Consider the following 56,316-nt stretch of genomic DNA (forward strand, 5'->3'; position numbering starts at 1 on the left):
ACCCGTTCGCCGCTCGAGTACCCCGAAGGGCCTTTCCGCTCGACTTGCATGTGTTAAGCACGCCGCCAGCGTTCGTCCTGAGCCAGGATCAAACTCTCCATAAAATGAATTTGAATCCCAACCAAAAAGGAATCCGTCACATGAAAAATCATGACGGGGTTGTGCATCATGCACTGGCTTTTAACACACTGTTGAGTTCTCAAGAAACGGACGCGTACACCCGCACCGAAGATTATCGCCTTCAGCGCCAGAGGCGCACATCTGCTCTTCTCCACTTTATCAGGTGGCCCGATATCCGGTCAAATCCGTTTACCGGTTCATCTGATCAAGATTTTGGCAGTCCCCGGAACTTACCGTGTCATCCTGCGCCTGTCGAATCAACCGATTTATTCGGTGATCACGCCGGACGCCCGAGACAACCCGATCAAGAGCGCATTGCAGCGCTCCGGCCGAGTGGCTTGTTCTCAAGGGACTCTGCCCTGGGGCCCGTCCGCCTGACCGGCGTCCGGCTCACTCCCGGGGCGAGTTATGAGGTTAGGTCGCGATCCGCCAGACGTCAAATCACACGCCGGACGGCCGGCCGGGCTGTCGTCCTCGCGCCACAGCGATGTGGTGCTGAAGGAAGCGTTCTCATCCCCCGAAGCCACCACGCCATGCGTCGGAGGGACGCGGGCCCGCTAACGCATGAGGGCGCGGACCTGGTCCGGTGAGGTGAACAGCTCGGCCGGCATCCCCGCCGCGCGCGCCCCCGCCACGTTGGCCTCGTTGTCGTCGAAGAACAGCGCGTCCCGCGGAGCCACCCCGAGCCGCGCCGCGCAGATCTCGTACGCCCGCGGGTCCGGCTTGGCGACCCCGATCCGGCACGAGTACGTCAGCGCGTCGAACCGCCCCAGCCAGTCACCGTGGTCGCGTTCCCACACCGGCACCAGGTCTTCGATGATGTTCGACAGCAGCCCCAGCTTGACCCCGCGGTCGGCGAGTTCGTGCACCAGCGCCACCATCTCCCGATCCACCTGCGACCAGCTCTCCAGATCGGCCGCCGTCAGGGCCGCCACGTCGGCGAACTCCACTCCCAGCCGCTCGCCGACCGCCGCCCAGTACGCACCGGTCTCCTGCCCGGCGTCGTAGGCGGGCCGACAACCCCAGTAGGCCTCCCAGAACGCCTCGGCGGAGACCCCGCCCAGGTCCACGAGCTGCTGCTTCGCCTCGTCCGTCTGAGTGCGGGCGATGACACCGTACAGATCGAAAACGATCACTTGATTCATGCATCAGAGCCTATGCGCCGTATTCTGCACCGATGATCTCTGCCGCCACACTTGCCCCTGATGCCCCGCCAGTTCCGCGACAGAGTCGCACCCGCGGCAGGCCGTACGCGGAGGGGGTGATGGCCGCGCTGGCCGGTGGGGTGGCGTTCAGCGGGTCGGGCGCGGCGACGCTGAACGGCGACGAGCTGGCCACGATCAGTGCCGCCACCCGCTCGCTGGCCGGACTGTGGGAGCTGGTCCAGCACATCGACGGCCATTTCCTGCCCTACTACCTGTTCATGCACGTGTGGGCGCTGGCGGGCACGGCGGAGCTGTGGCTGCGGCTGCCGTCGGCGCTGGCGATCGGCGCGGCGGCGGGTCTGCTGGTGGCGCTGGGCGGGCGGCTGCACAGCACGCGGGCCGGCGTGACGGCGGCCGCGCTGCTGGCGGCGCTGCCGTCGGTGTCGTACTACGGGGCGTTCGCGCGACCGTACGCGTTCGCCGCGGCCGCGGTCGTGCTGTCGTTCTGGGCGTTGCACCGGGCGCTGGAACGCTCCGGCACGCGCCGGTGGGCGGCGTACGGCGCGACTGTGGCGCTGGTGTGCTGCACGCACCTGTTCGCGGTGCTGGTGCTGCCGGCCCATCTGCTGCTGATCCGGCGGGAGACGGCGGCGCGGATGCTCGCCGCGCTGGCGGCGGGGTGCGTGCCCGCCGTGGTGCTGGGGCTCGTCGGGTACGGGGAGCGGCACGCGATCAGCTGGATCCCGCAGCGTGGCCCCGACGTGCTGCTGAAGTTCCCGAAGATGGCGGCGGGGGCGGCCGAGGCCGGGGTGCCGCTGTTCGTGGTCGCGCTGGCCGGGGCGGCGCTGCTGGGGCTGTCGCGGCGGGCGGCCGGGCCGCGGGGCGCCGCGAGCACGGGTCTCCCGCCCTGGCGCTGGGCGGGCGCGCTGCTGGGGTGGCTGGTGCTGCCGCCGCTGCTGCTGCTCGCGGTGTCCCACCTGGTCACGCCGGTGTACGTGGATCGCTACCTGTTCGTGACGGCACCGGCGCTGGCCCTGCTGGCGGGGCTGGCCGCCGCGCACGCCGGAAGCAGGCGGGTGTCCGTGGCCGTCTGCTGGGCGCTGGTCGCGGTCTGCCTGGCGGCGGGAACGTACCAACATGCGGAGGTCCGGGATGAGAACGGGCGGTTCGAGAACTTCCCGTGGGCCATCTCCCGGATCCAGGCCCGGCCGGGCGACGCGATCGTGTACGGGCAGAGCCAGGTGCGGTCCGGGTTCGACTACTACGGCCCCGCCTACTACGGGCTCGACGGGTACGGGGACGGCTCGATGCCGGAGGACGTGCTCCGGCTCGGCCACGACCCGTCGCCGACCGGCTTCGGCTACCGCGAGCGGAGCGCCGTCGCCGGCGCGCTGCGCGGGCGCGAGCGGGTGTGGGTGGTGTGGCGCGGCACCAAGGCCACGGGCGACCGTCTGGCCCGGGTGCGGGAGGTCGAGGAGGCCGGGTACGAGCGGGAGGGCTCGTGGCACTCGGCCGACCTGCCGGGCATGACGGTCGCCCTCTACACGAAGGCGGGCGGCTGAGGGTCAGCCGACCTCGACGCCGCCGACCGACTTCTTGCCGCGCCGCAGCACGAGGAAGCGGCCGTGGAGCAGGTCGGCGGCGGCCGGGACGTACGTCTCGTCCGTGATCTTGGTGTTGTTGAGGTAGGCGCCGCCCTCCTTGACCGCCCGGCGGGCGGCCGACTTGGACTCGACCAGCCCGCTGTCGGCCATGAGGTCGACCAGCGACGCGCCGAGCCCGGGGACGGTCGCCTTCGGCACCTCGGCCAGCGCCGCCGCCAGGGTGGAGGCCGGGAGCTCGTCCAGTGAGCCCTGGCCGAACAGCGCCTTGGACGCCGCCACCGCCGCGGCCAGCTCCTGCGGGCCGTGCACGAGCGTGGTGAGGTCCTCGGCGAGCGTCCGCTGCGCCTCGCGGGCGAACGGCCGGTCGGCGACGGCCTTCTCCAGGTGCTCGATCTCCTCCCGGGAGCGGAAGGTGAACACCTTGAGGAAGCGGATCACGTCGCGGTCGTCGGCGTTGAGCCAGTACTGGTAGAACGCGTAGGGCGTGGTCAGCGCCGGGTCGAGCCAGACGGCCCCGCCGGCGGTCTTGCCGAACTTGGTGCCGTCGGCCTTGGTGATCAGCTTGCCGGTGAGCGCGTGCACGTGGGCGCCCTCGACCCGCCTGATCAGGTCGACGCCCGCGGTGATGTTGCCCCACTGGTCGCTGCCGCCGAGCTGGAGGGTGCAGCCGTGGCGCCGGTAGAGCTCCAGGTAGTCGTTCGCCTGCAGGATCTGGTAGCTGAACTCGGTGTAGCTGAGCCCTTCGCCGCCGAGCCTGGCCGAGACCGACTCGCGGGCGAGCATCCGGTTGACCGGGAAGTGCTTGCCGACGTCACGCAGGAAGTCGATGGCCGACAGCTCGGCGGTCCAGTCGAGGTTGCTGACGAGCGTGGCCGCGTTGGGGCCCGGCTCGAACGACAGGAACTTCTCCACCTGGACCCGGATCCGCGCCACCCATTCGGCCACCACCTCGCTGGTGTTGAGCGCCCGCTCGGTGCTGCGGCCGCTGGGGTCGCCGATCAGGCCGGTGGCGCCGCCGACCAGGCCGATCGGCCGGTGGCCCGCACGCTGGAAACGGGTCAGGATCAGCAGCGTGGCGAGGTTGCCGACGTGCAGCGACGGTGCGGTCGGGTCGAAGCCCGCATAGACCGTGATCGGACCCTTCGACAGCGTTTCGCGCAGGGCGTCGGTGTCGGTGGTCTGCGCGGTCACGTCGCGCCATTCGAGCTCATCGAGGATGTCGGTCACGATGCTGACTTTCCTGATAGATGGTGAGTGGGTACAGCGTGCCTGATCGCGGCCGGACGCCGCCACTTGGATAATGTCGGCCCCATGTGGAAGGTCCGTCGTGAACTGGCCGTTTTCAAGATCTTAGGGGCTCTGGCGTGCGCGGGGCTCGCAGCGTACTGGTATGCCGGCGGTGACGTGCCAGGAGTGGTCCTCGCGGTGCCGGCGGCGGTGCTGCTGGGCGGGATGGGGTTGCGCGACATACTGGCCCCGGTGCGGCTGGCGATGGACGAGAGCGGCATCACGGTCGTGCACGGTTTCGCGGGCAGGCGGCACGTGCCGTGGGACGCCATCCGGGACATCGAGGTGGACGTCCGCAGGCGGTGGGGCCTGCGCAGCGAGATGCTGGAGATCGACACCGGCGACCATCTGCACATCTTCAGCGCTCACGACCTCGGCGCCTCGCCCACGGAGGTGGCCGCGGCGTTGCGCCGCCGCGGCATGTGAGCGCGGTACGGGGAGACGGTCGGATCTCCGTCGACCCAGAACCGCCACGGGGTGTCCTTGGCCGTCGAGATCCCGGTGCGCGGCCCCGACCTGATCGCTCCGGGCTCCGGCGGGCGGCCCTCCAGGACCACCGCCGAGCCGGCGGGCCACACCGGCGGGCCGTCGGCCTGCGGCGCGGCGCTGATCAGGCGGTCGACGGCCGGGATCGCGCCGGGCGGGCCCTCCCAGACGGCGTCGACGCCGTTGTGCTCGCGCAGCAGCCCGAGCGCCACGGCCAGCCTGGCCGGCCCCCGGCCAAGGTCGCGGTCGGCCACCGGCCTGGGGCCGCCGTCGCCCGCGGGCGCTCCCCTGCCTGACCGCCGGGACCGGGCCAGGCCGACGCCGCCGACCACCTCACCGGCCCGCAGCAGCACCGCCGAGCCCTGGTCCTCGGGCAGGCAGACGAGGTTGGCGCAGAAGTGCATGCCGTAGGTGAAGTAAACGTACAGGTGTCCGGGCGGGCCGAACATGACCGCGTTGCGTGCCGTCTTGCCGCGGTAGGTGTGGGCCGCGGGGTCCTCGCCCGGCCCGCCGTACGCCTCGGCCTCGGTCAGGCGTACGGCCACGCCGCCGTGCACGATGAGGCGCCCGAGCAGGTCGGGCGCGACCTCGTGGGACGGCCGGTCGAAGAAGGCCCGCGGCAGCGGGGCCGTGCTCAGCACCCCGCTCAGGAGCCGGCCGCCCAGGCCGCCTGGGCGTCGACCGCCTCGCGCAGCGCCACGAGCTGGTCGCGGACGCGGTCGGGGGCGGTGCCGCCGTGGGCCTTGCGGGCGGCGAGCGCGCCCGGCACGTTGAGCACGTCGCGCACGTCGGGCGTCAGGTGCGGCGAGACCTTGACCATCTCGTCGTCGGTGAGGTCGCCGAGGTCCTTGTCGTTGACCTGGCACCACACCACGAGGTGGCCGACCGCCTCGTGCGCCTCGCGGAACGGCACCCCGCGCCGCACCAGCAGCTCGGCCAGGTCGGTGGCGAGGGCGAACCCGTCGGGCGCCGACGCCTCCATCCGGGCGGTGTTGACCCGCATGGTCGAGACGAGGCCGGCCATCGCGGGCAGGACCAGCAGCAGGGTGTCGACCGAGTCGAACACCGGCTCCTTGTCCTCCTGCAGGTCGCGGTTGTAGGTGAGCGGCAGGCCCTTGAGCGTGGTCAGCAGCGCCATCAGGTTGCCGATGAGGCGTCCGGACTTGCCGCGGGCCAGCTCGGCCACGTCGGGGTTCTTCTTCTGCGGCATGATCGACGAGCCGGTGGAGTAGGCGTCGTCCATCTCGATCCAGCGGAACTCCTGCGAGGCCCACAGGACGATCTCCTCGCCCAGCCGGGACAGGTGGGTGCCGATCAGGGCCGCGGCGAACAGGAACTCGGCCGCGAAGTCACGGTCGGCGACCGCGTCCATCGAGTTGGGCGCGGCCGAGTCGAACCCGAGCTCCTGCGCCACCGCCTGCGGGTCGAGCGGCAGCGACGAGCCGGCCAGCGCGCCGGAGCCGAGCGGCGAGACGGCCGCCCGCTTGTCCCAGTCGGTGAGCCGGTCGACGTCGCGGGCGAACGCGTGCACGTGCGCGAGCAGCTGGTGGCCGAACGACACCGGCTGCGCGTGCTGCAGGTGGGTCATGCCGGGCGCGGCCGTCTCGGCGTGCTGCCCCGCCTGCTCCATCAGCGCCGTCTCCAGCTCGACCAGCCGGGAGACGATCGTGCGGGCGTGGTCGCGGAGGTAGAGACGCAGGTCGGTGGCGATCTGGTCGTTGCGGCTGCGGCCGGCCCTGAGCTTGCCGCCGAGCGAGCCGAGCCGCTCCAGCAGGCCGCGCTCCAGCGCGGTGTGCACGTCCTCGTCGGCGACGGTGGGCCGGAACTCGCCCTCCTTGCAGGCGCGCTCCAGGTCGTCGAGCGCGCCGATCATGCGCTGCAGCTCCTCGGCGCTCAGCAGCCCCGCCCTGTGCAGCACGCGGGCGTGCGCCCTGGACGCCGCCAGGTCGTAGGGCACCAGCCGCCAGTCGAAGTGCACGCTCACCGACAGCCGGGTCAGCGCGTCGGACGGGCCCCCTTCGAAACGCCCGCCCCACAGCCGCATCGGCTTGCCATCACTCACCGTCTTCTCCTCAGCCTTCACCGCACGTCCTCCGCGACCTTAGTGCACTTCACCCCTGCTTCGCGTCGCGAGCCGCCGCGATCTTCGAAGGCAGGCTGAACAGTTGTACGAAACCCTTGGCCAGCGACTGGTCGAACGAGTCGCCGGTGTCGTAGGTGGCGAGCGAGAAGTCGTACAGCGACTGCTCGGAGCGCCGGCCCGTGACCGTGGCGCGGCCGCCGTGCAGGGTCATCCTGATGTCACCGCTGACGTACCGCTGCGTGTCGGCGATGAGCGCGTCGAGCCCGCGCTTGAGCGGCGAGTACCACAGCCCGTCGTAGACCAGCTCGCTCCACCGCTGGTCGACGCCCCGCTTGAAGCGGGCCAGGTCGCGCTCGACGGTGACGCTCTCCAGCTCCAGGTGCGCCGTGATGAGCGTGATCGCGCCGGGCGCCTCGTACACCTCGCGTGACTTGATGCCGACCAGCCGGTCCTCGACCATGTCGATGCGCCCGACGCCGTGCGCGCCGGCCCGCCGGTTCAGCTCGTCGATGATCTCGTACGGGGTGAGCGGGCGGCCGTCGAGCTTGACCGGGACGCCCTGCTCGAAGGTGATGACGACCTCGTCGGGCTCGCGCGGCACGGCGGGGTCGGCCGTGTAGGCGTAGACGTCCTCGCTGGGCGCGTTCCAGATGTCTTCGAGGAAGCCGGTCTCGATGGCGCGGCCCCACAGGTTCTGGTCGATCGAGAACGGGTTCTTCTTGGTGGTCTCGATGGGCAGGCCCCTGCGCTCGGCGTACTCGATCGCCTTGTCGCGGGTCCAGGCGAAGTCGCGGGCCGGGGCGACCACCTTGAGCTCGGGGGCCAGCGCCGCCAGCCCGGCCTCGAAGCGGACCTGGTCGTTGCCCTTGCCGGTGCAGCCGTGGGACACGATCGTGCCGCCGAGCTGCTTCGCCGCGGTGACCAGGTGCTTGACGATGAGCGGGCGCGAGAGCGACGACAGCAGCGGATAGCGGTCCATGTATAGGGCGTTGGCCTGGAGCGCGGGCACGCAGAAGTCGGCCGCGAACTCCTCCCTGGCGTCGACCACCACGGACTCGACGGCGCCGCAGTCCAGGGCGCGCTCGCGGATGGCCTTCATGTCCTCGCCGCCCTGGCCGAGGTCCACCGCGACGGCGATGACCTCGGCGTTCATCTTCTCGGCGAGGAACGGGATGGCCACCGACGTGTCCAGGCCCCCGGAGAACGCCAGGACCACTCTCTCCGTCATTGCTCTGTCTCCATCGATTGCGATAAAGCGTGATAATTCGGTCTAAGTGCGCCGGTCTGCCGCCTTCAGCAGCGCCTCCGCGAGAGCCGGCCCGCCCTGCGGGTCTCGGCTGATGACCAGGATCGTGTCGTCACCCGCGACGGTGCCGAGAATCGACTCCCAGTCGGCGTGGTCGATGGCGGAGGCGAGGAACTGGGCCGCGCCCGGCGGAGTCCTGACGATGACCAGGTTGGCCGAGGCGTCGGCGCTGACCAGCAGCTCCTCCGCGATGCGGTGCAGCCGCGCGGCCGGGGACTCGCCGGTGCCGAGCCTGGCCAGCGGGATCCGCCCGCCGCCCTCACCGGGCAGCGCGTACACCAGCGAGCCGTCCTCGGCGCGCAGCTTGAGCGCGCCCAGCTCGTCGAGGTCGCGTGAGAGCGTGGCCTGGGTGACCTCGACGCCGCTCTCCGCCAGCAGCTTGGCCAGCTCGGGCTGGGACCGGACCGGCTGGCGCTGGAGCAGGTCGGTGATCTTCGCCTGCCGGGCCGCCTTGGTCATCGGGATCGTCATGGTCTGGTCACCAGCCAGTGGAGCAGCGCCTTCTGCGCGTGCAGCCGGTTCTCCGCCTGGTCCCACACGGCGCTGCGCGGGCCCTCCAGGACGTCGGCGGTGATCTCGTTGCCGCGGTAGGCGGGCAGGCAGTGGAGCACGACCGCGTCGCCGTCGGCGTGTCCCAGCAGCTCGGCGTTGACCTGGTAGGGCATGAGATCGCGGACCCGCTCGTCCTTGCCGTCCTGGCCCATCGACACCCAGGTGTCGGCCGCCACGACCTGCGCCCCCTGAACGGCGGCCACCGGGTCGGAGACGGACACCACGGAACCGCCGGTGGTGGCGGCGATGGCCGCGGCCCTGGCCAGGACCACCGCGTCGGGCTGGTAGCCGACCGGGGCGCCGATCCGCACGTGCATGCCGGCGGTGGCGCCGCCCAGCAGGTAGGAGTTGGCCATGTTGTTGGCGCCGTCGCCCACGTACGCGAATGTCAGCCCGGCGGTGCGGCCCAGCCGCTCGCGCACCGTCTGCAGGTCGGCGAGGATCTGGCAGGGGTGGAACTCGTCGGTGAGCGCGTTGACCACGGGCACCGCGGAGTTCGCCGCCATGGTCTCGATCAGCTCCTGGCCGCTGGTGCGCCACACGATGGCGGCCACCTGCCGGTCGAGCACGCGGGCGATGTCCTCGACCGGCTCGCCGCGGCCCATGAGGGTGGAGACGCCGTCGACGATCAGCGGCAGGCCGCCCAGCTCGCCGATGCCCACGTGGAAGGAGACGCGGGTCCTGGCCGACGGCTTGTCGAACAGCACCGCCACGGTCTTGGGCCCCTCGAACGGGCGGTGGCCGAAGCGGTCCTTCTTCATCTCCGCCGCCAGGACGAGCACCTCTTCCTGCTCGGCCGGCGAGAGGTCGTCGTCCCGCAGAAAGTGCCTGACGTCCGCGCTGTGTCCTGCGGTCACTGGCTCGCCTCCGTGAGAATGTTCGGGAACGCGGCGGTGAAGGCGTCCACCTGACCGGCCGTCACGACCAGCGGCGGCGCGATCCGCACCGCGTCCGGCTGCACGGCGTTGACGAGGAAGCCCGCATCCTGCGCCGCCTTCTGCACCTTCCCCGAAACGGGCTCGGCGAGCACGGCGGCCAGCCACAGGCCGCGTCCGCGCACCCCCTTCAGCAGCGGGTGCGTGATCGATTCGAGACCGCCGCGCAGCCGCGCGGCGACCTCGTTGACATGGCCGAGGTCCACGTTGTCGAGCACGGCCAGGGCCGCGGCGCAGGACACCGGGTTGCCGCCGAAGGTCGAGCCGTGGTCACCCTTCTCGAACAGGGTGCCGGCCTCGCCGAATCCGACGCAGGCGCCGATCGGCAGCCCGCCGCCCAGCCCCTTGGCCAGGGTGAGGATGTCGGGGGTGAAGCCGTCGGCCTGGTGGGCGAACCAGTGGCCGGTCCTGCCGATCGCCGACTGGATCTCGTCGGCGACCAGCAGCGCGCCGGTCGCGTCGCAGATCTCGCGGGCCGCCGCCAGGTAGCCGTCGGGCGGCGGCACCACGCCGGCCTCGCCCTGCGTCGGCTCCAGGAACACCGCCGCGCAGTCGCCGGTCACGGCCTCCTTAAGGTCGTCCGCGTCCCCGTACGGGACGAACCGGACGTCGACCGGGAAGGGGCCGAACTGGTCGCGGATGGACTTCTTCCCGCTCAGCGACAGCGCGCCGATCGTACGGCCGTGGAAGCCGTTCTCGGCCGCGACGAAGTAGGACCTGCCGGTGCGCTTGCCGTACTTGACCGCGAGCTTGTAGGCGGCCTCGTTGGCCTCGGTGCCGGAGTTGGCGAAGAAGACCCGGGCGGGCGCGCCGAGCAGGCCGGTCAGCCTCTCGGCCAGCAGCACCTCGGGCTCGTGCAGGAACAGGTTGCTGGTGTGGGCGATCGTCGCCACCTGCTTCGACACCGCCTCGACCAGCGCGGGGTGGGCGTGACCGAGCGAGACGACCGCGATGCCGGCGATGAAGTCGAGATACTCCCTGCCCTCGACGTCCCACACGCGGGCGCCCTCGCCCCTGGCCAGCGCGACCGGGGGGACGCCGTAGTTGGGCATGAAGACCTGCTCGAACCGCTCGTACAGGCTACTCATCAGGGCACCACCATGGTTCCGATTCCTTCGTTGGTGAAGATCTCCTGCAGCAGCGAGTGGGGCACCCTGCCGTCGAGCACGTGGGCCTGCGGGACGCCGTTGCGCACGGCGGTCAGGCAGGCTTCCATCTTGGGCACCATGCCGCTGGACAGCGTGGGCATCAGCCGCTCCAGCTCGGCCGCGCCGATCTCGTCGATGACGTCGGTGTCGTCCGGCCAGTTGGCGTACAGGCCCTCGACGTCGGTGAGGACGATGAGCTTGTCGGCCTTGAGCGCCACGGCCAGCGCGGCGGCCGCGGTGTCGGCATTTACATTGTAGATTTCGCCGTCGGCGCCGCGGGCGATGCCGGACACGACCGGGACGCGCCCGTCGGACAGCAGCGCCTCGACCGTGCCGGGCTCGACCTTGACGATCTCGCCGACCTGGCCGATGTCGACCGGGCTGCCGTCGACGATGGCGCTCTTGCGCTCGGCGGTGAACAGGTGGGCGTCCTCGCCCGACAGGCCGACCGCGAACGGGCCGTGGCGGTTGATCAGGCCGATGATGTCGCGGCCGACCTGGCCGACCAGCACCATCCTGACGACCTGCATGGCCTCAGGGGTGGTGACCCGCAGCCCCGCGGTGAACGTGGACTCGATGCCCAGCTTGTCGAGGTGGGCGTTGATCTGCGGGCCGCCGCCGTGCACCACGACCGGCCGCAGCCCGGCGTGGCGCAGGAAGACGACGTCCTCGGCGAACGACTCCTTGAGCGCCTCGTCGGTCATCGCGTTGCCGCCGTACTTGATGACGACGGTCGCGCCGTGGAAGCGCTCCAGCCACGGCAGGGCCTCGATGAGCGCGGCCGCCTTCTCCTGCGCGTCCCTCATGTCGAGTACGCCGAGTTCTCGTGGACGTACTCGGCCGTCAGGTCGGTGGTGTGCACCGTGGCGGTGTGCGGGCCGGCCGACAGGTCGACGGTGATGGTGACGTCGCGCGGGCGCATGTCGACCTTGTCGCGGTCGTCTCCGACGGCGCCGCCGCGGCAGATCCAGATGCCGTTGATGGCCACGTTGAGCCGCTCGGGCTCGAACTCGGCGTCGGTGGTGCCGACCGCGGACAGCACCCGGCCCCAGTTGGGGTCCTCACCGTGGATGGCGCACTTGAGCAGGTTGGAACGGGCGACCGCGCGGCCGACCTTGACCGCGTCGTCCTCGGAGGCGGCGCCGACCACCTCGATGGAGATGGCCTTGCTGGCGCCCTCGGCGTCGACGAGGAGCTGCCTGGCCAGGTCGGCGCAGACCTCCGTCACCTTCTGCTCGAACTCCGCCAGGTCCGGCCTGACCCCGGCGGCGCCGCTGGACAGCAGCAGCACGGTGTCGTTGGTGGACATGCAGCCGTCGGTGTCGAGCCGGTCGAACGTCGTGGACGTCGCCCTGCCCAGCACCGAGCCCAGCTCCTCGGCGGTCAGCTCGGCGTCGGTGGTGATCACGCAGAGCATGGTGGCCAGGGCGGGGGCCAGCATGCCGGCCCCTTTGGCCATCCCGCCGACCATGTAGCCGGCACCGCGCTTGAAGGAGATCTTGGAGACCGTGTCGGTGGTGCGGATGGCGTCGGCCGCGTTGAGCCCGCCGTCGCGGGACAGCTTGGCGGCGGCCTGCTCCACGCCGGCCAGCACCGCGTCCATCGGCAGCCGCTCGCCGATCAGCCCGGTCGAGCAGACCGCGATCTCACCGGCGGAGTCGTCGAGCAGCCCGGCCGCCTTCTCGGCGGTCGCGTGCGTGTCCTGGAAGCCCTCGGGGCCGGTGCAGGCGTTGGCGCCGCCGGAGTTGAGCACGACCGCCCGCAGCCGCCCGCCTCGCAGGACCTGCTGCGACCACAGCACGGGCGCCGCCTTCACCCTGTTGGCGGTGAAGACGCCTGCGGCGGCGCGGCTGGGCCCGTCGTTGACGACGAGGGCCAGGTCGCGGGCGCCGCCGGACTTGATGCCGGCGGCCACGCCCGCGGCCCGGAAGCCTAGGGGGGCGGTCACGCTCATGGAGCTACTCCATTCGTGGGGAGACCGAGCTCTTCTGGCAGGCCGAGGGCGAGGTTGGCGCTCTGGATCGCGCCTCCGGCCGTGCCCTTGGTGAGGTTGTCGATGGCGATGACGGCCAGCACGCGGCCCGCCCGCTCGTCGAGCGCCACCTGCAGGGCGGCGGTGTTGGCGCCGTAGGTCATCGCGGTGGCGGGCCAGACGCCCTCCGGCAGCAGCGTCACGAACGGCTCGGCGCGCAGCGCCTCCTCGTACGCCTCGCGCAGCGCGGCAGCGGTGAGGCCGGGCGCGGCCGGGGCCGTGCAGGTGGCCAGGATGCCGCGGCTCATCGGGGCGAGCGTCGGCGTGAAGGAGACCCGCACCGGGACCCCCGCGGCCGCGCTCAGCCCCTGCTCCATCTCGGGGGTGTGGCGGTGGACGCCGCCGGCGCCGTAGGCGCTGACCGAGCCGATGACCTCACTGCCGAGCAGGTTGGGCTTGAGCGACTTGCCGGCGCCGCTGGTGCCGCTGGCGGCGACCACGACGACGTCCGGCTCGGCCAGGCCCTCGGCGAACGCGGGCGTCAGCGCGAGCAGGACCGAGGTGGGGTAGCAGCCGGGCACCGCGATGCGGCGGGCGCCCTTGAGCACCTCGCGCTGGCCAGGCAGCTCCGGCAGCCCGTAGGGCCAGGTGCCCGCGTGCTCGCCGCCGTAGAACTCCTGCCAGGCGGCCGCGTCGGCGAGCCGGTGGTCGGCGCCGCAGTCGACGACCAGCGTCTCGTCGCCGAGCCGGGCGGCGATGGCCGCCGAGTGGCCGTGCGGGAGCGCGAGGAAGACCACGTCGTGGCCGGCGAGCGTCTCGGGCGTGGTGTCCTCGATGATCCGCCCGGCCAGCGCCGGCAGCTGCGGCTGGTGGGCGCCGAGCGGGCTGCCCGCGCTGGAGGCGGCGGTGAGCGCGCCGATCTCCAGTCTCGGGTGGCCGAGCAGCAGGCGGAGCAACTCGCCGCCCGCGTAGCCGCTGGCTCCGGCGACCGCTGCTCTCATGCCTGCCTCCTGCATAGTCATGCATCTTACCTCATGGATTTGCTTTTTAAGAGGATGCACCGCAGGGGATGAACATGCAACCCGTAGACCGTATATCGGGACGGTGACGGAACACGCACGGCCACGGATAATCCCCGGTGAATCACGGTCTAGCGCTACGTACCTACCGGTCGGTACTGTGATGTATCCGACAGCCGTCCAGCGGGAGTACTGCGTAATGACCCTTTCGCACGCCCAGGTGGAAGCCCAGCTCACCGGCCCCGGACAGCTCTTCGAGATGGAGGAGATCGGCGGCACCGGCATTCGGACGTGGAAGCACGCACCCGCCCACTTCCGCGTGCTGCTGGAGAACAGCCGGTGGCACGGCGACAAGGTCTTCCTCGTCTACGAGGACGAGCACATCACCTTCGAGGACCACTACCGGCGCGCCGCCACCCTCGCCACCCGCCTCGCCGACGACTACGGGGTGCGCAAGGGCGACCGGGTGGCGGTCGCCATGCGCAACTACCCCGAATGGTCGATCGCCTTCTCCGCGGCGCTCGCTGCGGGCGCCGTCGCGGTGCCGCTGAACGCCTGGTGGACCGAGCCCGAGCTGGCGTACGGGGTGAGCGACTCCGGCGCGAAGGTGATCATCGCCGACGACGAGCGGGCCCCCAGGCTGGCCGGCACCGGCGTGCCGCTGATCGTCGCCAGGGGCGCGGCGCCCGAGGGGGCACGGACGTTCGACGAGGTGCTCGGCGAGGTCAGAGCCGACGTGACGCTGCCCGAGGTGGAGCTCTCCCCCGACGACCCGGCCACCATCTTCTACACCTCCGGCACCACCGGGCGGCCCAAGGGCGCGCTCGGCAGCCACCGCAACCTGGGCCAGTCGCCGATGACCGTCGCCTACGGGCTCTACCGCGCCAGCGCGCTGGCCGGCAAGGACCCCGGGGAGGCCACGGCCGTGCGCCGGGTGACGCTCCTGACGGTGCCGCTGTTCCACGTCACCGGCTGCTTCTCGGCGCTGACCACGACCCTGTTCAGCGGCGGCGGCCTGGTGCTCATGTACAAGTGGGACCCGGGCCAGGCGCTGAAGCTGATCGAGCGGGAGAAGGTCAGCGCCATGATCGGCGTGCCGACCAACGCCTGGCAGCTCATGTCCCACCCCGACTTCGCCGAGCACGACCTGTCGTCGCTCAACACGCTCGGCTACGGCGGCGCGCCCGCCCCGCCCAGGCTGCTGGAGCGCATCACCGAGAACCTCCCCGCCCGCGCCGCGTCCAACGGCTACGGCATGACCGAGACGACCGCGCTGGCCATCGGCAACGGGGGCGCCGACTACCAGGCGCACCCCGACAGCATCGGCAGGCCCTCCCCCGTGGTCGACGTGCGCGTGGTCGACCCGATGAACAACGAGCTGCCGCCCGGCGAGGTCGGCGAGCTCTGCGTGCGCGGCCCCAACGTGATCCTGGGCTACTGGAACAAGCCGGAGGCCACCGCCGAGACGTTCGTCGGCGGCTGGCTGCACACCGGCGACCTGGCCAAGATCGACGAGGACGGGTTCGTCTACATCGTCGACCGGGCCAAGGACATGGTGATCAGGGGCGGCGAGAACGTCTACTGCGCCGAGGTGGAGGCCGCGCTGTTCGAGCACCCGGCGGTGGACGACGTCGCGGTGATCGGCGTGCCGCACGACGAGCTGGGCGAGGAGGTGGGCGCGGTGATCCGCCTCGCCGCCGGCGTCCCGGCCACCGGCGAGGAGCTGCGGGCGTTCCTCGACGGGCGGATCGCCGCGTTCAAGGTGCCGCGCCACTTCTGGTTCCGGGAGGGCGAGCTGCCGCGCAACCCCGGCGGCAAGATCCTCAAGACCCACCTGCGCCGGGAGGTACTCGGCGCCTGACGACGCGCGAAGCGGCCCGCCCTCGACCGGCGGGCCGCTTTTTCATGACATATCACCAGGTCAGCACGTCTGCACCAGATCGCATTACCTTCCACGTAATCGCGTGGCCTATGTGCTCGCTGGCACCGTTGCGGGTGTCGGAACGAACACCTAAGGAGACGCGAGATGAGCACCCCCACCAGCGCCACTACCGGCCGCGCGAGCTTCCTGCGGCTCGTGCTCGCCGCGGACGCCGTCGTCACAGGGGTCAACGGCCTGGCCTACCTCGCCGCCGCCGGCCTTCTGAGCGACCTGCTCGGGCCGGACACGGGCCCGCTGCGCGGGATCGGGATCTTCCTGCTCGCGTACGGGGTCGCCGTCGGTCTCCTCGCGGGCCGCCGCCAGGTCAGCGAGGCGGGCACCCAGGTCGTGATCGGTCTGAACGTCGTCTGGGCACTGGCAAGCGTCGTCGCCGTCGTCACCGGTCTCCTCGCGTTCACCACGATCGGCGCTGTGTGGGCGATCCTCCAGGCCCTCGTGGTCGCCGGGTTCGCCGCGCTGCAGATCGCCGGTCTCCGCAAGCTTCGCTAACCATCTGAAAGGCTGATAAATCATGACGAACCTCGTCGAGCGTTACGTGGCCGCCTGGAACGAGACCGACCCCGCCGCCCGCGCCGAGGCCGTGGCCGGCGTCTGGACCGAGGACGCGACGTACACCGACCCGCTGGCGGACGTGGCCGGGCACGCCGGCATCGCCGCCGTCATCGAGGGCGCCCAGGGGATGTTCCCCGGCCTGGTCTTCACCCCCGGCGAGCTGTACGACGCCCACCACGGGATCGCCCGCTTCACCTGGCACCTCGGCCCGGAGGGCGGGGAGCCGGTGGCGACCGGCTTCGACGTGGTGGAGCTGGCCGAGGACGGGCGCATCAGCAAGGTGCTCGGCTTCCTGGACAAGGTGCCGGCCGCCTGACCCTCCTCTCCCATGGCCCCCGCCCCGGCGGGGGCTTCCGCTTGCCGCTCCGATGTTTCCACGGATGGTCATGGACTTGTCAGGTGGAAGTCAGTAAAGATCTAACTTGCAGCTTTAGCGTGATTTGCGCTCAAGAAAGATCAAAGAAGGGTACGTAACGTACACATGCGGGTGGCAAACGCACTACTCACGGCAGTCCTGGCTTCGGCCCTCGTCACCAGCGCCTCCGCCGCCCACGCGGCGCCGCGCCCCGAGTTCCCCGCGGAGGTGTACGGCGGCGCCTGGCAGGCGGGGCACGTGCAGGGGATCGCGGTGGACGAGAAGAAGGGCTTCATGTACTTCTCCTTCACCAACCTGCTCGTCAAGACCGACCTGTCCGGCAAGCCCGTCGGCTCCGTCACCGGCTTCACCGGCCACCTCGGCGACCTCGACTTCAACCGTCAGGACCGCCGGGTGTACGGGTCGCTGGAATACAAGGACGCGCAGGCGTTCTACATCGCCATCTTCGACGTCGACCGCATCACCAGCCTCGGCATGGACGCCGAGACCTCCGACGTGGTGACCGCCGTCTACCTCAAGGAGGTGGTCGACGACTACAGCGCCGACATGAACGGCGACGGCGTCTTCGACGGCAACGTGGCCAACACCCCCGACCACCGCTACGGCTGCAGCGGCATCGACGGCGTCGCGTTCGGCCCCGAGTTCGGCAAACGGCACGGCAAGCAGAAGCTGACCGTGGCCTACGGGGTCTACTCCAACACCGCGCGCCAGGACAACGACCACCAGGTATTGCTCCAGTACGACATCACCAAGTGGCGCAAGTACGAGCGCCCGCTCACCCAGAGCGCCCCGCACACCTCCGGCCCGGCCAAGGTCGACGGGAAGTACTTCGCCCGCACCGGCAACACCCGGTACGGAGTCCAGAACCTGGAGTACGACGGCCACACCGGCAAGTGGCTGATGGCCGTCTACAAGGGCGCCAAGCCGCAGTTCCCCAACTACTCGATGTTCACCGTCGACGGCGCCACCCGCCCGGTGCGCGGACCGATCGAGGGACAACCCCAGCCGGAGCAGGGCGACCTGCTCACGCTCGCGCCCGAGGGCCTGCACCACGAGGCGTCGGGCGTCCGCGGCTGGGAGTCCTCCGGTGAGTACGGCCTGGCCTCGCTGGACGACGGCCGCTTCTACCTGGTGGACGCCGGCACCGTGACCGAGGACGGCGTCACCAAGCAGACGGCCCACTCCCGGCTCCACCGCTGGACCGGCAGCACTCCGACCCCGTTCGAGCGCCTCCCCTAGCCATCCGGGACAGGGCTCCCGACCGGCGAAGCCGGGGAGCCCCCGGCGCGGGCCCCGCCACCGCAGCGGCGGGAGCCCGCGCCACATCAGCCCTCCTCGCGCCACCCCTCGAACCGCTCGGTCAGCTCGTCCACCTTGGCCAGGCTCTCCCCGGCGAGCCCCTCCACGACGACGAGCCACTGCGCGTCCTCCGCGTCGTCCTCCCCCGCCAGCGTCTCGCGCACCACCCGGGGCACGCCCAGGCCGGGGAACCACTCGCCGAGCGTCGCCGCGACCTCCTCGGCGTCGTCGCGCTCAGAAAAGATCAGCAACTGCCTCATGAACGGCATTCTGGCAGCAGGCGAGAGCACGCGTTCACGAACAGTGAGCGGGGTACGTTGCTAACGTAAGACCATGACGGCCGAAGCGGTGAGCATTCCCATGGCGCCAGAGTCCTCGCTGCCCGACTGGATCTTCCCTCCCCCCGAGGGGTTCACGGCGGAGGACCTCGATCACCTTCCGCATTTGCCTGCGCACACGGAGTTGATTGACGGAAGCTTGGTCTTCGTGAGCCCGCAGCTAGACTTCCACACCTCGACGATTTACCTGTTGGAGGCCGGTCTGCGCCGTGCTGCTCCGAAGGGCTACCGCGTGCGCCGCGAGATGAGCGTCAAACTCGGTCCCAGACAGCGCCCGGAGCCGGATCTGATCGTTCTCAAGCCCGGCGCCGACGTCCGCTCCTCAGCCACCTACTACCCGGCCGGCGACGTCGCCCTCGCCGTCGAAGCGGTGTCCCCCGAGTCCGAGGAGCGCGACCGAAAGCGCAAGCCCCTGCTCTACGCGGAGGCGGGCATCCCCCACTTCTGGCGGGTCGAGAACGACTCCGGCAGACCGGTCGTCTACATCTACGAACTCGACCCTGCCACCCGCGCCTACGTGACCACGGGCATCCATCACGACCGCGCCAAGGTGACCGTCCCGTTCGACATGGACATCGACCTCGCCGAGATCGACACGATCTGACCGAAAAGGGCCGGTACGAACCCGTACCGGCCCTTGACGCGTCAGGCGGAGCGCAGCTGGGCGCCGACGCGGTCGGCGGCGAGCGCCACGGCGGCGTCGCGGGCGGCGGAGATCTCCTCGGCCGTCAGCGTGCGGTCGGGGGCGCGGAAACGCATCGCGTACGCGAGCGACTTGTTGCCCGCGCCCACCTGGGCACCGGCGTAGACGTCGAACAGCCGCACCGACTCCAGCAGGTCACCCGCGCCGTCGCGGAGCGCCGCCTCGACGTCGGCCACCGGGGTGAAGTCGGGCACGATCAGCGCGACGTCCTGGGTGGCGACCGGGTAGGCGGAGATGGCCGGCGCCTGGGCCGGGCCGGGCAGGGCCGTCTCCAGGCGGGTCAGCTCCAGCTCCAGCGCGGCCGTGCGCGGCGGCAGCCCGTAGGCCTCGATGACCCGCGGGTGGAGCTCGCCCGCGTGGCCGACGAGCAGGTCGCCGAGGTAGAGGGCGGCGCACCGGCCCGGGTGCCACGGCTCGTGCTGGTCGGCCACGACCGACAGCTCCAGCCCGGCCTCGGCCGCGACGATCCGTCCGGCCTGCACCGCGTCGGCCCACGACGCCTGCCGGCCCGCGCCCCACCAGCCGGAGCGCTCGAACTCGCCGGCGAGCACCACCGCGACCCGCCACGGCTGGTCGGGCAGCGCCGCCTCGATCGAGGCCAGCTCCTCCTCGGTGGGCCGCCGCTCGACGCCGAGCACGGGGGCCGCCTCGGGCGCCCCCTCACGCGGCCGGTAGACGGCGCCGGTCTCGAACAGGGCCACGTCGGCGAAGCCGCGCCCGACGTTGCGTACCAGGGTCTTGAGCAGCCCGGGCAGCAACGTGGTGCGCATCAGCGGCTCGTCCTCGCCCAGCGGGTTGGCCAGCCGCATCGCGCGGCGGCGGGCGTCGTCGGCGGGCAGCTGCAGCCGGTCGAAGTCGTCGGCGCTGATGAACGGGTAGGCCAGCACCTCGGCGTAGCCCGCTTCGGCCAGCGCCCGGCCGACCCTCCTGCGCAGCCGCTGGCCCTCGGTGAGCCCTGCCCCCGCGGGGGCGCTGGGCAGCACGGACGGCAGCCGCTCGTACCCTTCCAGCCGGATGACTTCTTCGGCGAGGTCGCTGGGGTCGGTGAGGTCGGGCCGCCACGACGGCGGGGTCACCGTGATCATGTCGTCGCCCTTGACGGCCAGCCTGGCCGCCAGCTCGCCGCCGGTGACCACGCCGGTCGGGTCGACGCCGCCCTCGCGCACGGCCGGGTCGTCGCCGTCGACCACGACGCAGCCGATCTGCTCCAGCCTGCGCACGACGGTCTCTTTCGTGTACGGCATGCCGGCGATGTCGCCGGGGTGGGCGGCGGGGATCGACACGCGGGCGGGCCTGACCTCGACCTCGGCGTGCGTGACCCCGGGCACGATGGTGGCGCCGCCCAGCTCGGCCAGCATGCTCACGGCCCGCCAGGAGGCGACGAGCGGCAGCTCACGGTCGACGCCGCGCTCGAACCGCTTGGACGCCTCGGAGACGAGGTTGTGGCGGCGGGACTCGCGCGAGATGCCGGTGGCCGAGAAGTGGGCGGCCTCGATGACGATCTCGGTGGAACCGTCGGAGATCTCGGTCTCCAGGCCGCCCATGGTGCCGGCCATGGAGATCGGCCCCGACTGGTCGGTGATGAGGATGTCGTCGGGGTCGAGGTCGCGCACGACGTGGTCGAGCGTCTCCAGCCGTTCGCCCGGCAGCGCGCGCCGCACCACGATCTCGCCGGTGAGCTTGTCGGTGTCGAAGGCGTGCAGCGGCTGGCCGAGCTCCAGCATGAGGTAGTTGGTGATGTCGACGGCCAGCGACACCGGCCGCATGCCGGCCCGGATGAGCCGGGTGCGCATCCACAGCGGGCTCTTGGCCTCCGGGTCGAAGCCGGTGACCTGGCGCAGCACGAACCGGTCGCACGCGGTCGGGTCGTCGATGCAGGCCGGCCAGGCCCGGCTGGTGTGCTCGGGCGGCCGCACGTCGGCGGGGTCGCGGAACGCCGCCCCGAACGCGATCGCGACCTCGCGGGCCACGCCCCGGATCGACAGCGCGTAGCCGATGTCGGGGGTGATCTCCAGCTCGATCACGTCGTCGCGCAGGCCGAGCAGCTCCACCACGTCGGCGCCGACGGGGGTGCCGGCGGGCAGCACCATGATGCCCGCGTGGTCCTCCCCCAGGCCCAGCTCGCGTTCTGAGCAGATCATGCCCTCGGACAGGCGGCCGTAGGTCTTGCGGGCGCCGACCTCGAACCCTCCGGGCAGCACGCCGCCGGGCAGCACCACGGGGACGCGGTCGCCGACGGCGAAGTTGGTGGCGCCGCAGACGATCTCGCGCGGCGTCGGCTCGCCGACCTCGACCCGGCAGTGGCGGATCGGCTTCTTGAAGCCGGTCAGCTCCTCGATCTCCAGCACCTCGCCGACGACGACGTTCTTGACGTCGTGGCCGTGGGAGGCGATGGACTCCAGCTTGAGCCCGGCGGCCGTGAGCTTGTCAGCCACCTCTTGGGCGGTGACCGCCGGGAGATCGACATACTCCCGCAGCCAGGAAAGCGGGACCCTCATCAGATCTCCATTCCGAACGGGAGCGTGAAGCGCACGTCTCCCTCGATCATGTCGCGCATGTCCTCGGCGTTGTGGCGGAACATCAGCGTCCGCTCGATGCCCATCCCGAAGGCGAACCCGGAGTAGACCGACGGGTCGATGCCGCAGGCGACCAGCACCCGCGGGTTGACCATGCCGCAGCCGCCCCACTCGATCCAGCCCTCGTTCTTGCAGGTGCGGCAGGGCGGGTTGCCGGGCACCGCCGAGGCGCCGCGGCAGACGAAGCACTTGAGGTCCATCTCGGCGGACGGCTCGGTGAAGGGGAAGTAGTTGGGCCGGAACCTGGTGGTGATGCCCTCACCGAACATGACCTCGGCGAACCGGTCGAGCGTGCCCTTGAGGTGGGCCATGGTGAGGCCCTTGTCGACGGCCAGGCCCTCGGTCTGGTGGAAGACCGGGGTGTGGGTGGCGTCGAGCTCGTCGGTGCGGAACGTCTTGCCGGGCGCGATCGCGTAACACGGCGCGCCGCGCTCCAGCAGGGCGCGGATCTGCAGCGGCGAGGTCTGCGTGCGCAGCACCATGCCCGAGTCGGTGGAGCCGACGAAGAACGTGTCGTGCTCGGAGCGGGCCGGGTGGTCCTTGGCGATGTTGAGCGCCTCGAAGTTGAACCACTCGCCTTCGAGCTCGGGGCCTTCGGCCACCTCGTAGCCCATCGCGACGAACGTGTCGGCGATGCGCTCCTGCAGCGTGGTCAGCGGGTGGCGGGCGCCGCGCGGGCGGCGGTCCCACGGCAGGGTGACGTCGACGGTCTCCTCGACGAGCACCCGGGCGTCGCGCTCGGCCTCCAGCTCGGCCTGCCGGGCGGCCAGCGCCTCGGCGACGGCTCTGCGGGCGGTGCCGACCCGCTTGCCCGCCTCGGCGCGGGCGGCGGGCGGCAAGGCGCCGATCTCGCGGTTGGCCAGGGCGAGGGGCGAGCGGTCGCCGGAGTGCGCCAGCCTGGCCTGCTTGAGTGCGTCGAGGCTGCCGGCCGCCTTGATCGCCGCGATGGCGTCGGCCTCCATCCGGGACACCTCGTCGGCGTGCAGCGGGGTGACCTCGACCGGGTCGTAGTCAGACAAGAGTGAGCTCCGTATCCAGGGCTTGAGCGGGAAAAGTCTAGTGGTGGCCCACCGGTCCCGGTGTCACGCGAAGTCGGGCGTGCCGGTGGGCACGGTAAATCGGAACTCCGCCCCGCCCTCGGGCGCCTGCTGCACGGTGATGGTGCCGCCGTGGGCCTCCACCAGCCCCTTGACGATGAACAGGCCGAGGCCGGTGCCGCCACGCTTGCGGCTGTTGCCGCGCCAGAACTGCCTGAATACGCGCGGGGCCACCTCGGGCCTGACGCCCTCGCCCTGATCGCGCACCGACACGGCCACTCCCCACCCGACGGACTCGATCTCGATGGTCACGGTGCCTCGACCGTGACGCACCGCGTTTTCCACCAGGTTAGCCAGGATCTGGTCAACCTTGTCCTGGTCAAGCCACATTTCGGGAAGATCGTCACCCGTGATGAGGCGGAAGCGGTCCTCCTGCTCGCCCGCCGCGACCCGCCCGGCGACGACCCGTCGGGCCCTGGCGGGGATGTCGACGACCTGGCGGCGCAGCTCCAGCCGGCCGGACTCGATGCGGGAGACGTCGAGCAGCTCGGTGATGAGCCGGGTGACGCGGTCGGCGTCGTTGTTGACGGTCTCGAGCATGACGAGCTTCTGCTCTTCGGTGAAGCGGCCCCACTTGGCGAGCAGCGTCGCGGTGAACCCCTTGACGCTGGTCAGCGGCGAGCGCAGCTCGTGGGCGACCGTGGAGACCAGGTCGGCGCGGCTGCGCTCCAGCCGGGCCCGGGCGCCGCCGTCGCGCAGCGTGATCGCCACCCGCTCGACGTCGCCGCACCGCTCCGGCTCACGGACGAACCGCGCGGTCACGTACAGCTCCTGGCGGCCGGGCAGGTGGAGGGGCTTCTCCGGGACGCGGCTGCGGGTGCGCAGGCCGCCCTCGGGGTCGAGCGCCTTCCACCAGTCGCGGCCGTCGTTGTCGCGGAACGGGAACACCTCGTTCATGTCGCGGCCGACGGCGCGTTCGGGCGTGACGCCGGTGAGCCGGGAGGCGGCGCGGTTGACCGCGAGCACGCGGCCGAACCGGTCGGCGACGACGAGCCCGTCAGGGAGATCGTCGATCGCTATCGTGCACGCGGCGGCAACCAGCCGCCCATCGGTGTCTGCGCCGTGCACGACCTCGCCTCCTCCGCCTCCAAGGCCGACAATAGCGGGTTTCCCGCCGCCTAGGGCACTCGCTGAGCCCTGGCGGAGGAGTAAAGGCACACCGCCGCGGCGGTGGCCAGATTGAGGCTCTCGGCCTGTCCGTAGATGGGCACGCGCACCACATCGTCGGCCAGCCCGAGCACCTCTTCGGGAAGGCCCCACGCCTCGTTGCCGAAGATCCACGCGGTGGGCCCCGACAGGTCGACGTCGTCGAGCGTGTGGCGGCCCGCGCCGTCCGCCGCGAGCACGCGCAGCCCACGCTCCTTCAGCCGGCGCACGGCCTGCGCGACCGGGGCGCCGACGGCCACGGGCACGTGGAACAGGCTACCCGCGCTGGCGCGCACGCACTTGCCGTTGTACGGATCCACGCTGGCATCGGTGAAGAGCACCGCGTCCGCGCCCGCGGCGTCGGCGGCGCGCATGACGGTGCCGGCGTTGCCCGGGTCGCGCACGTGCGCGAGCACCGCCACCAGGCGGGCGGCCTCGGGCAGGGCGTCGTCGAGCGGCACGTGCACCGGCCGGCACACGGCGACCAGGCCCTGCGGGGTGACGGTCTGCGACAGCTCGGCCATGACCTCGCCGCTGGCCCGGTGGACCGGGACGCCCTGGTCGGCGGCCGTGCCGACCAGCTCGGGATGGCGCGCCTCGGCCTCGGCTGTGGTGAACAGCTCCAGCGTGATCCCGTCCAGCTTGAGCGCCTCGCGCACCGCCTGCGGGCCCTCGGCCAGGAACTTGCGGTCCTGGTCCCGGAAGGCGCGTTTGGTGAGCCTGCGAGCCGCCTTGACCCGCGGCGACCGGACGTTGGTCAGCTCGGCTCCGGCCATCTCACTCCTGTTGGGTGCGTGCATGGAAAAGGGCCCACCACTCGGGTGAGCCCTTCCCGCAGAATTCGGGTCAGCCCGCGGCCGGCGCGTTCACGTTCGCGGGCAGCGCCTTCTTGGCGGCCTCGACGAGCGTGGCGAAGGTCTGGCTGTCGTTCACCGCGAGATCGGCGAGGATCTTGCGGTCCACCTCGATGTTGGCCAGGCGCAGGCCCTGGATGAGGCGGTTGTAGGTGATGCCGTTCTGACGAGCCGCGGCGTTGATCCGCTGGATCCACAGACGGCGGAAGGCGCCCTTGCGGTCCTTGCGGTCCCGATAGGCGTACGTCATCGAGTGGAGCATCTGCTCCTTGGCCTTGCGGTAGAGCCGCGACCGCTGGCCACGGTAACCGGTTGCCCGCTCGAGAACGACCTTGCGCTTCTTCTTGGCGTTGAGCGCCCGCTTCACGCGTGCCATTTTATTCTCCCCGGGGGTTCGCGCTACTTGCCGAGCAGCTTCTTGATCTTCTTGGTGTCGGCCTCGGAAAGGACGACCTCGTTCTTGAGACGGCGCGTCAGCTTAGACGACTTCCACTCGTTGTAGTGAGCGCGGTTGGCGCGGCGGCGCTTCACCTTGCCGGTGCCGGTAAGCCGGAACCGCTTCTTCGCACCGCTGTGCGTCTTCATCTTCGGCATCTCGCCGTCTCTCCTCAATTCGGTCGTGCCGGTGGCCGGGCCGGCGGCGGAGCCGGCCCGGTCTTCGGCGTCTTCGTCTGGCTGCTCGGGGGTGCGCCAGTAAGGCTAACCCGAGCCGCGGGTCACGCCTCCTGCTTGGAGGGCTCCTCGCTGCCATGCTGGGCCTTCGCGGCGGCCTTCTCGGCCTTGGCCTCGGCCTTCTTCTTGTGCGGACCGATCACCATGATCATGTTGCGGCCGTCCTGCTTGGGCTGGGACTCCACGAAGCCGAGCTCCTGGACGTCCTGCGCGAGCCGCTGCAGAAGCCTGAATCCCAGCTCGGGCCGGGACTGCTCACGGCCCCTGAACATGATCGTGACTTTGACCTTGTCTCCCGCCTTGAGGAACCGGACGACGTGACCCTTCTTGGTCTCGTAGTCGTGCGGGTCGATCTTCGGCCGGAGCTTGATCTCCTTGATGATCGTGTGCGCCTGATTCTTGCGCGCCTCGCGCGCCTTCATCGCGGACTCGTACTTGAACTTTCCGTAGTCCATGAGCTTGCACACGGGCGGTCGAGCCGTCGCCGCGACCTCGACGAGGTCAAGGTCGGCTTCCTGGGCGAGCTTGAGTGCGTCGTGGATGGACACGATGCCCACCTGCTCGCCGTTCGGGCCCACGAGGCGCACCTCGGGAACTCGGATACGCTCGTTGATGCGGGGCTCAGTGCTGATGGGGCCTCCTAGGTTTGCGATCCCTACGTGCTCGTCGTGCCGGGAGCTCCCGCGAAACGCGAAAAGCCCCGCACGTCGCGCATGCGGGGCCACTGAGCTCTTCGGCATCGTGGCCTTCAAGCTCCCCGGAGTAGTCCGGCGTGATCCTTGACCCGGCCACCTTTCGGTCGCTCGGGTGGGAGGGAGACCTCCGCTTGCGCGTCCAGCAATGGCATGCCGGACCGATCAGAGAGCTACGCTACCACAACACCGGCGCGACCTCGAATCTTCCCCGTGGGCGGCGGCCGCCCTGATAAACTTCTGTCCAGTCTGGACAGAAGGAGGGGCTTCATGGGCGTTTGGCAGCTTCAGGAGGCCAAGCAGCGTTTCAGCGAGGTCGTCAGGAAGGCGCACGACGAGGGACCCCAGATCGTCACCCGTCACGGGTTGGACGTGGCGGTGATCATCGACATGGAAGAGTACCGCCGGTTCAAGGGCGAGCAGCCGGACTTCAAGGAATTCCTGCTCAACGGACCAGACCTGTCCGATTTGGAGCTGACCCGCTCCCGGGACCTGCCTCGGGAAGTCGACTTCGGTGACGGCTGGTGAGCCACCTCCTCGACACGAACGTCGTGTCAGAGATGACCAAGCGCTCGCGGGACCCGCATGTGCAGGCCTGGCTGGACAGCACCAACGGCCCCATCCTGCACCTGAGCGTCCTTGTGCTGGGTGAGATCCGCAAAGGCGTCGAGCAGCTGCGCCGCCGCGACCCGGCGCAGTCCGGGGTCTACGAGGCCTGGCTCGACAGGCTCCAGCGCGAATTCAGCACGCGGATCATACCGATCACGGCCGACGTGGCCGAAGAGTGGGGACGGCTGCACTCCAAGCGACCGCTCCCCGTCGTCGACGGCCTCATCGCCGCCACGGCCCGCGCCCGTGGTCTCACGCTGGTCACTCGCAACGTCAAGGACTTCGACGGCCTGGCCGTGAAGATGGTCAACCCGTTCGAGTGGCCCGTCTGAGGATCTCGGCCTCGCCGGCCGCTCGCATCGCCGCCACCGGGACGTCGGCGCGGCCCGTCATCAGCTCCACCTGGCGCACCGCCTGGTGGAGCAGCATCGGGAAACCGCCGATCACGATGCCGCCCGCCGCCTCGACGGCCGCCGCCGCCCGGGTCGGCCAGGGCGAGTAAACCACGTCGAACAGCGCGGGCACCCCGGCCAGCCGGTCGGCGTGCGCGTCGGCGGCGCCGCCCGGCAGGGTGGAGACCACCAGGTCGACCCCGAGGACCGTGTCGAGCTTGTCGAACGTCTGCACGGCCAGCGCCATCCCGAGCCGCTCGGCCGCGCCCGCCGTCTCGCCGGCCCGCGCCGGATCGCGGACCACCAGCGTGGCCTCGTGCAGACCCAGGTCGCGCAGCGCGGCCAGCGTCGAGCAGGCGGTGGCGCCGCCGCCCAGCACGGTCGCCGAGCGCGGCGCGGGCACGCCGGCCTCGGCCAGGGCCTGCTCGATGCCGTGGACGTCGGTGTTGTGGCCGTGGGCGGCGCCGCCGGCGAACACCACGGTGTTGGCCCCGCCGACCTCCAGCGCCACCTCGGACACGGTGTCGAGCAGCGGCAGCACGGCGCGCTTGAGCGGCATGGTCAGCGACAGCCCGGCCCACGTGCCCGGCTCCTCCGGCCCTTCGCCGCGCACCGGGCGCAGCTCGCGCAGCAGGCCAGGCAGCGCCGCCTCGTCGCACTCGAACGCGTCGTAGCTCCAGCCGGACAGCCCCATCTCACGGTAGGCGGCCCGGTGCAGGTGCGGCGAGAGCGAGTGGGCGATCGGCGAGCCCATCACGGCAGCTCGCATGCACCCCCCTTTCGGTCCGCCATCATACGGGTCAGCCGCCGGACGAGTTCCGCTCCAGCTCGGCGAGGAGCGCCTGGAACTCCGCGTCGGTGGTGGCGAACTTGGTGACGTTGCTCTTCGGGTCGGTGGCGGCGAAGAACAGCCAGGGCCCCTTGGCGGGGTTGAGCGCCGCCTCGATGGCGTGGTCACCGGGGTTGGCGATCGGGCCGGGCGGCAGGCCGAGGTTCTTGTACGTGTTGTACGGAGACTTGATCTCCAGCTCGGCGTGCGTCGCCCTGGTGCGGTAGCGGCGCCAGGCGTACATGACCGTGCTGTCCATCGACAGCGTCATCTCCGGCTCGTGGTTCATCCGGTTGTAGATGACCCGCGCGATCTTCGGCATGTCCTCGTGACGGCCCGCCTCCGCCTGGATGATGCTGGCGATGGTGATCATCTCGTGCGGCGTGTAGCCCATCTTCTTGGCGCTGGACTCCAGCTCGAACTTCTCGGCCGTCTGGTTGAACCGCTCGATCATCTGCGCGAGCATCTCGGCCGGGGTGGCTTTCGGCTGGAAGTCGTACGTGGCCGGGAAGACGTAGCCCTCCAGCTTGCCCTTGGCGTACGAGGGCAGGCCGAGATCCTCGGCGCTCTTGGCCGCGTTCTCGAAATCCTTCGGCTTCCTGCCGGTCTTCTCGGCGAGCTGCTTGAAGGTGTCGGACAGCCGCAGGCCTTCCTTGATCGTCGCCTTGGCCACGATCAGGTTGCCCGGGTCGAGCAGCTTGACCGCCTCGGCCGCGGCCATCTGCTTGCGCAGCTTGTACGTGCCGGGCTGCAGGGAGGAGCTCTTGCCCGCGCTGTCGATGGCGTTGGTGAAGGCCCTGGCGCTGGCGACGACACCCTGCCGCTGCAGCTCCTGCGCCACCTCGGAGGCGCTCTGGCCGTCCTTGATCTCGATGACGACCTCGCCCGTGCCCTGGCCGGTGTAGTCGTCGGGCACCAGCGCGTCGCTGACCCATCGGTAGCCGTAGTAGCCGCCGCCGCCGATGATGCCGGCCAGGATGATGAAGGCGAGCAGCGGGGCGAGGAAGCCGCCCCGGTTGCGGCGGCGCCGCCGCCTGCTGCCCCGCCGGCCGTTGCGGCCCCGGCCCCGGCGCCTGCCGCGGCCGTCGTCGTCATCCGAACCGAGCAGGAAGTCCATGTCGTCGAGATCGTTCATAGGTGAGCTGGCCAATCTCCCGGTACTGCTGGCCCGGCGCCGATTGGGAGCGCCTGGCGGCGGGGGGTCACCGAGCGGATGAGGGGGATGCGCCGGTCACGCCCTGACGACCGGCCGAGGTCACTGTGGGTAGCCATGCTAGAGGATGGAAAGAGCGCGTGTGTCCCGGCTCGGAAGGGTCGCCTGGATGGTGCGACGTCCTCCCGAACTGCGGTTACTGGCCCGGTGAGCATGAGTTCGTCCCGAGTCTCTCGTTCGGCTCTTTCCGGTATCTCACGAACTCGCTCTCTTTGCGGGTGAATTGGGTGATTCTATGCACCTGAGGTTGGCTACCAAACCTGCTGCCCGAACCCTCGGCAGTGTGTCCGCCGCCTGGCGTGCGAGCGGACGGTTCACCCAGAGTGACGGGTACACGCCGGTACGAGACGTCCGTTCCGGCATGAGCGTGCCCGCCCACTTTAGCGATCTTCAACGGCAGGGGCGTCCTGCTCACAAATGCGAGTCTTCCCCCGAAAACGGCACACACACGAACCCGTTCACAACCGCCTGTGTTTCCGGGCGAATCGGACGAAGCATCTGCGTGCGCGCTCCTCCGTACCCCCGCGCGACCAGCGGCGAGCTTGCGCGGAACCGGCGCGCGGGAGGTCGTCCGGGCAGGCCGGAGCGCGAAGGCGCGCGGATGGGTGGGTGAGATGTGCGGGGGTGGCCGGCGGCCCGTCATGAGGCGGGGTCGCCGGGCGGGGTGACGGGGTGGCCCGGCGGCCTGTCGGTGGCGCGTTCGGAGTCGAGGGCGTCCTGCAGCAGCACCACCGCCGCCGCCTGGTCGATGACTCCGCGCTGCTTCTTGGCCCGCACGCCGCTGGCGCGCAGCCCGTGCTGCGCGGCGACCGTGGTGAGCCGCTCGTCGAAGAGCCGGACCGGCGTCGGAGCCAGCCGGGCCGCGAGCAGGCCCGCGAACTCGCGGGCGAGCGCCGCGGCGGCGCCCTGGCGCCCCGACAGCGACGTGGGCAGCCCCACCACCACTTCGATCGCCTCGTGCTCGGCGGCGATCGCGGCGATGCGGTCGAGGTCGCCCTTGCCGCGCTTGACGGTCTCCACCGGCGTGGCGAGCATCCCCGATGGGTCGCTGCGCGCCACGCCGATGCGAACCGACCCGACGTCGACGCCGAGCCGTGTGCCGAACCTCATGTCAGCCGAGCTGCTCCGTGATGGCCTGTTCGACGAGCCGCAGCGCGTCGCCGATCGCCTCGGGACGGCTGCCGCCACCCTGTGCGACGTCGTCCTTGCCGCCACCGCCACCTCCAAGCGCCTTGGCGGCGACGCCGACCAGTCGTCCGGCCTTGAGCCCGCGCTCGCGTCCCGCCTCGTTGACCGCGGCGACCACCACGGGCCGGTCGGAGGGGACGCCGGCGACAACGATCACCGCCGGCCGGTCGGACGGGAACCTGCCGCGTACGTCCAGCGCGAGCTTACGCAGATCGTCGGCGTTCGTGCCATCAGGCGCGCGGTGTGTCACGACGGACACTCCGTGCAGGTCGGTGGCCTTGCCCGCGAGTTCGCCGGCCACCTGCAGCACCTGGGCGGAGCGGACCTTCTCCAGCTCCTTCTCCGCCGCGCGGAGCCGGGTGACGATGCCCTCGACGCGCTCGGGCAGCTCCTCGCGGCGCGCCTTGAGCTGCTCGGTGAGCTGCGAGACCAGCACGCTCTCCCGCGCCAGGTAGCGGAAGGCGTCGATGCCGACCAGCGCCTCGACGCGGCGCACGCCCGCGCCCACCGACTGCTCGGCCAGCACCTTGACCAGGCCGAGCTGGCCGGAGCTGTGGACGTGGGTGCCGCCGCAGAGCTCGCGGGAGTAGTCGCCGATCTCGACCACGCGGACCTCGTCGCCGTACTTCTCGCCGAACATCGCCAGCGCGCCCATCGCCCTGGCCTCGGCCTGCGAGGTGTAGAAGGCGTTGACCTTGAGGTCGTTGACGAGGACGGCGTTGACCTCGTCCTCGACGTCGCGCAGCACGCTCTGCGGGACCGCGCCCGCGGCGGTGAAGTCGAAGCGGAAGCGGCCGGGCGAGTTCTCGGAGCCCGCCTGGGCCGCCGTCTCGCCGAGCGCGTTCTTGAAGCCGCGGTGGACCATGTGGGTGGCGCTGTGGCTGCGCGAGATCGCCCGCCGCCGCTCCAGGTCGATCTCGGCGTGCGCCTCGTCGCCGGTCTTGAGCTCGCCGCTGCGGATCCTGCCGCGGTGGACGACGAGGCCCCCGATCGGCGACTGCACGTCGAGGATCTCGACCTCGGCGCCGCCGGTGCGGATGACGCCCTGGTCGGCGAGCTGGCCGCCGCCCTCGGCGTAGAACGGGGTGCGGCCGAGCACGACCTCGACCTCGGTGCCCGCGCCCGCCGCCGGCACCGACGCGCCGTCGACGAGGATGCCGACGATCGTGGTGTCGGCCGCGGTCTCGTCGTAGCCGAGGAACTCGACCTTGCCCGCCTCCTCCAGGAGCCGGCCGAAGATGGAGACGTCGGCGTTGCCGATCTTCTTCGCCGCCGCGTCGGCCTTGGCGCGCTCGCGCTGCTCCTTCATCAGGCGGCGGAAGCCCTCTTCGTCGACCTTGAGCCCTTGCTCGGCCGCCATCTCAAGGGTGAGGTCGATCGGGAAGCCGTAGGTGTCGTGGAGCTGGAAGGCCTGCTCGCCGGAGAGCGTGGCCGCCTTCTTGCGCTTGGTCTCCTCGACGGCCACGTCGAAGATCGCGGTGCCGGTGCGGAGCGTGCCGAGGAACGACGCCTCCTCGGCGTCGATGACCGCGTGGATCTGCGGCGCGTCGGTCTTGAGCTCGTCGTACTGCTCCCCCATGACGTTGATCGCCACGTCGGTCAGGGTGTGCATGAGCCGCCGGTCGCCGGAACCGAGCAGGCGCAGGTTGCGCACGGTGCGGCGGAGCAGGCGGCGCAGGACGTAGCCGCGGCCCTCGTTGCCGGGCATGACGCCGTCGGCCACCAGCATGGTGCCGGCGCGCACGTGGTCGGCGATGACCCGCAGGCTCACGTCGGTGCGCGGGTCACGGCCGTAGGCGGTGCCGGTCAGCTCCGCCGCCTTGTCGAGGATCTTGTAGGTGGTGTCGATCTCGTAGATGTTGTCGACGCCCTGCAGGATCGCCGCCATGCGCTCCAGGCCCATGCCGGTGTCGATGTTCTTGCTGGGCAGCTCGCCGGCCACGTCGAAGTCGACCTTGGAGCGGACCTCGCTGAGCTGGTACTGCATGAACACGAGGTTCCACACCTCGAGGTAGCGGTCCTCGTCGGCGACGGGGCCGCCCTCGCGCCCGTACTCGGGGCCGCGGTCGTAGTAGATCTCCGAGCAGGGGCCGCCGGGGCCGGGCACGCCCATGTGCCAGTAGTTGTCGGCCAGGCCGCGCCGCTGGATGCGGTCGGCGGGCAGGCCGACCGTCTTGTGCCAGATCTCGAACGCCTCGTCGTCGTCCTGGTAGACCGTCGCCCACAGCCGGTCCTCGGGGAAGCCGAAGCCGCCCTCGGACTCGGGCTTGGTGAGCAGCTCCCAGGCGTACGGGATCACCTCGGCCTTGAAGTAGTCGCCGATGGAGAAGTTGCCGAGCATCTGGAAGAACGTGGCGTGGCGGGTCGTCCTGCCGACCTCGTCGATGTCGGGGGTGCGCACGCATTTCTGCGCGGTGGCCAGCCGGGACGCCGGAGGCTTGCGCTGCCCCAGGAAGTACGGCTTGAAGGGCACCATACCGGCGGGAACCAGGAGGAGCGTCGGGTCCTCAGCGATCAGGCTGGCCGAGGGCACTACTTTGTGCCCACGCTCCTCGAAGAAGCGCAGGAAGCGGCGGGCGATCTCTGCCGACTCCATGGCGGCCATCCTTTGCGTTAGTCGTTGTGTTCAGGGTTGTCGAGGCCGAAACGGGCCCGCAACTCGATTTCGCGGCCGGCGGCCTCGCCGAGCGCGTCAGAAGTAAAGTCTCTCACCTGTTCGAGCATGCCCGCGGCACCGTGGGCGGTCCTGCGGGCGACGTGGTTGGGGTGGAGCGCCTGCAGCTTGCGCATCACCCACAGGGAGAGGAACGCGCCGAGCGACAGGTAGAACAGCCGCCTGATCATCGCCGCCGCCCCGTCCTGCGCGGCTTGCGGGCCTCGATGGCCCGGCGCACGCCGTAGCTGAGGGACGACACCTTGATCAGCGGACCGGTGAAGACGGTCTGGGTGACGGCGCTGAGCCGGGCGGCGTGGCCGGTCACCTGCTTGACGTCCCTGGCGATGGACTCGACGGCGACGAGCTGCCGGTTCGTCTCGTTGACCGTGAGGCTCATGTCGTCGAGCAGCGGCGTCAGGCGGGCGTTCAGCTCGGAGACCGCCTTGGTCGTCTCGGTGAGCAGCCTGGCGAGCTTGAGGAGCGCCATCGTGAGAACGCAGACCAGGACCACCCATCCCGTGGCCGCGATCAGCCCGGCGACCTCTCCAGCGGTAAGCATCCGCGCATCTCCCTCGTACGCTGGGCCGGAACGTCAAGACCCTATCGTGTCCGGCGGACGAGGTCGGCGATGACCGAGTCCTTGATCACGCGGCGTGCCAGGCCCGTTCCGGTCCTGACCTCGGCCATCCCGTCCCGCCGGCCCGTCTCCGGTACGGGAAACGGGCCTCCTCGCCGTGCGGGTGCGGTGGCTGGGGTCCCGTCCGAGTGTGCTGATGAATTCCCGTACGGGATCCGTACGAGTACGCATGCCTTCGCAACACGGCCCGTACGAGTGCGGATGCCTCCGAGACGCAGCCCGGTACGCGAGCTGCCACCTCCCGGAGCAGGACGCCATCGTTGCCCGGCAGACTTAAGGCTGAAGATCGCGGACGAGGACGCGCCCTTGGCGGCCGAGGCCGGTGCAGGACCCCGTGGCGGCCTTCGCGGGTGGATTCGCGACGGGAGGGACCACTACGGGACGCGGGCGTACGCGCGGGCCGGGGTGGCGCCCGACGCGGCGTGAGGCGGGACGGCGGTGAAGTAGGCGCCCGTGGGCGGCAGCGCTTCCAGGCCGGTGAGGGACTCGGCGATGGGTATGCCTGCCTCCAGGAGGAGGCGCCGCGGTTCGCCGAGCGTGCGCGCATCGGTGGCGACCAGAGCGACAGCCTGTGAGACGAGCCAGCGAGCGGCTGCCTCGCTCAGACACTCGGCCGCCTGGGTCTGCAGCAGGACCGCGTGACCGCGGACGACGAAGGGCGCCAGAGCACCGACGCCGATCGTCTCCCAGTCCGCCCCGGAGGCACGCACCACCACCGCGGGAAGCTCGACCGTACGTGCAAGACCGGCACCCAGAACGTCAATAGCCTCCTCGCGGGTCACTGACGGCCCATCGCCACCAACCACCGTCTCCGGGCCGAGTCCGGCAGCCTCCCCCTCACCAGCGGGAGCCTCCCCTCGGCCCGTGTCCGACCCGGCCGAGGGCTCCGCAGGAGCTGCAGCGCGCTCGACACCACCCGAGCCCTCCCCGCCGACTACGGCAGGTCCAATCCCACCAGCTCCGGTCTCCCCGCAGGCCGCGGCGGGCCCGGCCACACCCGCCGCGGCCTCTCCTCGGCCTGCGACCGGCCCGAGCATGCCGACCGCGACCTCCTCACGGACCGCAGCGTGCTCGGCACCAGCCGAACGCTCCCCGCAGACTGCGGCAAGCCCGACCACACCCGCCGCAGCCTCCCCTCGGCCTGTGGCCGGTCCAAGCGGGCCGACCGCAGCCTCCCCACGGACTGCGACGCGCTCGACATCAGTCGAACCCTCCCCGCAGGCTGCGGCTGGACCGACTCCGCCGGCTGCGGTGCCCCTGAGTGCCGCGGGGGCGGCTACGCCGGCAGGAAGTTCCAGGCGGGTGGCGGGCGTGTCGAGGGGGAGGATGCGGCCGTGGAAGGCCGCGGGGGCGGTGCGGTCGCTGGGGCCGCCCCGGGTGCCTTTGTGCGGTTCGGGGAAGACGCGCACGTTGGAGAGCTCGACCGCGTCGGTCATCAACAGCCCGAGTGAGGCCACGAACAGGGCGGCGATCTCGTCCTCGGTGACGCCGGGCGAGGGCACGTCGACGCGGAAGTCGTGGACGGTCAGATCGCCGCCGTTGCCGAAGGTGATGGACGCGTCGAAGGCTGCGCGGTGGTCGGTCATTACCGGGCGTCCCTGAGATCGGGAATGTCGTGGTCGGTCATGCCCCCGGCATCCCCGAGTTCATGGAGGTCGTGGTCGGTCGTTCCCGAGCATCCCTGGGAACGTCGTGGTCGGTCATCCCCCGCGACCCCCGAGCTCATGGATGGCGTGCCCCGGCGACCCCCATGCCCATGAACGGCATGGCCCGGAGGCGGCGCGGTCATGGGGATCCGCGCAGGAAGTCGCGGATGCGCGCCCAGCGTTCGGCGACCGGCGCCTCGGCGCCGTGGCGGGTGGGCTCGTAGTAGCGCCGGTCGCGGATCTGCTCGGGCGCGTAGTCCTGGCGGACGAGGCCGTGCTCGAAGTCGTGGGGGTACTTGTAGGCCTCGCCGTGGCCGAGCTTGGCCGCGCCGGGGTAGTGGGCGTCGCGCAGGTGGCCGGGCACCTGGCCGATCAGGCCGCGCCGGACGTCGCCGACGGCGGCGCCGATGGCCTTCACCACGGCGTTGGACTTGGGGGCCAGCGCGCAGTGGATGACCGCGTGGGCGAGGTTGATCTGCCCTTCGGGCAGGCCGATGAGCTGCACCGCCTGGGCGGCGGCGACCGCGGTCTGCAGGCAGGCGGGGTCGGCCATGCCGACGTCCTCGGAGGCGAAGATGACGATGCGGCGGGCGATGAAGCGCGGGTCCTCCCCCGCCTCGATCATGCGGGCCAGGTAGTGGAGCGCGGCGTCGGCGTCGGAGCCGCGCATCGACTTGATGAACGCGCTGATGACGTCGTAGTGCTGGTCACCCTGCCGGTCGTAGCGGACGGCCGCCTTGTCGACGGCCTTCTCCACCACCTCGATCGTGATGTCGTCGGACAGCAGGGCCGCCGCTTCGAGGTAGGTCAGCGATCTGCGGGCGTCGCCGCCGGCGAGGCGGACGAGCTGGTCGAGGGCCTCCGGGGCGAGCGTGGCGCGTCCGCCGAGCCCGCGCTCGTCGGACACCGCCCGTTCCAGCACCGCGCGGACGTCGTCGTCGCCGAGGGATTCGAGGGTGAGCAGCAGCGAGCGCGACAGCAGCGGCGAGATGACGGAGAAGAACGGGTTCTCGGTGGTGGCGCCGATGAAGGTGACCCAGCGGTTCTCGACGGCGGGCAGCAGGGCGTCCTGCTGGGCCTTGTTGAAGCGGTGCACCTCGTCGACGAAGAGCACGGTCTGGCGGCCGCTCATGCCGAGCTCGCGGCGGGCGGCGTCGATGGCGGCGCGGACGTCCTTGACGCCGGCGGAGACGGCGGAGATCTCCACGAAGCGGCGCTTGGTGACGTTGGACACGACGTAGGCGAGGGTGGTCTTGCCGGTGCCCGGCGGCCCCCACAGGAACAGCGACATCGGCGCCTCGCTCTCGACCAGCCGGCGCAGCGGCGTGCCGGGGCCGAGCAGGTGGCGCTGGCCGATCACCTCGTCGAGGCTGCGGGGACGCATGCGGACGGCCAGGGGCTGAGGTGTGGCCTCCTCGGCCGCCGAATCGAACAAGCTCTCCACATCCGCGAGGTTACAGCTCCCACACAGCTCTCGCGCCCGAGTCCCCCGCCAGGAAGACGTAGTACGCCGTCACCGCGGCCAGCACCACGGTCAGGGCGGACAGCACCGCCGTGCCGGGCCTGCCGAACCGGTCGCCGCGGGAGGCGTAGACCAGGACGAGCGACACCGAACCGAGACCCGCGGCCGACAGCAGCAGGGGGACGGCGTGCGCCTCGTGGGCGCTGATCCGCTGGCCGAGCTCGCCCCCGGCGGTGGCGAAGCGGGCGGCCTTGAGGCTCTGCCCGCTCTGCCAGGCGGCGAAGACAGCCACGGGGGCGGCGATCGAGAGCAGCGTCACCGCCCACGCCGTCGCGGCCCGCCAGCGGGGCACGAGGGCGTAGGCTACGGCGACCGCCACGAGCATGGGCGTCAGCACCACCGCGAAGTGCACCACGAGGGGGTGCGCGGGCAGGCCGAGAACCTGATCGAACATACGGGGCTCCTTAGTTTCGTTTTCAACTACGAATCCCGGATCGATATGGTTCCACCCTTCCGGCCACACAGGTGGCTTCTGGTCACTTACGTCCAGCACATATCTAGGGCCGGTAGCATTCCCCAAGTTGTTTGGTCATGTGTAGGCAAAGATGGAGGACATACCGGTGAGCGGCGACGACGACGACCGCCAGAGCGAATTGGCGCGTCAGCACAAGGAGCGGCAGCGGCAACGCGCCGCCGAGCAGTCGTCCAAGGCGAGGCGCAACACCTTCATCGGCGCGGGCGTGGCCGTCGCTGTGGTGGCCGGTGGCATCTTCGCCGTGACGACCCTGGTCAACAACAACGCGCCAGGCACGCCGGCGGCGGCCGAGTCCTCGGCGTCCGCCAGTCCCACGGAGGAGCCCATCACGGCGCTCCCGACGCCGACCAAGACCGGCCCGGTGACCTGCCAATACAAGCGGGACACCTCGGACGTGCCGATGAAGTACGTGGGCATGCCGGGCAAGAAGCCGAACCTGAAGCTGTCGAAGATGACGGTCACGACCAACCACGGTGACATCGTCATCGAGGTCGACCCGCAGCTCACGCCCTGCTCGGTGAACTCGATGGCGTTCCTGGCCAAGAAGGGCTTCTACGACAACACCAAGTGTCACCGGCTGGTGACGCCCGAGGTGTCGGGGCTCTACCTGCTGCAGTGCGGCGACCCGAAGGCCAAGGCCGACGGCGAGAACCCGACCGACGGCCAGGGCACGGCGGGCTACACGTTCCTCGACGAGGCCGCGGGCGCGATCCCGTACGGCAGGGGCGTGGTGTTCCTGACGCAGCCGGCCGACGCGGCGGGCCAGAACAGCAGCCAGTTCGCCATCTCGCTGTCGGACGAGAACACCCAGATCGACCCGGTGTACTCGGTGCTCGGCATGGTGACCTCCGGCCTGGAGATCATCGACAAGGTGGCCAAGGACGGCGTGATCGTCAACGACGACGACATCACCGGCGACGGCGGCTCCACGGCGCCCAAGACGCCGATCATCATCAAGAAGGTCAAGCTCTCCTGAGAAGAGCCGCGAAAGAACGGCAGGCGCCGCGGTGGGCGCCTGCCGTTTCGCATGTCAGGCGTCGGCCTTGGGCCGGGCGTCGACGCCCGCCTCCTTGCGCTGTCCGGCCGTGATGGGCGTGGGCGCGCCGGTGAGCGGGTCGAAGCCGGAGGCCGTCTTCGGGAACGCGATCACGTCGCGGATCGACTCGCCGTCCGACAGCAGCATGCAGATGCGGTCCCAGCCGTAGGCGATGCCGCCGTGCGGCGGCGGGCCGTACTTGAACGCCTCCAGCAGGAAGCCGAACTTGCTCTCCGCCTCCTCCTTGGAGATGCCGAGCACGTCGAAGACGCGCTGCTGCATCTCGGCGCGGTGGATGCGGATCGAGCCGCCGCCGATCTCCATGCCGTTGCAGACCATGTCGTAGGCGTAGGCGAGCGCCTCGCCCGGATGGTCCTGGAAGTTGTCGGACCACTCCGGCTTGGGGCCGGTGAACGGGTGGTGCACGGCGGTCCAGCCGCCCTCGCCGTCCTCCTCGAACATGGGCGCGTCCACGACCCACAGGAACGACCAGAGCGACTCGTCGATGAGCCCGCAGCGGCGGCCGATCTCCAGGCGGGCGGCGCCGAGCAGGTCGCGGGCGGCGCCGCGGGCGCCCGCGGCGAAGAACACCGCGTCGCCGGGCGCGGCGCCGGCCTTGCCCGCCAGGCCGGAGGTCTCCTGCTCGGACAGGTTCTTGGCGACCGGGCCGCCGAGCGTGCCGTCTTCCTGGACGAGCACGTAGGCCAGGCCCTTGGCCCCGCGGCTGCGCGCCCACTCCTGCCAGCCGTCGAGCTCCTTGCGGGTCTGGGAGGCGCCGCCCGGCATGACGACCGCGCCGACGTACTCGGCCTGGAAGACGCGGAAGGAGGTGCCGGAGAAGTAGTCGGTCATGTCGACGAGCTCCTGGCCGAAGCGCAGGTCGGGCTTGTCGGAGCCGTAGCGGGCCATCGCGTCGGCGTAGGTCATGCGGGGCAGCGGCAGGGGGATCTCGTAGCCGAGGATCTCGCGCCACAGCCGGCCGATCAGCTTCTCGCCGACCGCGATGACGTCCTCCTGGTCGACGAAGGACATCTCGATGTCGATCTGGGTGAACTCCGGCTGCCGGTCGGCGCGCAGGTCCTCGTCGCGGTAGCACTTGGCGAGCTGGTAGTAGCGCTCCAGGCCGGCCACCTGCAGCAGTTGCTTGAACAGCTGCGGCGACTGCGGCAGGGCGTACCAGCTGCCCGGCTGGAGCCGGACCGGCACCAGGAAGTCGCGGGCGCCCTCGGGGGTGGAGCGGGTCAGCGTCGGCGTCTCGACGTAGACGAAGCCGAGCTCGTTCATCACCTCGTTGGCGAGGTAGGTCGCCTTGGAGCGCACCCGCATCGCCTCGGCCACCTGCGGGCGGCGGATGTCGAGGTAGCGGTACTTCAGCCGGGCCTCCTCGGAGACGCCCGTGCCGCCCTCGATGGGGAACGGCAGCGGCGCGGACTCACTGAGCACCTCGACCGCGTCGGCCACCACCTCGACCTCGCCGGTGGGCAGGTCGGGGTTCTCGTTGCCCTCGGGGCGCACGCGGACCTGGCCGACCACCTTCACGCAGTATTCGGCGCGCAGGTCGTGGGCGTGGTCCTCCTCCCGGAAGACCACCTGCGCCGAGCCGGAGGCGTCGCGCAGATCGATGAAGACCACCCCGCCGTGGTCACGGCGGCGGGCCACCCATCCGGCGAGCGTCACCTGCTGCCCGGCGTGCTCCTTGCGGAGCGACCCGGCCGTATGCGTGCGGATCACTGCACTTTCCCCTTCAAGACTTCCACGACCCGGGCCAGCGGCACCTCGGTCTGCTCAGCGGTGGTCAGGTCTTTCACTTGCACGGCTTGCGCCGCCAGGTCACGCTCGCCCAGGATCAGCGCGTAACGGGCCCCCGAGCGGTCGGCGCCCTTCATCGCTCCCTTGAGCCCCTTGCCGCCGAAGGCCATGTCGGCGCTGACGCCGGCCTCGCGCAGCTCGGCCACGAGCAGGAACATCCGGCGGCGGGCGTCGTCGCCCAGCGCGACACCGTACACCTGGACGCCGCCGGGCGCGGCATCGCCGAGCAGCCCCTCGGACTCCATGGCCAGGACCGTGCGGTCGACGCCGAGCGCCCAGCCGACGCTGGGCAGCGGCGGGCCGCCGAGCATCTCGCTGAGCCCGTCGTAGCGGCCGCCGCCGCCGATCGCCGACTGCGAGCCGAGCCCGCCGTGGACGAACTCGAACGTGGTGCGGGTGTAGTAGTCGAGCCCGCGCACCAGCCTGGGGTCGTCCTCGTACGCGACGCCGGAGGCCTTCAGCAGGGCGCGGACCTCCTCGTGGTAGGCCTTGCAGGCGGCGCACAGGTGGTCGACGACCAGCGGCGCGCCGCCGAGCTGGGCCTGCACCTCGGGGCGCTTGTCGTCGAGCACCCGCAGCGGGTTGATCTCGATGCGGGCCCGCGTCTCCTCGTCCAGGTCGAGCCCGCGCAGGAACTCCTGCAGCGCGGCGCGGTAGGCGGGGCGGCAGGTCTTGTCGCCGAGCGAGTTGAGCAGCAGCGTGAACTGACGCAGGCCCAGCGAGGCGAAGGCGCGGGCGGCGAGCACGATCAGCTCGGCGTCGAGCGCCGGGTCCTCGGCGCCCAGCGCCTCCGCGCCGACCTGCCAGAAGTGGCGGTAGCGGCCCTTCTGGGCGCGCTCGTAGCGGAACTGGCTGCCCGAGTACCACAGCTTCACCGGCAGCTGGCCGTTGTGCAGGCCGTGCTGGAGCACGGCGCGGACCACCGACGCCGTGCCCTCCGGGCGCAACGTCAGCGAACGGCCCTTCTTGTCGGGGAAGGTGTACATCTCCTTGGAGACGATGTCGGTCGACTCGCCCACTCCCCTGGCGAACAGCTGGGTGTCTTCGAAGACCGGCGTCTCGACGTAGCCGTATCCCGCGCGCCTGGCCGGGGCGACGAGCGCCTCGCGGACGGCGAGCACCTGCTCGGAGCGGGGAGGCAGCCAGTCGAAGGTGCCTTTGGGTGCTTGGAAGGTCATCAGATTCCTCTTGTGGGACCGGCGTGCGGCGCGGCCTCCTTGAGATAAGGATTGGTGGCGCGCTCGCGGCCGATCGTGGTCTGTGGTCCGTGGCCCGGCAGGACGACCGTATCGTCAGGCAGCGGCAGGCACTTGGCGGCGAGGCTGCGCAGGATCGTCGGATAGTCGCCGCCCGGCAGGTCGGTGCGGCCGATGGAGCCGGCGAACAGCAGGTCACCGGAGAACATCACGCCGCGGCCCGCGTCTCCCCTGAAGCTCACCGACCCCCTGGTATGGCCGGGCGTGTGGTCGACGACCAGCTCCATGCCCGCGAGCTGCAGCGTGGCGCCGTCGGACAGCTCGCGCACGTCGTCGGGCTCGCTGAGGGTGAGGTCGCCGAAGAGGGAGGAGCTCGTGGAAGACCAGCCCGCCGCCGGGTCGCTCAGCAGGTGGCGGTCGTCGGGGTGGATCCAGGCCGGCACGCCGCGCGCGCCGCACACCGGGGCGACCGACCAGACGTGGTCGAGGTGGCCGTGGGTGAGCAGGACCGCGACCGGCTTGAGACGATGCTCACGCAGCAGTTCGTCGACCCCCTCGACAGCGTCCTGACCGGGGTCTATGATCACGCACTCCTCGCCTTCCGCGGGCGCGATGACGTAACAATTGGTCTGGAAGGCCCCTGCGGGGAAGCCGGCGATGAGCATCTGCCTCAGCTGATCTCGTCAAAAAAGCCAATGGGAATGTAACCGAAGGGTACCGGTGCGGGTCGCCGGGCTGCGAATCATCGGCCTTTGGCCGATACGATTCGCCCACCTCAGTTGATTGACTACGGGAGGCAAAGCGGTGGCCACGGGCAAGGACCGGCAGAAGCAGCTGGCACGCGAGCACTACGAGCGCCAACAGCAGCGCCGGCTCGAGCGCGAGCAGCGCAACAAGCGCATGGCGATCATCGGCTCCACCGTGGGCGTCGTCGTCGTGGTCGGCGGCATCGTGGCCTCGGTCGCCCTGCTGGGCGGCGGCGACGAGCCCACCGAGGCGGCCGCCGAGCCGTCGGCGCAGGCGAGCACGTCCGCCCCGGCGGTCGCTCAGCCGAAGCCCTACGACGAGAAGACCGGCACCTGCGGCTATGTCGCCGACACCGGCGGCGGTCAGGTCAAGGACGTCGGCATGCCGCCGGAGAAGGTGGACCTGAAGCCGGCCAAGAAGACGATGACGATGAAGACCGGTCTCGGCGACATCGTGGTCGAGCTCGACAACGCCAAGGCGCCGTGCACCGTCAACTCGCTGCAGTTCCTGGCGGAGAAGGACTATTACGACGGCAGCAAGTGCCACCGGCTCGGCAACGAGCAGTTCCCGATGCTGCAGTGCGGCGACCCGACGGCCAAGGCCGACGGCAAGAGCCAGACCGACGGCTCGGGCGGCCCCGGCTACGTGCTGGTGGAGGAGAACACCAAGGGCGCCAAGTACAAGCGGGGCGTGATGGCGATGGCCAAGACGCAGGCCCCGGGCAGCACGGGCAGCCAGTTCTTCCTGGTGTACGGCGATATCCAGCTCGACCCGCTTTACACACCGGTGGGTACGATCACGAAGGGGCTCGACATCCTGGACAAGGTGAACAAGGCGGGTGTCCTGGCAGGTACGGCTGACGGCACCGGAGCGCCGAAGGAAACCGTGGAAATCAAAGACGTGACAATCGCTGGCAAGAGCTGACGTAATACAAACTAGGGACGAACAGTCCCGAAGGGTCTGATGGAAAGTGCGGGAGGACACGGTGAGCACCGACCCGTGGGGCCGGGTAGACGACGACGGCACCGTCTACGTGCGAACGGCTGAGGGAGAGCGGGCCGTCGGGTCCTGGCAGGCCGGCGAACCCGAAGAGGCGCTGGCCTACTTCCATCGCAAGTACGACGAGCTGGCGGGCCAGGTCCAGCTGCTGGAGCAGCGGGTGCGCGGCACCGACCTGGCGCCCGCGCAGGCCGAGGCGAGCATCGTCAAGCTGCGCGAGGCCGTGGCCGACGCGCACGCCGTCGGTGACCTCGGCGCGCTGACGGCCCGGCTCGACGGGCTGACCGCGCTGGTCGCGCAGCGCCGCGAGGAGCTGAAGGCGGCGCGCGAGGTCGCCCGCGCCGAGGCCAGGGCCGTCAAGGAGCGGATCGTCGCCGAGGCCGAGCGCATCGCCGAGGAGACCACCCACTGGAAGTCCGGCGGCGAGCGGCTGCGCCAGCTCGTCGAGGAGTGGAAGGCCGCCGACCGGATCGACAGGGTGACGGAGGCGCAGCTGTGGAAGCGCCTGTCGACCGCCCGCACCGCCTTCGCCAAGCGGCGCAAGGCCTACTTCGCCACCCTCGACGAGCAGCGCGAGGGTGTGCGTGCCACCAAGGAGGCCATCGTCGCCGAGGCCGAGGCGATCGCCGACTCCACCGACTGGGGGCAGACCGCGGCCGTCTACCGGGATCTGATGCAGCGCTGGAAGAGCGCCGGCCGGGCCTCCAGGGAGGTCGAGGACGAGCTGTGGGGTCGCTTCAAGGCCGCCCAGGACCAGTTCTTCCAGGCCCGCTCGGCGGTGTTCGCCGAGCGTGACGCCTCGCTCGCCGCCAACGCGCAGGTGAAGGAGGAGCTGCTGATCGAGGCCGAGAAGCTGCTCCCGGTCACCGACGTGCGCACCGCCAGGGGCCAGCTCCGCCACATCCTGGAGCGCTGGGAGGCGGCCGGCCCGGTGCCCCGCGAGCACCGCGACCGCCTGGAAGGCGGGCTGCGCAAGGTCGACGAGGCCGTGCGCAAGGCCGAGGACGCCGAGTGGAAGCGCTCCAACCCCGAGGCCCGCGCCCGCGCCCAGAGCACCGTCGACCAGCTGCGCACCTCCATCGAGCAGTTGGAGAAGCGCCTGGCCAAGGCGCAGGCGGCCGGACGGGCCAAGGACGTCATGGAGGCGGAGGAGGCCATCACGGCCCGCCGCGCCTGGCTGGAGGAGGCCGAGCGCACGCTCGCCGAGTTCAGCTGACCGAGCCCGGCTCGCGGTCCCTGCCCAGCGGAGGCGGGGCCGGCGAGCCGGAGGTCTCGATCATGGTGTGCCCGGTTGGCTATCGTGGCCGCCATGGATCCTGTGAGCGAGGCCCGTGCCCTGGTCGACGAGCTGTTCCCGGAGGCGCTGTACGCCCTGCTCGGCGGCAGCGTGGCGGCCGGGCGCCGGACCCCCACCTCCGACCTCGACATCCTGGTCGTCGTCGACGGGCTCGCGGCACCGTACCGGGAGTCCCTGCGCCGGCACGACTGGCCGGTCGAGCTGCTCGTGCACAGCCAGACCAGTTTCGGGGCCTGGCTGGAGCGTGACTTCGGCAGCCGGCAGCCCGTGCTGGCCCGCCTCTGCGCCGAGGGGATCGTGCTGGCCGACCGGAGTGGCGGGCGGCTGGAGGCGCTCAGGGAGGAGCTGAGAGGGCGGCTGGAGCGCGGCCCGGGCGCTCCGCACGACGCCGCGCTCGGCAGGGCCCGCTACGTGCTGTCCGATCTGCTGGACGATCTGGCCGGGGTGACCGACCCGGGCGAGCGGGCGTTCATCGAGTGGAACGTGGTCGAGGAGGCCGCGCGGCTGGCGCTGTCGCTGGGCGGGCGCTGGCAGGGCGGCGGCAAGTGGCTGCTGCGTGAGCTGCGCGCGCACGACCCCGACCTGGCCCAGGCGCTGCTGAAGGCACGGGAGACGCCCGGCGAGCTGGCGGCGGTGGCCGCAGGGGTGCTGGAGCGGGCCGGTGGACGCCTGTGGGAGGGATACCGGGCCGACGGCGACGTCTTCCACCGTCCGCTGCGGCACGTCACTCCTGAGGACCTGTCCGGGGCGACGGCGCAGAGCGCGGGGATGCGCCGGCTGGCGGCGGTCAGCGACGCCACCACCGGCTCGCGGCGGCTCTGGATGGGCCAGACGCACGTGGCGCCCGCGACCCGCTCGGCCGACCACCATCACGGCGAGTCGGAGACCGCCATCTACGTGGTGAGCGGCAGGCCGGTGTTCGTGTTCCTGGAGGACGGCGGGGAGCGGCGGATCGAGACCGGGCCGGGCGACTACGTGTTCGTGCCGCCGTTCGTCCCGCACCGCGAGGAGAACCCGGACCCGGAGCAGGAGGCGGTGGTGGTCATCGCCCGCAGCACCCAGGAGGCGATCGTGGTCGACCTGCCGGACCTGCGGATGCGGTGACGGCGGCCCCTCAGCCGCCCGCGCCGCTGACGCGGTAGACGTCGTAGACGCCCTGGATGCCGCGCACGGCCTTCAGGACGTGGCCCAGGTGCTTGGGGTCGCCCATCTCGAAGGTGAACTTGCTGACGGCCACCCGGTCGCGCGAGGTGGTCACGGAGGCGCTCAGGATGTTGACGTGCTGGTCGGAAAGCGTACGGGTGACGTCGGACAGCAGCCTGGGCCGGTCGAGCGCCTCCACCTGGATGGCCACCAGGAACACGCTGTCGTCTCCGGGTGACCAGCTGACCTCCACCAGCCGGTCGGGCTGCGACCTGAGCTGCTGGATGTTGGTGCAGTCGGAGCGGTGGACCGAGACGCCGTGGCCGCGGGTGACGAAGCCGACGATCTCGTCGCCGGGCACGGGGGTGCAGCACTTCGACAGCCGCACCCACACGTCGGCGTCGCCCGCCACCACCACGCCCGCGCCGCCTCCACCCCTGGGGCGGCCGCGCAGCCGGGTCGGCAGCGAGGTCTCGGCGATGTCCTCCTCGGCGCTCTCCACGCCGCCGATGGACGCCACCAGCTTCTGCACGACCGTCTGGGCGGCCGTGTGGCCCTCTCCGACGGCCGCGTACAGCGCCGACACGTCGGGGTAGCGCAGGTCACGGGCGAGCGCCAGCAGCGCCTCGCCGGACATCAGGCGCTGCAGCGGCAGGCCCTGCTTGCGCATCGCCCGGCCGATGGCCTCCTTGCCCGCCTCGATCGCGGTCTCGCGGCGCTCCTTGGAGAACCACTGGCGGATCTTGTTACGGGCGCGGCCCGACTTGACGAACTTCAGCCAGTCGCGCGAGGGCCCGGCGTCGGGCGACTTGGAGGTGAAGATCTCGACCGTGTCGCCGTTGCCCAGCCGCGACTCCAGGGGCACCAGCCGGCCGTTGACCCGGGCGCCGATGCAGCGGTGGCCCACCTCGGTGTGGACCGCGTAGGCGAAGTCGACCGGGGTGCCGCCCTCGGGCAGGGCGATGACCTGGCCCTTCGGGGTGAAGACGTAGACCTCCGACACCGACAGGTCGAACCGGAGCGACTCCAGGAACTCGCCCGGGTCGGCCGTCTCCTTCTGCCAGTCGAGGAGCTGGCGCAGCCAGGCCATGTCGCTGCCGGGCTTGACCTTGCCGACGGGGCCGGGCCCGCCGACCTCCTCCTTGTACTTCCAGTGCGCGGCCACGCCGTACTCGGCCCTGTGGTGCATGGCGTGGGTGCGGATCTGCAGCTCCACCGGCTTGCCCTCAGGACCGATCACCGTGGTGTGCAGCGATTGGTACATGTTGAACTTGGGCATCGCGATGTAGTCCTTGAACCGGCCGGGGACCGGGTTCCAGCGCGCGTGGATCGTTCCGAGCGCCGCATAGCAGTCGCGTACGGAGTCGACCAGGACCCGGATGCCCACCAGGTCGTAGATGTCGTCGAAGGCGACGTCGCGGGCGATCATCTTCTGGTAGACCGAGTAGTAGTGCTTCGGCCTGCCCTTGACCACGGCCCTGATGCGGGCCTCGCGCAGGTCGCCGGAGACCTTCTCGATGACCTCCTGCAGGAACAGGTCGCGCCGCGGCGCCCGCTCCGACACCATGCGCGCGATCTCGTCGTAGCGCTTGGGGTAGAGCATGGCGAAGGCGAGATCTTCTAGCTCCCACTTGATCGTGTTCATGCCCAGGCGGTGGGCCAGCGGGGCGAAGATCTCCAGCGTCTCGCGGGACTTCTGGTGGCGCTTGTGCTCCGGCAGGTAGCGCATCGTGCGCATGTTGTGGAGCCGGTCGGCCAGCTTGATGATCAGCACCCGGATGTCGCGCGACATGGCCACGACCATCTTGCGCACGGTCTCGGCCTGGGCCGCGTCGCCGAACTTGACCTTGTCGAGCTTGGTGACGCCGTCGACCAGCGAGGCGATCGTGTCGCCGAAGTCACCGCGCAACTCGTCGAGGCCGTAGGCGGTGTCTTCGACGGTGTCGTGCAGCAGGGCCGCGCAGAGCGTCTCGTCGTCGGTGCCGAGCTCGGCCAGGATCGTCGCCACCGCCAGCGGGTGGGTGATGTACGGGTCGCCGCTCTTGCGCTTCTGGTCGCGGTGGTGGTGAGCCGCCACCTCGTAGGCACGCTCGATGACACGCAGGTCGGCCTTGGGGTGGGTGGCCCGGACGGTGCGGAAGAGCGGCTCCAGCACCGGATTCATGGCCCCACCCCCAAACCGCCGACGGCGCGCCGCGGGTGCGGCCGGCGCGGCATCGGCTTGCGCGGCGGCACCACTCGCGTCCGTTACGTCGGGCACGACCACATCACGGGGCACTCAGACTCCTTACGTTCGAGTCCAGATCCCCAGTGTATCCAGGCGACGCACCCGGACCGCCTCGGGTCCTCTCCTCAGACGATCAGCAGGGAGCGGGTCTCCACTCCCGTGAGGCGCTCGCGCCCCTTCAGGAAGGCGAGCTCCATCAGCACGGAGACGCCGACCACCTCGGCTCCCGTCCTGCGCACGAGCTCCACCGCCGCCGCCGCCGTGCCGCCCGTGGCCAGCACGTCGTCGACGATGAGCACCCGGTCGCCGGGCGAGAAAGCGTCGTCGTGCACCTCGATGGTCGCCGAACCGTATTCCAGATCGTAGGACTCTTCGAGCACGGCGGCAGGCAGTTTGCCCTTCTTACGCACAGGTACGAAGCCGGCACCCTCCTGGTAGGCCACCGGCGCGGCCAGGATGAAGCCGCGCGCCTCGATGCCCACGATCTTGTCGGCCTCGAACCCGTCGGCCAGGGCGTCCACCACGGCGCAGAACACGGCGTGGTCGGCGAGCAGCGGGGTGATGTCCTTGAACACCACGCCGGGCTTGGGGTAGTCGGGCACGTCCCGGATGCGGTCCAGGATCAGCGCGGTCAGGTCGCTCATGAGGTGCTCCTCGGAGGGGTCAAGGTGGGTGCCGACGTGGAGGGGTCCGCGTCCGCCGGGCTTCATGATGGCGCATCCCCGCCCCTGACGTCCCCACGGCTGCGCCCCCGCCCGGGAGGGACGGGGGCGCGTGCGAACAGGTCAGCCCTTGGCCGCGGCGGCGCGCCTGGCGCCCTTGCCGCCACCGGTGGAGGCGAGCCTCCTGGCGATGGCCTGGTACTTCGGCTCCCGCTCCTTGAGCGTCACCAGCAGCGGCGTGGCCACGCAGATCGACGAGTAGGTGCCGACCACCATGCCGACGAACAGGGCCAGCGCGAGGTCCTTCAGCGTGCCGGCGCCGAGCACGGTGGTGCCGATGAACAGGATCGCCGCCACCGGCAGGATCGCGACCAGCGACGTGTTCAGCGAGCGGATCAGCGTGTGGTTGAGCGCGTCGTTGGCGGCCATCGAGTAGGTCTGCTTCGACGTGGTGCCGAGCTTGGCCGTGACCTCCTTGATCATGTCGAACACCACGACCGCGTCGTAGAGCGAGTAACCCAGGATGGTCAGGAAGCCCAGCAGCGTCGCCGGCGTGACCTCGAACCCGGACCAGGCGTAGACGCCGGCCGTGATGACGAGGTCGTGCAGCAGCGCGACGATCGCGGCGAGCGCCATCTTCGGCTCGAACGCCATCGACAGGTAGGCGATGATCGCCACCATGAACGCGACCAGGCCCCACAGCGCCTTGGTGGAGACCTCACCGCCCCACGAGGCGCCGATCGACTGCACGTTGACCTGCTCGACGGGGGTGCCGAACTCCTTGGAGATCACGTCCTGCATCCGCAGGCTCTGGCTCTCGACGAGCGTCTCGGTGGTGACGCGGTAGCGGTCGCCGGCGGTCTGCACGATCGGCTGGTGGATGCCCTGCTCGCTGAACGTCTCGCGCACCTCCTGGACGCTGACGGTCTGCGTCGGCTGGAAGGAGAAGACCGAGCCGCCCTTGAACTCGACGCCCAGGTTGAGCCCGTTCCAGAGCAGGCCGGCGAAGGAGATCACCAGCAGGATGGCGGACAGGCTGTACCACAGCCGCCACTTCCCGACGAAGTCGACGTCGATCTCGCCCCGGTAGAGGCGTCGCCCCAGTCCCATCTCAGGCCTCCCGCGGGGTGGTCTTGCGGACGGATCCGCTGGTGTCGGCCACGCTCATGCGCTCGGCGTCCAGGCCGGACAGCGGATGCCCCTTGGCGAAGAACTTCAGTCTGGCCAGCAGCGCGATGAAGGGCTTGGTGAACATGAACACCACGACGACGTCGATCAGCGTGGTCAGGCCCATCGCGAAGGCGAAGCCGGCGACGCCGCCCACCGACAGCAGGTAGAGCACGATCGCGGCGATGAACATGACGGCGTCGGCGATCAGGATCGTGCGCCGGGCGCGGACCCAGGCCACTTCGACGGCCGCGCGGAGAGTCCGCCTGCCCTCCTTCATCTCGTCGCGTATGCGTTCGAAGTACACGATGAAAGAGTCGGCGGTGATGCCGATGGAGACCACCAGGCCGATGATGTGCGGCAGAGAGAGCCGGAAACCGGCGTTCTGCCCCAGCACGACCACCGCGGTGTAGGTCAGGATCGAGGCGACGACGAGGCTCAGCACGGCCACGATGCCGAGGCCGCGGTAGTAGAGCAGGCAGTAGACGACCACGAGGGCCAGGCCGATGACGCCGGAGATGAGGCCGCCCTGGAGCTGGTCCTGGCCGAGCGTCGAGGAGACCGTGTCGATGGAGCTGCGCTCGAACTTCAGCGGAAGCGCGCCGTACTTGAGCTGCTCGGCGAGTTCGGTGGCGGACTGCTGGTCGAACTGGCCGGTGATCTCGGCGCGGCCGCCGGGAATCGGGCTGATGATGTTGGGAGCGGTGATGACGACGCCGTCGAGGACCACCGCGACCTTGTTGCGCGGTTCCTGCGAGTTGTAGGCGGTGGAGGTGAGCTTGCTCCACTCCTGGGCGCCGGCGCTCTTGAAGTCGAGCTGGACCACCCATTCGGTGGTGCCCTGCTGGACTCCGGCTGTGGCGGTACTGATGTCGGTGCCGACGACCTTGGCTACGTCGAGGACGTACTTGAAGCTGCCGTTGGACTCACACGCGGCGTACTGCTTGCCGGGGTCGTCCTGGACTCCCTGGCCTCGGTTCTTCGGGTCGGTGCAGTCGAGCGCGGCGTACTGCTTGAGCACGGCCGGGTCGATGCCCTTGGTGTCGATCTGCGGGTTGGGGGTCTGCGCGTTGGGATCTGGTGCGGGCTCGTCGGTCGCTGACGGCGACGGTGTCGACTTCTTGTCCCTGTTGCCCCTGTCGCCCTGAGAGGGAGTCGGGGAAGTCGACGGCGCCGGGTCGGTCAGCGCCGACGAGAGCGCCTTCCCGGTCGGAGAGACTGACGGTGACCCCGAAGGCTGCGGCCTGGCCGACTGGCTCGGCGCGACCGACGGCGTCGACGACGGGGCCGTCGACGCCGTCGGGGAGACGTCCGGACTGGGCGCCTCGGTGGCGAGCTGTTCCTGCGCGATCGGAGTCATCTCCATCGCCAGGACCTGCCGGAAGCGGAGCTCCGCAGTGGTGGCGACCAGCTTGATGGCCTCGCTCTGCCCGACGCCCGGGATGGAGATGATGATGTTGTCGCCTGACTTGGCGACCTCGGCGTCGGAGATGCCGGTGCCGTTGACCCGGTCGCGGATGATGTTGACCGCGCGGTCGAGGATCTCCTCAGGAGGAGAGGCACCGTCCTGGGTGACCGGTGACAGTGTCACCGTCGTACCGCCGGCGAGATCGAGTCCTAGTTTCGGCGTGAACGCCTTCTGCAAGAACATCGTCCCGCCCAGGGCGAGGATGAGCGCCAGGAGCAGCAGGAGCGTTCGCCCCGGCTTGCTGTGGCTGCTGGTCGGTCGGGCCACTGGTCGTCAGTTCTTTCGGATTGGGGTCATGGGTTCAGGACTTCTTGCGGGAGTCCTGGTCGTCGTTGTGCTCCGCGCTCGTGTCACCGTCGGCCGGCTCGTCGGCGATGGGCTCGTCGGCCACCGGGTCACCCGGCGTGACGATACGGCCGATGGCGGCCTTGACCCAGCGCGTCTCGATGTTGGGCGCGATCTCGAGGACGACATCCTCATTGTCCACCGCGACGACGGTGCCGAACAGGCCTGTCGTCGTCATGACACGAGTGCCCGGCGTCAACGAGTTCTGCATCTGGATCGCCTCCTGCTGGCGCTTGCGCTGCGGGCGAATCAGCAGGAAGTAGAACACCACCACCAGAAGGATCAGCGGCGCGATGCTCATGAGTTGGTCCATCAGGGGCGACCTTCCATCGTCGTACAGTGAGTTGACACCGGCTTCCCGCCGGAAATTCCGCGGTTGCGGGCGGCGCCGCTCAGCGCATCAGCCTACACAGCCAGCCAAGCCACGGAGTGTAGGCGCTTGTTGCGAAACGCGGCAACGAGGCAGCGTTTCGGCGCGCGGGGAAGTTCCCGATTCGCAATGGTTGCAACCGATTCGTGATCAGGTGGAGGGTCCGGCACCGAACGCGTCGGGCGGTGGTGTCATGCCGAGATGCGTCCAGGCGGCGGCGGTGGCGACCCGGCCGCGCGGGGTGCGCGCGATCAGGCCCTGCCGCACCAGGAACGGCTCGGCCACCACCTCGACGGTCTCCGGCTCCTCCCCCACGGACACGGCGAGGGTGGACAGGCCGACGGGGCCGCCGCCGAACTTGCGCAGCAGCGCGCCGAGCACCGCCCGGTCGAGCCGGTCGAGCCCCTCGCCGTCGACCTCGTACAGCTCCAGCGCCCTGGCGGCCACCGCGCGGTCGACCACGCCGCCGGCGCGCACGTCGGCGTAGTCGCGCACGCGGCGCAGCAGCCGGTTGGCGATGCGGGGGGTGCCGCGCGAGCGCCTGGCGATCTCGTTGGCGGCGTCGTCGGGCAGCTCGACGGCGAGCAGCGCGGCCGAGCGGCGCAGCACCTGCTCCAGCTCGCCGGTCTCGTAGAAGTCCATGTGGGCGGTGAACCCGAACCGGTCGCGCAGCGGCGCCGGCAGCAGGCCGGCCCGGGTGGTGGCGCCGACGAGCGTGAACGGGGCGATGTCGAGCGGGATGGCGGTGGCGCCGGGCCCCTTGCCGACGACGATGTCGACGCGGAAGTCCTCCATCGCCATGTAGAGCATCTCCTCGGCGGGGCGGGCCATCCGGTGGATCTCGTCGATGAACAGCACCTCGCCCTCGCCCAGCGTCGACAGGATGGCCGCCAGGTCGCCGGCGCGCTCCAGCGCGGGGCCGGACGTGATGCGCAGCGGCGCGCTCAGCTCAGCCGCGATGATCATGGCGAGGGTCGTCTTGCCGAGCCCCGGCGACCCGTTCATCAGCACGTGGTCGGGCGGCCGCTGCCGCCGCAGCGCGCTCTCCAGCACCAGTGACAGTTGTTCGCGCACCCGGGCCTGGCCGATGAACTCCGCCAGCCGCTTGGGCCGCAGCGCCGCCTCGATCTGCCGCTCCTCGCCGTCGGCGTCGGGCGACACGAGCTCCCGCTCGAACGTCACGACACCACCTCCGCCGGGGATCGGGACGGGCCCACGCCCGCGGGGTGGCGGGTCATCGGACGCTCAGCGCCCGGAGCGCGGCCTTCAGGAGGGCGGCGATCTGCGGCGCGCGGCCGGCGGCCAGGTCGGCCTCCGCCTGGGGCTCGACGGCGGCGACGGCCTCGTCGGCGTCCTTGCCGGAGTAGCCCAGCCCGACCAGCCCCGAGTGGACCTGCTCGCGCCACAGGGTGTCCTTGCGCGAGCCGTTGAGCGCGGCGTCGACCGCCTCCGGGGAGGCGCCCAGGCGGTCTTTCAGCTCCAGGACGATGCGCTGGGCGCCCTTCTGGCCGATGCCCGGCACCTGGGTGAGCGCCTTGAGGTCGGCTCCGGCCACGGCCACGCGCAGGGCCTGCGGGGAGTGGACGGCGAGCATGGCCAGGGCGAGCTTGGGGCCGACGCCGCTGGCCGTCTGGAGCAGCTCGAAGACGGCCCGCTCGTCGTCGGTCGCGAAACCGTACAGGGTGAGCGACTCCTCGCGCACCACGAGCGAGGTGGCCAGGCGCGCCTCCTGCCCGGTCCTGAGCGTGGCGAGGGTGCCTGGCGTGCAGTGGACGAGGACGCCGACGCCGCCGACCTCGACGACGGCCGCGTCGGGGGCGACGGCGGCCACCCGGCCGGTCACGGAGGCGATCACGGCCGCACGCCCTTCCGCGAGGCGCGGGCGACGGCCTCGGCCAGGCGGTGCTGGGCGCCGCCGCGCCACACGTGGCAGATGGCCAGCGCCAGCGCGTCGGCGGCGTCGGCCGGCCTGGGCATCTCGCTCAGCCGCAGCAGCCGGGTGACCATGGCGCCGATCTGCTTCTTGTCGGCGGTGCCGCTGCCGGTGATGGCGGCCTTGACCTCGGACGGCGTGTGGAGCGCGACCGGCAGGCCGCGGCGGGCGGCGCACAGCACCGCGATGCCGGCGGCCTGGGCGGTGCCCATGACGGTGCGGACGTTGTGCTGGGCGAAGACCCGCTCGACCGCGACGGCGTCGGGGCGCACGTCGTCGAGCCACTGCTCGATGCCGGCCTCGATGCCGACGAGCCGGGCGCCCAGCTCGTCGCCGGCGGCGGTGCGGACCACCCCGACGGCCACCAGGCTGAGCGGCGCGCCCGGGCGCCCCTCGACGGCTCCCAGGCCGCACCGGGTCAGCCCCGGATCGACGCCCACCACCCGCACCGGCATGCCTCCCCGCCCCGCCGAACACTAGTTCGGCACGAGACTCTACCCCGCCCGGCCTGCTCGCGCACCGGGAAACGCCTGTCAGAAGTAGTCGAGCATGTACGGGCGAGCGGCGAACGCGGCGTCGAGCACCTCGTCGTGCCGCTCGTCGCCGGTCATGAGCCCGCCGCGCCGCAGCGTGGCGGTGGGGATGCCCGCGTACAGGGCCGAGAAGGCGTTCACGCTCAGCACGGGCGCGTCTTCCCCGGCGGCGTCCGCCTGGCCGAGCCAGGTGGCGGCGCCCGAGCCGTCCGCGAACTCCAGGCGCCACAAGCCCGCGTTGCCCGCCCGCAGCGGGTCATCCACCCGGACGACGGCGGCGGCTCCGACCGCGGCCGGATAGCCCCGGCGCGCCACCGCCTCCACCAGGTCGATGACCCGGAACATCCACCGCACCTGCTCGGTCTTCTCCTTCGACCGCTCGCGCAGCAGCCACAGCACCGGGTCGTCGGGCGCGACCACGGCCTTGACCTGCTTGGCGACCGACGAGGACGTGCCGACCAGCGACCACAGCGCCCTGGCGGTGTCGGCGGAGCCGGCGACCACGCCGTCCACCTCGATGTCCTGGCCGTCCCACCGGTAGACGGCGAACCCGTCGTCGGCCAGGTAGAGGAAGTCGTCCTCCTCGGACAGCCACAGCCGCCAGATGTCCTCCCCGTACGTGATGGGGCCGCTGGCGCGGGCGGCGCCGTGCAGCCGGTGCAGCAGGGCGATGACCTCGGCGGCGTCGTCGGGCCCCATCCGGCGGAGCTTGACGTCCTTGCCGGGCGGGATCGTGCGCAGCGCCTCGGCGGGCAGGGTCATCAGGTTCTGGGCGCCCGCGTGCTCGTAGCCGAGCGACCGGTAGATGGGGGTGGTGGCGGGATAGAGCGCCGACACGGCGTCGCCGAGCGCGGCGGCCCGCTCGATCACGGCGCGCATGATGAGGCTGCCGACGCCGCGCCCGCGGTCTTCCGGGCTGACGGTCACGCCGGCGACGCCGGACATGGGCTGCGGCCTGCCGTGCCACCACTGGGTGAAGGGCCGCAGCCGGGCGGCGGCCGCCATCCGGCCGCCGTCGAAGGCGCCCAGGTAGCGGCCCGCGGCCAGGGTCGGGTGCACCAGCTTGCGGAAGGTCTCCACGTGTCCGGCGGGGATGGGGCCGAAGGCGCGCTTGCGAAGGTCGAGCACGGCGTCGAGGTCGTCGGCCGTCAGGTCACGAATGTCCACAACCGTCCAACCTAAGCATCCGTGCCGTGCTCCCGCGACCCGATATCGCGCCCGACGGTGAGGGCGAGCCGGTCCAGGTACAGCAGTTGCGCCGCGACGGCGGCGGCGAGCGCGAGCACGATCGCGATCAGCGGTGTGGCGAGACCCACGTCGGCGCCGCCGCCGGGGAACTGGCTCGACGCCATGAACTGGGCGAGCGGCGCGGTGGCCAGGTCCGGCTGCTGGGTGACCAGGAGCGGCCAGAGCAGGTCCTGGGCGTTCACCAGCGTGACGGCGACGACCAGGACGCAGGCCATCGGGAACGAGGGCCTGACGACGCCTGAGAGCAGGTCGCCGGTGTTGCGCTCGGCCAGGCCTTTGCAGAGCAGGGTGAGGATGACCAGGGCGGGCACGCTGACGAGCAGCGGTGGCACGAGGGCGGCGACGGTGTCGACGAGACCGAGGCCGCGCAGGGTGTTCCAGTTGGCGATGCTGAGCGGGCCCGCGCCGACGAACAGCCAGGGGGCGAACGGCAGCAGCAGCCACTCGCTGCGCCTGCCCAGCGGGCGCAGGCCGCCGATGCCGAGCGCGCCGAGATAGGCGACGCCGACGGAGACCAGCGCGCCGGCGAAGGCGGGCAGCCAGGTGTTCAGGTGCACGTTCCGCCCGTGGGGCGCGCTCGCCTCCGCCGGCTGGAGAAGGGCGGACAGCCAGGGCCTGCTCCACAGGAAGACGAGGACGGTCGCCACGAGCAGCGCGGCCACCCCGACGGCCATGCCCGCCGCCGAGGGCTTCCGGGCGGTGTCCGGCTTCCCGGCCCCGGTCTCGTACGGGGCGCCCGGCGCGTACGGGTTGCCCGGAGGGGGCGCGGCACCGTACGGGATGCCCGCGCCCGGCGGCTGGCCGGGCAGCCCGGTCGCGAGCCCGGCGTCCTGCGGCTGGGCCTGGAAGTACGGACTGCCTGGGCCCGCCGCGGGAGCCCGCGCGGAGTGATCCTCGTCCGGAGCGGTGGCGGGGGTCACGGTGAGGCGCATGCGGGTGGCGATCGCGAGGATCGTGGCGGCGATGCCGAGCACGCCGAGGATCACGCCCGTCAGGGTGGCGATCGCGGCTCCCATGCCCAGCCTGGCCGCCCGCCAGGTGAACGTGTACTGCAGGAGCGCGAGT

General features: G+C 71.0%; 54 protein-coding genes and 1 rRNA gene (1 of these 55 only partly in view). 13 read left to right on the forward strand and 42 right to left on the reverse strand.

Annotated elements, in window-relative coordinates:
• Both KME79_RS03450 and KME79_RS03455 read right to left on the reverse strand, forming a co-directional pair.
• Positions 1-104, reverse strand: a 16S ribosomal RNA gene (locus KME79_RS03450); the annotation flags it as partial.
• A 573-nt stretch (positions 105-677) separates the two neighbouring features.
• Positions 678-1,265 carry an HAD family hydrolase gene (locus KME79_RS03455; protein ID WP_219543295.1) on the reverse strand — a complete coding sequence of 196 codons (588 nt, stop codon included), beginning with the start codon at positions 1,263-1,265 and terminating at the stop codon, positions 678-680.
• 119 nt (positions 1,266-1,384) lie between these two features.
• Between KME79_RS03455 and KME79_RS03460 the strand changes: the two genes are divergently transcribed.
• Positions 1,385-2,827, forward strand: coding sequence for a glycosyltransferase family 39 protein (locus tag KME79_RS03460; protein WP_219543296.1), 1,443 nt, complete (start codon positions 1,385-1,387; stop codon positions 2,825-2,827).
• Between the two features lie 3 nt (positions 2,828-2,830).
• Here KME79_RS03460 and tyrS read toward each other — a convergent pair whose 3' ends face one another.
• Positions 2,831-4,096, reverse strand: coding sequence for a tyrosine--tRNA ligase (tyrS, locus tag KME79_RS03465; protein ID WP_219543297.1), 1,266 nt, complete (start codon positions 4,094-4,096; stop codon positions 2,831-2,833).
• 177 nt (positions 4,097-4,273) lie between these two features.
• On the opposite strand from tyrS, the gene KME79_RS03470 reads away from it, so the two are divergent.
• Positions 4,274-4,582 (forward strand): PH domain-containing protein, encoded by a 309-nt coding sequence (locus tag KME79_RS03470; RefSeq protein ID WP_219543298.1) that lies wholly within the window; start codon positions 4,274-4,276, stop codon positions 4,580-4,582.
• Here the strand turns inward: KME79_RS03470 and KME79_RS03475 are convergent.
• From KME79_RS03475 to argC, 9 genes are all read right to left on the reverse strand, one after another.
• Positions 4,522-5,280 carry a DNA-3-methyladenine glycosylase gene (locus tag KME79_RS03475; protein WP_219543469.1) on the reverse strand — a complete coding sequence of 253 codons (759 nt, stop codon included), beginning with the start codon at positions 5,278-5,280 and terminating at the stop codon, positions 4,522-4,524. The two genes, KME79_RS03470 and KME79_RS03475, sit on opposite strands and share 61 nt — an antisense overlap.
• 8 nt (positions 5,281-5,288) lie before the next feature.
• On the reverse strand, positions 5,289-6,686 hold the full coding sequence (argH, locus tag KME79_RS03480) for an argininosuccinate lyase (protein WP_148034516.1): 1,398 nt from the start codon (positions 6,684-6,686) through the stop codon (positions 5,289-5,291).
• 67 nt (positions 6,687-6,753) lie between these two features.
• The gene (locus KME79_RS03485) at positions 6,754-7,953 is read right to left on the reverse strand and encodes an argininosuccinate synthase (RefSeq protein ID WP_219543299.1); all 1,200 of its coding nucleotides are present in this window, start codon (positions 7,951-7,953) and stop codon (positions 6,754-6,756) included.
• Between the two features lie 42 nt (positions 7,954-7,995).
• On the reverse strand, positions 7,996-8,502 hold the full coding sequence (locus KME79_RS03490; protein ID WP_148031225.1) for an arginine repressor: 507 nt from the start codon (positions 8,500-8,502) through the stop codon (positions 7,996-7,998).
• Positions 8,499-9,440, reverse strand: a complete 942-nt coding sequence (gene argF / locus KME79_RS03495; protein WP_219543300.1) for an ornithine carbamoyltransferase — start codon at positions 9,438-9,440, stop codon at positions 8,499-8,501. The genes KME79_RS03490 and argF overlap by 4 nt, the downstream gene beginning before the upstream one ends.
• Positions 9,437-10,606: an acetylornithine transaminase gene (locus tag KME79_RS03500; protein WP_219543301.1), complete on the reverse strand. Its 1,170-nt coding sequence runs from the start codon at positions 10,604-10,606 to the stop codon at positions 9,437-9,439. Before KME79_RS03500 ends, argF begins: the two co-directional genes overlap by 4 nt.
• Complete coding sequence (gene argB / locus KME79_RS03505) at positions 10,606-11,472, reverse strand: acetylglutamate kinase (RefSeq protein WP_219543302.1); 867 nt, start codon at positions 11,470-11,472, stop codon at positions 10,606-10,608. Before argB ends, KME79_RS03500 begins: the two co-directional genes overlap by 1 nt.
• Complete coding sequence (gene argJ / locus KME79_RS03510; RefSeq protein ID WP_219543303.1) at positions 11,469-12,620, reverse strand: bifunctional glutamate N-acetyltransferase/amino-acid acetyltransferase ArgJ; 1,152 nt, start codon at positions 12,618-12,620, stop codon at positions 11,469-11,471. Before argJ ends, argB begins: the two co-directional genes overlap by 4 nt.
• Positions 12,617-13,654 carry an N-acetyl-gamma-glutamyl-phosphate reductase gene (argC, locus tag KME79_RS03515; protein ID WP_372452402.1) on the reverse strand — a complete coding sequence of 346 codons (1,038 nt, stop codon included), beginning with the start codon at positions 13,652-13,654 and terminating at the stop codon, positions 12,617-12,619. Before argC ends, argJ begins: the two co-directional genes overlap by 4 nt.
• A gap of 202 nt (positions 13,655-13,856) precedes the next feature.
• On the opposite strand from argC, the gene KME79_RS03520 reads away from it, so the two are divergent.
• The 4 genes from KME79_RS03520 to KME79_RS03535 all read left to right on the forward strand — a co-directional run bounded on the left by KME79_RS03520 (position 13,857) and on the right by KME79_RS03535 (position 17,766).
• Positions 13,857-15,518: a class I adenylate-forming enzyme family protein gene (locus KME79_RS03520; protein ID WP_219543305.1), complete on the forward strand. Its 1,662-nt coding sequence runs from the start codon at positions 13,857-13,859 to the stop codon at positions 15,516-15,518.
• Between the two features lie 165 nt (positions 15,519-15,683).
• The gene (locus KME79_RS03525; RefSeq protein ID WP_219543306.1) at positions 15,684-16,088 is read left to right on the forward strand and encodes a hypothetical protein; all 405 of its coding nucleotides are present in this window, start codon (positions 15,684-15,686) and stop codon (positions 16,086-16,088) included.
• 22 nt (positions 16,089-16,110) lie between these two features.
• A complete protein-coding gene (locus KME79_RS03530; RefSeq protein WP_219543307.1) occupies positions 16,111-16,467 on the forward strand; it encodes a nuclear transport factor 2 family protein in 357 nt (118 codons plus the stop codon).
• A gap of 171 nt (positions 16,468-16,638) precedes the next feature.
• Positions 16,639-17,766, forward strand: a complete 1,128-nt coding sequence (locus KME79_RS03535) for a hypothetical protein (RefSeq protein ID WP_219543308.1) — start codon at positions 16,639-16,641, stop codon at positions 17,764-17,766.
• An 86-nt stretch (positions 17,767-17,852) separates the two neighbouring features.
• On the opposite strand, the gene KME79_RS03540 is transcribed toward KME79_RS03535, so the two are convergent.
• Entirely contained in the window at positions 17,853-18,086 is a 234-nt protein-coding gene (locus KME79_RS03540; protein ID WP_148031215.1) for a hypothetical protein, read from the reverse strand.
• Between the two features lie 73 nt (positions 18,087-18,159).
• On the opposite strand from KME79_RS03540, the gene KME79_RS03545 reads away from it, so the two are divergent.
• Complete coding sequence (locus tag KME79_RS03545; RefSeq protein ID WP_246639239.1) at positions 18,160-18,768, forward strand: Uma2 family endonuclease; 609 nt, start codon at positions 18,160-18,162, stop codon at positions 18,766-18,768.
• 41 nt (positions 18,769-18,809) lie between these two features.
• Here the strand turns inward: KME79_RS03545 and KME79_RS03550 are convergent, their stop codons facing one another.
• The 7 genes from KME79_RS03550 to infC form a co-directional block, all read right to left on the reverse strand.
• A complete protein-coding gene (locus tag KME79_RS03550) occupies positions 18,810-21,365 on the reverse strand; it encodes a phenylalanine--tRNA ligase subunit beta (RefSeq protein ID WP_219543309.1) in 2,556 nt (851 codons plus the stop codon).
• Entirely contained in the window at positions 21,365-22,405 is a 1,041-nt protein-coding gene (gene pheS, locus KME79_RS03555; RefSeq protein WP_246639256.1) for a phenylalanine--tRNA ligase subunit alpha, read from the reverse strand. The genes KME79_RS03550 and pheS overlap by 1 nt, the downstream gene beginning before the upstream one ends.
• 120 nt (positions 22,406-22,525) lie before the next feature.
• Positions 22,526-23,608 carry a sensor histidine kinase gene (locus KME79_RS03560; protein WP_219543310.1) on the reverse strand — a complete coding sequence of 361 codons (1,083 nt, stop codon included), beginning with the start codon at positions 23,606-23,608 and terminating at the stop codon, positions 22,526-22,528.
• A gap of 50 nt (positions 23,609-23,658) precedes the next feature.
• Positions 23,659-24,462 (reverse strand): TrmH family RNA methyltransferase, encoded by an 804-nt coding sequence (locus tag KME79_RS03565; protein ID WP_219543311.1) that lies wholly within the window; start codon positions 24,460-24,462, stop codon positions 23,659-23,661.
• A gap of 70 nt (positions 24,463-24,532) precedes the next feature.
• Complete coding sequence (gene rplT, locus KME79_RS03570; protein WP_148031211.1) at positions 24,533-24,916, reverse strand: 50S ribosomal protein L20; 384 nt, start codon at positions 24,914-24,916, stop codon at positions 24,533-24,535.
• Between the two features lie 23 nt (positions 24,917-24,939).
• Complete coding sequence (rpmI, locus tag KME79_RS03575) at positions 24,940-25,134, reverse strand: 50S ribosomal protein L35 (protein ID WP_148031210.1); 195 nt, start codon at positions 25,132-25,134, stop codon at positions 24,940-24,942.
• 122 nt (positions 25,135-25,256) lie between these two features.
• Positions 25,257-25,865 carry a translation initiation factor IF-3 gene (gene infC / locus KME79_RS03580; protein ID WP_148034513.1) on the reverse strand — a complete coding sequence of 203 codons (609 nt, stop codon included), beginning with the start codon at positions 25,863-25,865 and terminating at the stop codon, positions 25,257-25,259.
• 309 nt (positions 25,866-26,174) lie between these two features.
• Between infC and KME79_RS03585 the strand changes: the two genes are divergently transcribed.
• Together KME79_RS03585 and KME79_RS03590 are read left to right on the forward strand one after the other, a co-directional pair.
• On the forward strand, positions 26,175-26,432 hold the full coding sequence (locus KME79_RS03585; RefSeq protein ID WP_148031209.1) for a type II toxin-antitoxin system Phd/YefM family antitoxin: 258 nt from the start codon (positions 26,175-26,177) through the stop codon (positions 26,430-26,432).
• A complete protein-coding gene (locus KME79_RS03590) occupies positions 26,429-26,845 on the forward strand; it encodes a type II toxin-antitoxin system VapC family toxin (RefSeq protein WP_148031208.1) in 417 nt (138 codons plus the stop codon). Before KME79_RS03585 ends, KME79_RS03590 begins: the two co-directional genes overlap by 4 nt.
• On the opposite strand, the gene KME79_RS03595 is transcribed toward KME79_RS03590, so the two are convergent.
• From KME79_RS03595 to KME79_RS03635, 9 genes are all read right to left on the reverse strand, one after another.
• Positions 26,820-27,674, reverse strand: coding sequence for a shikimate dehydrogenase (locus KME79_RS03595; protein ID WP_219543312.1), 855 nt, complete (start codon positions 27,672-27,674; stop codon positions 26,820-26,822). The genes KME79_RS03590 and KME79_RS03595 overlap by 26 nt on opposite strands.
• A gap of 31 nt (positions 27,675-27,705) precedes the next feature.
• Positions 27,706-28,869, reverse strand: a complete 1,164-nt coding sequence (gene mltG / locus KME79_RS03600) for an endolytic transglycosylase MltG (RefSeq protein ID WP_219543313.1) — start codon at positions 28,867-28,869, stop codon at positions 27,706-27,708.
• A 717-nt stretch (positions 28,870-29,586) separates the two neighbouring features.
• The gene (ruvX, locus tag KME79_RS03605; RefSeq protein WP_148031205.1) at positions 29,587-30,057 is read right to left on the reverse strand and encodes a Holliday junction resolvase RuvX; all 471 of its coding nucleotides are present in this window, start codon (positions 30,055-30,057) and stop codon (positions 29,587-29,589) included.
• 1 nt (position 30,058) lies between these two features.
• Complete coding sequence (gene alaS / locus KME79_RS03610) at positions 30,059-32,731, reverse strand: alanine--tRNA ligase (RefSeq protein ID WP_148031204.1); 2,673 nt, start codon at positions 32,729-32,731, stop codon at positions 30,059-30,061.
• Positions 32,732-32,748: 17 nt separating this feature from the next.
• Positions 32,749-32,979, reverse strand: coding sequence for a hypothetical protein (locus tag KME79_RS03615; protein ID WP_148031203.1), 231 nt, complete (start codon positions 32,977-32,979; stop codon positions 32,749-32,751).
• On the reverse strand, positions 32,976-33,350 hold the full coding sequence (locus KME79_RS03620; RefSeq protein ID WP_219543314.1) for a DUF948 domain-containing protein: 375 nt from the start codon (positions 33,348-33,350) through the stop codon (positions 32,976-32,978). Before KME79_RS03620 ends, KME79_RS03615 begins: the two co-directional genes overlap by 4 nt.
• Before the next feature lie 452 nt (positions 33,351-33,802).
• Positions 33,803-35,014 carry a hypothetical protein gene (locus tag KME79_RS03625; protein WP_219543315.1) on the reverse strand — a complete coding sequence of 404 codons (1,212 nt, stop codon included), beginning with the start codon at positions 35,012-35,014 and terminating at the stop codon, positions 33,803-33,805.
• A 199-nt stretch (positions 35,015-35,213) separates the two neighbouring features.
• A complete protein-coding gene (locus tag KME79_RS03630; RefSeq protein ID WP_148031201.1) occupies positions 35,214-36,518 on the reverse strand; it encodes a replication-associated recombination protein A in 1,305 nt (434 codons plus the stop codon).
• A gap of 10 nt (positions 36,519-36,528) precedes the next feature.
• Complete coding sequence (locus tag KME79_RS03635) at positions 36,529-36,990, reverse strand: DUF2231 domain-containing protein (RefSeq protein ID WP_219543316.1); 462 nt, start codon at positions 36,988-36,990, stop codon at positions 36,529-36,531.
• Positions 36,991-37,156: 166 nt separating this feature from the next.
• Here KME79_RS03635 and KME79_RS03640 point away from each other — a divergent pair, with 166 nt between their 5' ends.
• Positions 37,157-38,047 carry a peptidylprolyl isomerase gene (locus KME79_RS03640; protein ID WP_148031199.1) on the forward strand — a complete coding sequence of 297 codons (891 nt, stop codon included), beginning with the start codon at positions 37,157-37,159 and terminating at the stop codon, positions 38,045-38,047.
• Between the two features lie 54 nt (positions 38,048-38,101).
• Here the strand turns inward: KME79_RS03640 and aspS are convergent, their stop codons facing one another.
• Genes aspS through KME79_RS03655 form a run of 3 tightly spaced genes read right to left on the reverse strand, consistent with a single transcriptional unit; the run spans position 38,102 to position 41,777 of the window.
• Complete coding sequence (gene aspS, locus KME79_RS03645) at positions 38,102-39,838, reverse strand: aspartate--tRNA ligase (RefSeq protein WP_219543317.1); 1,737 nt, start codon at positions 39,836-39,838, stop codon at positions 38,102-38,104.
• Positions 39,835-41,094 (reverse strand): histidine--tRNA ligase, encoded by a 1,260-nt coding sequence (hisS, locus tag KME79_RS03650; protein WP_219543318.1) that lies wholly within the window; start codon positions 41,092-41,094, stop codon positions 39,835-39,837. Before hisS ends, aspS begins: the two co-directional genes overlap by 4 nt.
• Positions 41,094-41,777, reverse strand: coding sequence for an MBL fold metallo-hydrolase (locus tag KME79_RS03655; protein WP_219543319.1), 684 nt, complete (start codon positions 41,775-41,777; stop codon positions 41,094-41,096). Before KME79_RS03655 ends, hisS begins: the two co-directional genes overlap by 1 nt.
• A 139-nt stretch (positions 41,778-41,916) precedes the next feature.
• Here KME79_RS03655 and KME79_RS03660 point away from each other — a divergent pair, with 139 nt between their 5' ends.
• The 3 genes from KME79_RS03660 (at position 41,917) to KME79_RS44525 (ending at position 45,259) form a co-directional block, all read left to right on the forward strand.
• Positions 41,917-42,783 (forward strand): peptidylprolyl isomerase, encoded by an 867-nt coding sequence (locus KME79_RS03660; RefSeq protein WP_219543320.1) that lies wholly within the window; start codon positions 41,917-41,919, stop codon positions 42,781-42,783.
• Positions 42,784-42,844: 61 nt separating this feature from the next.
• Entirely contained in the window at positions 42,845-44,074 is a 1,230-nt protein-coding gene (locus tag KME79_RS03665) for a DUF349 domain-containing protein (RefSeq protein WP_219543321.1), read from the forward strand.
• A gap of 93 nt (positions 44,075-44,167) precedes the next feature.
• On the forward strand, positions 44,168-45,259 hold the full coding sequence (locus KME79_RS44525) for a cupin domain-containing protein (protein ID WP_246639243.1): 1,092 nt from the start codon (positions 44,168-44,170) through the stop codon (positions 45,257-45,259).
• A gap of 10 nt (positions 45,260-45,269) precedes the next feature.
• On the opposite strand, the gene KME79_RS03675 is transcribed toward KME79_RS44525, so the two are convergent.
• The 10 genes from KME79_RS03675 to KME79_RS03720 all read right to left on the reverse strand — a co-directional run.
• Entirely contained in the window at positions 45,270-47,462 is a 2,193-nt protein-coding gene (locus tag KME79_RS03675) for a RelA/SpoT family protein (RefSeq protein WP_148031193.1), read from the reverse strand.
• A 188-nt stretch (positions 47,463-47,650) separates the two neighbouring features.
• A complete protein-coding gene (locus KME79_RS03680) occupies positions 47,651-48,169 on the reverse strand; it encodes an adenine phosphoribosyltransferase (protein ID WP_148031192.1) in 519 nt (172 codons plus the stop codon).
• A gap of 141 nt (positions 48,170-48,310) precedes the next feature.
• Complete coding sequence (gene secF, locus KME79_RS03685) at positions 48,311-49,297, reverse strand: protein translocase subunit SecF (RefSeq protein ID WP_148031191.1); 987 nt, start codon at positions 49,295-49,297, stop codon at positions 48,311-48,313.
• Between the two features lies 1 nt (position 49,298).
• Complete coding sequence (secD, locus tag KME79_RS03690) at positions 49,299-51,089, reverse strand: protein translocase subunit SecD (RefSeq protein ID WP_261808501.1); 1,791 nt, start codon at positions 51,087-51,089, stop codon at positions 49,299-49,301.
• 34 nt (positions 51,090-51,123) lie between these two features.
• Complete coding sequence (gene yajC / locus KME79_RS03695) at positions 51,124-51,468, reverse strand: preprotein translocase subunit YajC (protein ID WP_246639244.1); 345 nt, start codon at positions 51,466-51,468, stop codon at positions 51,124-51,126.
• A gap of 219 nt (positions 51,469-51,687) precedes the next feature.
• Entirely contained in the window at positions 51,688-52,719 is a 1,032-nt protein-coding gene (gene ruvB / locus KME79_RS03700; protein ID WP_219543322.1) for a Holliday junction branch migration DNA helicase RuvB, read from the reverse strand.
• Positions 52,720-52,771: 52 nt separating this feature from the next.
• Positions 52,772-53,392 carry a Holliday junction branch migration protein RuvA gene (gene ruvA, locus KME79_RS03705; protein WP_219543323.1) on the reverse strand — a complete coding sequence of 207 codons (621 nt, stop codon included), beginning with the start codon at positions 53,390-53,392 and terminating at the stop codon, positions 52,772-52,774.
• Positions 53,389-53,919 carry a crossover junction endodeoxyribonuclease RuvC gene (gene ruvC / locus KME79_RS03710; protein WP_219543472.1) on the reverse strand — a complete coding sequence of 177 codons (531 nt, stop codon included), beginning with the start codon at positions 53,917-53,919 and terminating at the stop codon, positions 53,389-53,391. Before ruvC ends, ruvA begins: the two co-directional genes overlap by 4 nt.
• Positions 53,920-54,003: 84 nt before the next feature.
• Complete coding sequence (locus KME79_RS03715) at positions 54,004-55,170, reverse strand: GNAT family N-acetyltransferase (protein ID WP_308248772.1); 1,167 nt, start codon at positions 55,168-55,170, stop codon at positions 54,004-54,006.
• Between the two features lie 11 nt (positions 55,171-55,181).
• Positions 55,182-56,316, reverse strand: partial view of a carbohydrate ABC transporter permease gene (locus tag KME79_RS03720; protein ID WP_219543324.1) — the 3' portion only. Its footprint extends 671 nt past the window's final position; only the last 1,135 of its 1,806 coding nucleotides appear in the window; its start codon lies off the right edge, out of view; it ends in the stop codon at positions 55,182-55,184.

This window comes from Nonomuraea harbinensis (genome assembly GCF_019396385.1).
Taxonomy (GTDB): Bacteria; Actinomycetota; Actinomycetes; order Streptosporangiales; family Streptosporangiaceae; genus Nonomuraea; species Nonomuraea ferruginea.

Excerpts from the sequence above, each read along its gene's own strand:
- KME79_RS03520 (WP_219543305.1), top strand. The coding sequence starts at position 13,857 with ATGACCCTTTCGCACGCCCAGGTGGAAGCCCAGCTCACCGGCCCCGGA.
- KME79_RS03485 (WP_219543299.1), bottom strand. The coding sequence starts at position 7,953 with ATGACGGAGAGAGTGGTCCTGGCGTTCTCCGGGGGCCTGGACACGTCG.
- KME79_RS03490 (WP_148031225.1), bottom strand. The coding sequence starts at position 8,502 with ATGACGATCCCGATGACCAAGGCGGCCCGGCAGGCGAAGATCACCGAC.
- mltG (WP_219543313.1), bottom strand. The coding sequence starts at position 28,869 with ATGAACGATCTCGACGACATGGACTTCCTGCTCGGTTCGGATGACGAC.
- KME79_RS03500 (WP_219543301.1), bottom strand. The coding sequence starts at position 10,606 with ATGAGTAGCCTGTACGAGCGGTTCGAGCAGGTCTTCATGCCCAACTAC.
- argC (WP_372452402.1), bottom strand. The coding sequence starts at position 13,654 with ATGCAGGAGGCAGGCATGAGAGCAGCGGTCGCCGGAGCCAGCGGCTAC.
- rplT (WP_148031211.1), bottom strand. The coding sequence starts at position 24,916 with ATGGCACGCGTGAAGCGGGCGCTCAACGCCAAGAAGAAGCGCAAGGTC.
- KME79_RS03540 (WP_148031215.1), bottom strand. The coding sequence starts at position 18,086 with ATGAGGCAGTTGCTGATCTTTTCTGAGCGCGACGACGCCGAGGAGGTC.
- KME79_RS03625 (WP_219543315.1), bottom strand. The coding sequence starts at position 35,014 with ATGACCGACCACCGCGCAGCCTTCGACGCGTCCATCACCTTCGGCAAC.
- ruvX (WP_148031205.1), bottom strand. The coding sequence starts at position 30,057 with ATGAGGTTCGGCACACGGCTCGGCGTCGACGTCGGGTCGGTTCGCATC.
- secF (WP_148031191.1), bottom strand. The coding sequence starts at position 49,297 with ATGGGACTGGGGCGACGCCTCTACCGGGGCGAGATCGACGTCGACTTC.
- pheS (WP_246639256.1), bottom strand. The coding sequence starts at position 22,405 with ATGGAGGCCGACGCCATCGCGGCGATCAAGGCGGCCGGCAGCCTCGAC.
- alaS (WP_148031204.1), bottom strand. The coding sequence starts at position 32,731 with ATGGAGTCGGCAGAGATCGCCCGCCGCTTCCTGCGCTTCTTCGAGGAG.
- KME79_RS03460 (WP_219543296.1), top strand. The coding sequence starts at position 1,385 with ATGGCCGCGCTGGCCGGTGGGGTGGCGTTCAGCGGGTCGGGCGCGGCG.
- KME79_RS03615 (WP_148031203.1), bottom strand. The coding sequence starts at position 32,979 with ATGATCAGGCGGCTGTTCTACCTGTCGCTCGGCGCGTTCCTCTCCCTG.
- KME79_RS03595 (WP_219543312.1), bottom strand. The coding sequence starts at position 27,674 with ATGCGAGCTGCCGTGATGGGCTCGCCGATCGCCCACTCGCTCTCGCCG.
- KME79_RS03530 (WP_219543307.1), top strand. The coding sequence starts at position 16,111 with ATGACGAACCTCGTCGAGCGTTACGTGGCCGCCTGGAACGAGACCGAC.
- KME79_RS03675 (WP_148031193.1), bottom strand. The coding sequence starts at position 47,462 with ATGAATCCGGTGCTGGAGCCGCTCTTCCGCACCGTCCGGGCCACCCAC.
- KME79_RS03655 (WP_219543319.1), bottom strand. The coding sequence starts at position 41,777 with ATGCTCATCGCCGGCTTCCCCGCAGGGGCCTTCCAGACCAATTGTTAC.
- KME79_RS44525 (WP_246639243.1), top strand. The coding sequence starts at position 44,168 with ATGGATCCTGTGAGCGAGGCCCGTGCCCTGGTCGACGAGCTGTTCCCG.
- KME79_RS03635 (WP_219543316.1), bottom strand. The coding sequence starts at position 36,990 with ATGTTCGATCAGGTTCTCGGCCTGCCCGCGCACCCCCTCGTGGTGCAC.
- argJ (WP_219543303.1), bottom strand. The coding sequence starts at position 12,620 with ATGAGCGTGACCGCCCCCCTAGGCTTCCGGGCCGCGGGCGTGGCCGCC.
- KME79_RS03455 (WP_219543295.1), bottom strand. The coding sequence starts at position 1,265 with ATGAATCAAGTGATCGTTTTCGATCTGTACGGTGTCATCGCCCGCACT.
- argH (WP_148034516.1), bottom strand. The coding sequence starts at position 6,686 with ATGCGGCTGTGGGGCGGGCGTTTCGAAGGGGGCCCGTCCGACGCGCTG.
- argB (WP_219543302.1), bottom strand. The coding sequence starts at position 11,472 with ATGAGGGACGCGCAGGAGAAGGCGGCCGCGCTCATCGAGGCCCTGCCG.
- yajC (WP_246639244.1), bottom strand. The coding sequence starts at position 51,468 with ATGAGCATCGCGCCGCTGATCCTTCTGGTGGTGGTGTTCTACTTCCTG.
- KME79_RS03550 (WP_219543309.1), bottom strand. The coding sequence starts at position 21,365 with ATGAGGGTCCCGCTTTCCTGGCTGCGGGAGTATGTCGATCTCCCGGCG.
- KME79_RS03680 (WP_148031192.1), bottom strand. The coding sequence starts at position 48,169 with ATGAGCGACCTGACCGCGCTGATCCTGGACCGCATCCGGGACGTGCCC.
- KME79_RS03545 (WP_246639239.1), top strand. The coding sequence starts at position 18,160 with ATGACGGCCGAAGCGGTGAGCATTCCCATGGCGCCAGAGTCCTCGCTG.
- hisS (WP_219543318.1), bottom strand. The coding sequence starts at position 41,094 with ATGACCTTCCAAGCACCCAAAGGCACCTTCGACTGGCTGCCTCCCCGC.
- KME79_RS03620 (WP_219543314.1), bottom strand. The coding sequence starts at position 33,350 with ATGCTTACCGCTGGAGAGGTCGCCGGGCTGATCGCGGCCACGGGATGG.
- KME79_RS03565 (WP_219543311.1), bottom strand. The coding sequence starts at position 24,462 with ATGGCCGGAGCCGAGCTGACCAACGTCCGGTCGCCGCGGGTCAAGGCG.
- KME79_RS03585 (WP_148031209.1), top strand. The coding sequence starts at position 26,175 with ATGGGCGTTTGGCAGCTTCAGGAGGCCAAGCAGCGTTTCAGCGAGGTC.
- KME79_RS03525 (WP_219543306.1), top strand. The coding sequence starts at position 15,684 with ATGAGCACCCCCACCAGCGCCACTACCGGCCGCGCGAGCTTCCTGCGG.
- rpmI (WP_148031210.1), bottom strand. The coding sequence starts at position 25,134 with ATGCCGAAGATGAAGACGCACAGCGGTGCGAAGAAGCGGTTCCGGCTT.